This is a genomic window from Paenibacillus sp. GCM10028914, assembly GCF_042666275.1.
In the GTDB taxonomy this organism is placed as follows: domain Bacteria; phylum Bacillota; class Bacilli; order Paenibacillales; family Paenibacillaceae; genus Paenibacillus_AQ.
Window position 1 is genome coordinate 1 of the sequence record NZ_JBHTFO010000008.1, and the last position, 57,671, is coordinate 57,671.

The 57,671-nt window shown below is 45.0% G+C and carries 51 protein-coding genes and 1 pseudogene (1 of these 52 running past the window's edge); all 52 read right to left on the reverse strand.

Annotation, left to right across the window (positions count from 1 at the left end; translation table 11 throughout):
• Positions 1-1,919, reverse strand: a 1,919-nt coding sequence (locus ACFQV5_RS06520; protein ID WP_379244846.1) for an S-layer homology domain-containing protein, incomplete at its 3' end; no start/stop codon positions are given.
• Between the two features lie 352 nt (positions 1,920-2,271).
• Positions 2,272-2,616: a hypothetical protein gene (locus ACFQV5_RS06525; RefSeq protein ID WP_379244848.1), complete on the reverse strand. Its 345-nt coding sequence runs from the start codon at positions 2,614-2,616 to the stop codon at positions 2,272-2,274.
• On the reverse strand, positions 2,600-2,998 hold the full coding sequence (fliS, locus tag ACFQV5_RS06530; RefSeq protein WP_379244850.1) for a flagellar export chaperone FliS: 399 nt from the start codon (positions 2,996-2,998) through the stop codon (positions 2,600-2,602). Before fliS ends, ACFQV5_RS06525 begins: the two co-directional genes overlap by 17 nt.
• 23 nt (positions 2,999-3,021) lie before the next feature.
• On the reverse strand, positions 3,022-4,509 hold the full coding sequence (gene fliD, locus ACFQV5_RS06535; protein WP_379244852.1) for a flagellar filament capping protein FliD: 1,488 nt from the start codon (positions 4,507-4,509) through the stop codon (positions 3,022-3,024).
• A gap of 11 nt (positions 4,510-4,520) precedes the next feature.
• Positions 4,521-4,898 (reverse strand): flagellar protein FlaG, encoded by a 378-nt coding sequence (locus tag ACFQV5_RS06540; RefSeq protein ID WP_379244854.1) that lies wholly within the window; start codon positions 4,896-4,898, stop codon positions 4,521-4,523.
• Positions 4,899-5,095: 197 nt separating this feature from the next.
• A complete protein-coding gene (locus tag ACFQV5_RS06545) occupies positions 5,096-6,277 on the reverse strand; it encodes a flagellin N-terminal helical domain-containing protein (RefSeq protein ID WP_379244856.1) in 1,182 nt (393 codons plus the stop codon).
• Between the two features lie 306 nt (positions 6,278-6,583).
• On the reverse strand, positions 6,584-7,711 hold the full coding sequence (locus ACFQV5_RS06550) for a flagellin N-terminal helical domain-containing protein (RefSeq protein ID WP_379244858.1): 1,128 nt from the start codon (positions 7,709-7,711) through the stop codon (positions 6,584-6,586).
• Between the two features lie 297 nt (positions 7,712-8,008).
• Positions 8,009-9,202 (reverse strand): flagellin N-terminal helical domain-containing protein, encoded by a 1,194-nt coding sequence (locus ACFQV5_RS06555; RefSeq protein WP_379244860.1) that lies wholly within the window; start codon positions 9,200-9,202, stop codon positions 8,009-8,011.
• A 152-nt stretch (positions 9,203-9,354) separates the two neighbouring features.
• Positions 9,355-9,588: a carbon storage regulator CsrA gene (gene csrA, locus ACFQV5_RS06560; protein WP_379244862.1), complete on the reverse strand. Its 234-nt coding sequence runs from the start codon at positions 9,586-9,588 to the stop codon at positions 9,355-9,357.
• A gap of 1 nt (position 9,589) precedes the next feature.
• Entirely contained in the window at positions 9,590-10,039 is a 450-nt protein-coding gene (gene fliW / locus ACFQV5_RS06565; RefSeq protein ID WP_379244864.1) for a flagellar assembly protein FliW, read from the reverse strand.
• A gap of 86 nt (positions 10,040-10,125) precedes the next feature.
• Positions 10,126-10,689, reverse strand: coding sequence for a DUF6470 family protein (locus tag ACFQV5_RS06570; protein ID WP_379244866.1), 564 nt, complete (start codon positions 10,687-10,689; stop codon positions 10,126-10,128).
• Between the two features lie 13 nt (positions 10,690-10,702).
• Positions 10,703-11,635 (reverse strand): flagellar hook-associated protein FlgL, encoded by a 933-nt coding sequence (gene flgL / locus ACFQV5_RS06575; protein WP_379244868.1) that lies wholly within the window; start codon positions 11,633-11,635, stop codon positions 10,703-10,705.
• Positions 11,636-11,647: 12 nt separating this feature from the next.
• Entirely contained in the window at positions 11,648-13,243 is a 1,596-nt protein-coding gene (flgK, locus tag ACFQV5_RS06580; protein ID WP_379244870.1) for a flagellar hook-associated protein FlgK, read from the reverse strand.
• Positions 13,244-13,259: 16 nt separating this feature from the next.
• Positions 13,260-13,763, reverse strand: a complete 504-nt coding sequence (locus tag ACFQV5_RS06585) for a flagellar protein FlgN (protein WP_379244872.1) — start codon at positions 13,761-13,763, stop codon at positions 13,260-13,262.
• Positions 13,764-13,774: 11 nt separating this feature from the next.
• The gene (gene flgM, locus ACFQV5_RS06590) at positions 13,775-14,059 is read right to left on the reverse strand and encodes a flagellar biosynthesis anti-sigma factor FlgM (protein ID WP_379244874.1); all 285 of its coding nucleotides are present in this window, start codon (positions 14,057-14,059) and stop codon (positions 13,775-13,777) included.
• 139 nt (positions 14,060-14,198) lie between these two features.
• Positions 14,199-14,609 (reverse strand): TIGR03826 family flagellar region protein, encoded by a 411-nt coding sequence (locus ACFQV5_RS06595; protein ID WP_379244876.1) that lies wholly within the window; start codon positions 14,607-14,609, stop codon positions 14,199-14,201.
• A gap of 112 nt (positions 14,610-14,721) precedes the next feature.
• Positions 14,722-15,600 carry a ComFC family protein gene (locus tag ACFQV5_RS06600; protein WP_379244878.1) on the reverse strand — a complete coding sequence of 293 codons (879 nt, stop codon included), beginning with the start codon at positions 15,598-15,600 and terminating at the stop codon, positions 14,722-14,724.
• A pseudogene (locus ACFQV5_RS06605) lies at positions 15,594-17,081 on the reverse strand (ATP-dependent helicase ComFA); the annotation flags it as partial. The pseudogene ACFQV5_RS06605 and the gene ACFQV5_RS06600, both read right to left, overlap by 7 nt.
• A 768-nt stretch (positions 17,082-17,849) precedes the next feature.
• Entirely contained in the window at positions 17,850-18,278 is a 429-nt protein-coding gene (locus ACFQV5_RS06610; protein ID WP_379244882.1) for a hypothetical protein, read from the reverse strand.
• 362 nt (positions 18,279-18,640) lie between these two features.
• Positions 18,641-19,363 (reverse strand): response regulator, encoded by a 723-nt coding sequence (locus tag ACFQV5_RS06615; protein ID WP_379244884.1) that lies wholly within the window; start codon positions 19,361-19,363, stop codon positions 18,641-18,643.
• 4 nt (positions 19,364-19,367) lie between these two features.
• Positions 19,368-20,522, reverse strand: a complete 1,155-nt coding sequence (locus ACFQV5_RS06620; RefSeq protein ID WP_379244886.1) for a sensor histidine kinase — start codon at positions 20,520-20,522, stop codon at positions 19,368-19,370.
• Positions 20,523-20,567: 45 nt separating this feature from the next.
• A complete protein-coding gene (locus ACFQV5_RS06625; RefSeq protein WP_379244889.1) occupies positions 20,568-23,267 on the reverse strand; it encodes a stalk domain-containing protein in 2,700 nt (899 codons plus the stop codon).
• A 320-nt stretch (positions 23,268-23,587) separates the two neighbouring features.
• On the reverse strand, positions 23,588-24,790 hold the full coding sequence (metK, locus tag ACFQV5_RS06630; protein ID WP_379244891.1) for a methionine adenosyltransferase: 1,203 nt from the start codon (positions 24,788-24,790) through the stop codon (positions 23,588-23,590).
• A gap of 331 nt (positions 24,791-25,121) precedes the next feature.
• A complete protein-coding gene (locus ACFQV5_RS06635; RefSeq protein WP_379244893.1) occupies positions 25,122-25,409 on the reverse strand; it encodes an alpha/beta-type small acid-soluble spore protein in 288 nt (95 codons plus the stop codon).
• A gap of 110 nt (positions 25,410-25,519) precedes the next feature.
• Positions 25,520-26,026 (reverse strand): hypothetical protein, encoded by a 507-nt coding sequence (locus tag ACFQV5_RS06640; protein WP_379244895.1) that lies wholly within the window; start codon positions 26,024-26,026, stop codon positions 25,520-25,522.
• Positions 26,027-26,136: 110 nt separating this feature from the next.
• The gene (locus ACFQV5_RS06645) at positions 26,137-29,166 is read right to left on the reverse strand and encodes an S-layer homology domain-containing protein (RefSeq protein WP_379244897.1); all 3,030 of its coding nucleotides are present in this window, start codon (positions 29,164-29,166) and stop codon (positions 26,137-26,139) included.
• Between the two features lie 393 nt (positions 29,167-29,559).
• On the reverse strand, positions 29,560-29,904 hold the full coding sequence (locus tag ACFQV5_RS06650; protein WP_379244899.1) for a hypothetical protein: 345 nt from the start codon (positions 29,902-29,904) through the stop codon (positions 29,560-29,562).
• Positions 29,905-30,054: 150 nt separating this feature from the next.
• Complete coding sequence (locus ACFQV5_RS06655) at positions 30,055-33,993, reverse strand: S-layer homology domain-containing protein (protein ID WP_379244901.1); 3,939 nt, start codon at positions 33,991-33,993, stop codon at positions 30,055-30,057.
• A gap of 171 nt (positions 33,994-34,164) precedes the next feature.
• Positions 34,165-35,289 (reverse strand): MraY family glycosyltransferase, encoded by a 1,125-nt coding sequence (locus ACFQV5_RS06660; protein WP_379244903.1) that lies wholly within the window; start codon positions 35,287-35,289, stop codon positions 34,165-34,167.
• A gap of 114 nt (positions 35,290-35,403) precedes the next feature.
• Complete coding sequence (locus ACFQV5_RS06665; RefSeq protein WP_379244905.1) at positions 35,404-36,162, reverse strand: WecB/TagA/CpsF family glycosyltransferase; 759 nt, start codon at positions 36,160-36,162, stop codon at positions 35,404-35,406.
• A 4-nt stretch (positions 36,163-36,166) separates the two neighbouring features.
• Positions 36,167-37,330 carry a polysaccharide pyruvyl transferase CsaB gene (csaB, locus tag ACFQV5_RS06670; RefSeq protein WP_379245670.1) on the reverse strand — a complete coding sequence of 388 codons (1,164 nt, stop codon included), beginning with the start codon at positions 37,328-37,330 and terminating at the stop codon, positions 36,167-36,169.
• Positions 37,306-39,330, reverse strand: a complete 2,025-nt coding sequence (locus tag ACFQV5_RS06675) for a DUF5693 family protein (protein ID WP_379244907.1) — start codon at positions 39,328-39,330, stop codon at positions 37,306-37,308. Before ACFQV5_RS06675 ends, csaB begins: the two co-directional genes overlap by 25 nt.
• A 95-nt stretch (positions 39,331-39,425) precedes the next feature.
• On the reverse strand, positions 39,426-41,144 hold the full coding sequence (locus ACFQV5_RS06680) for a phospho-sugar mutase (RefSeq protein WP_379244909.1): 1,719 nt from the start codon (positions 41,142-41,144) through the stop codon (positions 39,426-39,428).
• 46 nt (positions 41,145-41,190) lie between these two features.
• On the reverse strand, positions 41,191-41,622 hold the full coding sequence (gene fabZ, locus ACFQV5_RS06685; RefSeq protein ID WP_379244911.1) for a 3-hydroxyacyl-ACP dehydratase FabZ: 432 nt from the start codon (positions 41,620-41,622) through the stop codon (positions 41,191-41,193).
• Between the two features lie 327 nt (positions 41,623-41,949).
• Positions 41,950-42,156, reverse strand: coding sequence for a DNA-directed RNA polymerase subunit beta (locus ACFQV5_RS06690; protein ID WP_379244913.1), 207 nt, complete (start codon positions 42,154-42,156; stop codon positions 41,950-41,952).
• A 12-nt stretch (positions 42,157-42,168) separates the two neighbouring features.
• Complete coding sequence (locus tag ACFQV5_RS06695) at positions 42,169-42,990, reverse strand: flagellar hook-basal body protein (protein ID WP_379244915.1); 822 nt, start codon at positions 42,988-42,990, stop codon at positions 42,169-42,171.
• 49 nt (positions 42,991-43,039) lie between these two features.
• On the reverse strand, positions 43,040-43,915 hold the full coding sequence (locus ACFQV5_RS06700; protein ID WP_379244917.1) for a flagellar hook-basal body protein: 876 nt from the start codon (positions 43,913-43,915) through the stop codon (positions 43,040-43,042).
• 73 nt (positions 43,916-43,988) lie between these two features.
• Complete coding sequence (gene mreB, locus ACFQV5_RS06705; protein WP_379245672.1) at positions 43,989-44,987, reverse strand: rod shape-determining protein; 999 nt, start codon at positions 44,985-44,987, stop codon at positions 43,989-43,991.
• A 198-nt stretch (positions 44,988-45,185) separates the two neighbouring features.
• Positions 45,186-45,473, reverse strand: coding sequence for a sporulation transcriptional regulator SpoIIID (spoIIID, locus tag ACFQV5_RS06710; RefSeq protein WP_379244919.1), 288 nt, complete (start codon positions 45,471-45,473; stop codon positions 45,186-45,188).
• Between the two features lie 262 nt (positions 45,474-45,735).
• A complete protein-coding gene (locus tag ACFQV5_RS06715) occupies positions 45,736-46,473 on the reverse strand; it encodes a peptidoglycan DD-metalloendopeptidase family protein (RefSeq protein ID WP_379244921.1) in 738 nt (245 codons plus the stop codon).
• A 59-nt stretch (positions 46,474-46,532) separates the two neighbouring features.
• Positions 46,533-48,023 carry a stage II sporulation protein D gene (gene spoIID, locus ACFQV5_RS06720; protein ID WP_379244923.1) on the reverse strand — a complete coding sequence of 497 codons (1,491 nt, stop codon included), beginning with the start codon at positions 48,021-48,023 and terminating at the stop codon, positions 46,533-46,535.
• A 243-nt stretch (positions 48,024-48,266) separates the two neighbouring features.
• Positions 48,267-49,607, reverse strand: a complete 1,341-nt coding sequence (gene murA, locus ACFQV5_RS06725; protein WP_379244925.1) for a UDP-N-acetylglucosamine 1-carboxyvinyltransferase — start codon at positions 49,605-49,607, stop codon at positions 48,267-48,269.
• Positions 49,608-50,136: 529 nt separating this feature from the next.
• Positions 50,137-50,394, reverse strand: a complete 258-nt coding sequence (locus ACFQV5_RS06730; RefSeq protein ID WP_379244927.1) for a DUF1146 family protein — start codon at positions 50,392-50,394, stop codon at positions 50,137-50,139.
• A 255-nt stretch (positions 50,395-50,649) separates the two neighbouring features.
• Complete coding sequence (locus ACFQV5_RS06735) at positions 50,650-51,063, reverse strand: F0F1 ATP synthase subunit epsilon (protein WP_379244929.1); 414 nt, start codon at positions 51,061-51,063, stop codon at positions 50,650-50,652.
• A gap of 95 nt (positions 51,064-51,158) precedes the next feature.
• Positions 51,159-52,559, reverse strand: a complete 1,401-nt coding sequence (gene atpD / locus ACFQV5_RS06740; RefSeq protein ID WP_379244931.1) for a F0F1 ATP synthase subunit beta — start codon at positions 52,557-52,559, stop codon at positions 51,159-51,161.
• A 100-nt stretch (positions 52,560-52,659) separates the two neighbouring features.
• On the reverse strand, positions 52,660-53,517 hold the full coding sequence (gene atpG / locus ACFQV5_RS06745) for an ATP synthase F1 subunit gamma (protein WP_379244933.1): 858 nt from the start codon (positions 53,515-53,517) through the stop codon (positions 52,660-52,662).
• A gap of 270 nt (positions 53,518-53,787) precedes the next feature.
• Positions 53,788-55,302: a F0F1 ATP synthase subunit alpha gene (atpA, locus tag ACFQV5_RS06750; RefSeq protein WP_379244935.1), complete on the reverse strand. Its 1,515-nt coding sequence runs from the start codon at positions 55,300-55,302 to the stop codon at positions 53,788-53,790.
• 18 nt (positions 55,303-55,320) lie between these two features.
• Positions 55,321-55,866 (reverse strand): F0F1 ATP synthase subunit delta, encoded by a 546-nt coding sequence (locus ACFQV5_RS06755; protein ID WP_379244937.1) that lies wholly within the window; start codon positions 55,864-55,866, stop codon positions 55,321-55,323.
• On the reverse strand, positions 55,863-56,351 hold the full coding sequence (gene atpF, locus ACFQV5_RS06760) for a F0F1 ATP synthase subunit B (protein WP_379244939.1): 489 nt from the start codon (positions 56,349-56,351) through the stop codon (positions 55,863-55,865). The genes ACFQV5_RS06755 and atpF overlap by 4 nt, the downstream gene beginning before the upstream one ends.
• Before the next feature lie 95 nt (positions 56,352-56,446).
• The gene (atpE, locus tag ACFQV5_RS06765; protein WP_006213098.1) at positions 56,447-56,659 is read right to left on the reverse strand and encodes a F0F1 ATP synthase subunit C; all 213 of its coding nucleotides are present in this window, start codon (positions 56,657-56,659) and stop codon (positions 56,447-56,449) included.
• Between the two features lie 99 nt (positions 56,660-56,758).
• Positions 56,759-57,526, reverse strand: a complete 768-nt coding sequence (atpB, locus tag ACFQV5_RS06770; protein WP_379244942.1) for a F0F1 ATP synthase subunit A — start codon at positions 57,524-57,526, stop codon at positions 56,759-56,761.
• 34 nt (positions 57,527-57,560) lie between these two features.
• Positions 57,561-57,671, reverse strand: the 3' end of a protein-coding gene (locus ACFQV5_RS06775) for an ATP synthase subunit I (protein WP_379244944.1). 270 nt of this gene lie beyond the right edge of the window; the window shows 111 of its 381 coding nt (coding positions 271-381); the start codon falls outside the window, past its right edge; it ends in the stop codon at positions 57,561-57,563.

Consider the following 57,671-nt stretch of genomic DNA (forward strand, 5'->3'; position numbering starts at 1 on the left):
TTAATTACTATACTTTCATCAACCACGGTTCCACTTGTGATCGTGATGACCACGTTTTCCCCATTCGCTTCGGCTACTGCCGTTACACTTGTTGGCAATTCCAGTCCTTGAATCGCTTCATTCGCTGCTGCCACGGTTGTTCCCAAATCGATTTTCCACGACAGATTAAGTCCTTCAATACTAGTCTTCGCTTCTGCAACTTTTTCAGCATCGGATTGTTCTGGTACTTCTGGTTCTTCTTCTGGTGCTTTAATTACTATACTTTCATCAACCACGGTTCCACTTGTAATCGTTATAACGATGTTACCAGCATTCAATTCTGTTCCTTCAACGGCTACAATTTTTACTCCAGTTGGCAATGTTACCTTTGAAATTGCTGTGTTTACTTTTGTAATAGTCGTTGTAAGATCTGTATCCCAAGCGAGATCTAACCCTTGAATAGCTTTCTTAGCTGCAGCTACCTTTTGAGCATCGTTCTCTTGTTGCCCTCCACCGTCAGGATTTGTACCAGTTCCTCCGCCAGTTGATGTACCTCCACCACCTGTGGATCCACTACTGCTATCACTACTACCACCTCCGCTAACAACTGGAGGAGTGCTTACAATAATTTTTTCTTTTAACGGACCTTCTACTGTCGTTGGACGTGTACTGAATTCGGATCCTTCGCCGCCTTCATTAATAACCGCTGATTTGATAGATCCCGACCCTAGTAACTTAGCAATCGCATCCAAAATCAATTTCGTTACACTGGTGCCACTAGACAGATTAATAGACGCATTCTTCGCAGCATCGCTAATATTCAGAGTTTCTATCGAACCACGTTGTAATTGTACCGAGATAGAAGCTGCCGAAATATCCACATCATCAAAAGTACCATTCAGCACGACTTGCGCATTCGCAGGAAGTTCCGCAGCAAGCTCAACATCGGTAAAGCCTACACCGCTAACTCCAGATTCCTCAAGTTTAACGGACGATTGGACTACAACGCTTTCAGCTCTAGTCGAACCTTCGGCTACAATCCGTACAGTTCCATCTTTTTTATTAACAATCACGTTAACCAACACAGAGTCTACGAAATGAATAGAGTTAATTCCGCCCCCCTGAACATTCGTAGTTCCATGAACTTTAACATTTTTAATGGTTACATCGCCTTCTCCAATACCTTCAGCTAAAGTAAGATTACCCTTGATCTCAACATTCTGGAGGACGACGCCAGGTGCACTAATCACGACGTTTCCGTTAATTATCTCTGTACCTTCTGCTGCTCCATAAGTTCCCGCTTTATCGTATGTAGTAGTAGTCAAGATATCTTTTTTGAGGAGAGCCGTATCTATCAATGAAACAGCCTCTGCCCGTGTCAAAGATTTAGTAGGTGAGAATGTTCGATTTGGATAACCCTTCATAACTTCATTCTCAATTGCTACGGTAATACCGGATTTCCCCCAGCTAGCAATTTGCTCAGCATCTGTAAATTGATTCAATATACCACTATCTATAGGATTAACCCCTAGAATTTTTGAAACAATGACAGCTGCTTCCTGTCGAGTGACAGGTGCACCAGGACGAATCGTTTGATTCTCGTATCCTGTTACATAGCCCGCTTTAACCGCCGCCGCTATATCTTTATACGCCCAATTCTGGGTGTTCAAGTCTTTAAAATTAATCTCAGTTGTCTCCGTATAACCAAATAAACGATTAATCATAGCCACAAACTCAGCCCGTGTTATCGTCTGATTAGGTTTAAAACTTCCATCTTGATACCCCTTTAGGTTATCTTCATCAAGCCACTTCTGAATTTTCTGTTCTGCCCAATGTCCTGAAATGTCATTAACGGACTGAGCTTGAACACTGCTAACTGTACTCAAAGCCATACTTACACCCAGTAAGCCTGTTACTGTACTGCGTACTTTTTTTCCCATGTTGTCCTCCTAATATAAGTTCATTTTGTAGAAACAAATAATAAATTAGATCTAAGAACACAAAAAAAATAGTACTATTAGACTTGAATGATATAAAAAGCAGTACTGTAGACCTAATTGTTTAGTCGCATTGTATTCTACCATATTTCGACATGGTTAATCTAGTAAAATAAAAGATATAATTACCATATATATTTTTAGGAGATAAGCGTGGGGATGAGAGACAACAATAAGTTATATACAAATAAAAAAACAACCCGCAAGGAGGTCTGTTCTCTTTCGAAAGCTATCCCTCATACGGGTTATCTATTCAATCATAATCTAATATGTCCTACTCAATTAATCCATGCTGCTATTTCCTCTTATCCATTAATATAGAGTCCATAGCATAATTAGTTTCGTAGGCACTACGCTGTACCTTCGCTGCATCTCGTTGCCGGAGCCAATCTGAAGCTTCCTGCTTGAATGCCCTCATACGGGCTTCTACTAACGCATCATTACGAAGTAAAACCTGGATACGATCTTTCTGATCCTGACGAAGTGACTCTGTGGAAATAATAGTAGACATCTCATCTAGAATTGGTTGGCGAAGATCAACAAACGCAACCAATTCTTCGTATGAAATATGATCAAGTTGTTCCACAACCGACTGACTCAATTTCTCAAGAGCAAGAAGCAGATCATCCATTGCTGGCATTCCCAGCACCCTCAGCAGTCGCCATTTTCGCCGCTTGCGCCCAAGTTTCACGAAGCTCTACTAGATATCCTAGAGCCTCTTCCGCGGGTGCGGCTTCTTTCTTAACATTAGCCTGAATCAATAAATGATTAATATATTCATATAATGATGCAAGACCCTTGGATACTTCAAAACTATGGTCTAGGGTAACAATTAGCTCACTAACAATAGTCTGAGTCTTATTGAGAAATGTATTAGCTTTCTGAAAGTCCTGCTCTTTGAGAGCATCCAGACCACCTTTAACAAAACGAATCGCTCCGTCATACATCATAAGCAACAATTGGCCAGGAGTAGAAGTTTGTACAGACGACTGTCTATATTTATCATAAGGAGATGTAATCAATTACGCTCACCTCTTTTTCTTAATTAACCCGTAAAACTAGATAAGCTAGCTGATTGGGAATTTAGTTTATTAATGGCTGTTTCCATTGCAGTGAATTGCGTGTAGTAGTTATTCTCGATTTGCGTAAGTCTCTTGGTTAATGTCGATATACGGTCATTTAAATCCGTTAATTCTTTTCCGAGTGTACTTTGCTCATTCAATGATATTGTAATATCTGTACTGTACTTCGCTGTTCCCGCTTTGTCAGCCATTCTGGACAACGTTACGTTTAAATTATCATACATTTTATCAAAAATACCCTTACTCGCTCCGTCTGAAGATCCAATGAATAATTCCATGACTTGTTCTGGATTCTCTTCGATTGCATTCATAAGCTTGTCTTCATCAAGATAGAGCTTTCCGTTCTCCGTATAAGTCCCCGTTGTAATACCAATAGAAGCTAACCCAATCGTTTTGTCTCCAAACTTTACAGATGAGGAAGACAATAATGTCCTCATGTTAGAAAGTCCTTCTACCAAGATTTCATCATTTCTAAGCAAACCACTCTTCGCTCTGGATTCCCAATTCTTAATGTCGTCCTCAGTCATCTCTTTCTTCTGTTCAGAGGTTAACGGAGCATAACTTCTGTATTTCTGCTCTGATACTTTACTATTTAATGTTGAAATCAGCGCATTATAATCTGAGATAAAAGCCTTGACGGTTTCGAGCGCTTTCTTGCCATCTGGTTTAGTAGTGATAGTGGCAGGTCCAGCATCTTTGGTCTCCTGCAGTAAAGTGATCTGAACACCGTTTACTGTTAGTTGGTTAGATGAAGGGGTGTACTTGGTACCGTTTATAGTAACCAAAGCGGGTTGTCCATCTTGGGTTGCCTTTTCTGGATCAGTAGTCCCAAAGACATCGGTTAGTAAAGAACCAGCGAATTTTACCGTGTCATTACCATATTCCTTAGATTTGACTACAAACTTCTTTCCAGCTTCGTCAAATGTTGCACTTAGCCCTGCGCTATAGTCTCCATTGATCTTCGTTAGAACATCCTTTATTGTATCATCTTTTGAAAATTTAAATGATTGCGTGTACGAAGAAGAACCATCTCCACGTGAGACGCTAAATTCAAATGGGCCTGCTCCAGAATTAAGACTTCCTAGCTTCGTATACATTGTGGTTCCTTCACCTAAAGATGCTGTCTCCAAGGTGGACTGAGTAGCAAGAGATCCTACTTCTACTTTCATAGACACCTGATTTGCAGAAGTGGTTGCTTTTACACTAATAGCATCCTTATTTCCGGACACCTCAGCACTATAAACATTCATCTCTGAAGTTTTTTTATATTTATCTAGCTTATTTTGTCGGAAATCAACCAATGCACTGTTAATGGTTCTGTAGCTGTCTCTACGCCATTCTAGTATTTGCTTGTTCTGGTTTAACTTATCTAACGGCGCTCGCTTGGCAGTCATCAGTTGCGTGACCAAGGTGTCTATATCCATACCTGATGATAATCCACTTACTCTCATTTGTATTCCTCCTATCCGCGTTCATCAATGATGAGCCCTGCAAATTCCATCATCTTCGCCACAATTTCTAGTGTCTGCTCCGGCGGTATTTCTCTAATAATTTCGCCGGTTTCTTTATTTAGAACCTTGATCATAATGGCCTGCGTCTTCTCGTGCACATTAACCTCAACCATCGTTTCGGGTCCCTGCAGCGCTTTAATAGCTCGATCAATCGAACGCACGAGCTGCTGTTCGCCTAATGTAACGTATTCACCTTGTCTTTCTAAACGTTGAAGCTCTTTCTCTTGATTAACAAGAGGTTTAGGCTCGTTAGCGCTCTTGGATGGCTGAGTGTATGCCGCATTCGAAGCCGCACTATTTCCAGTGATAGAAATTTGCAGATTCATCATTGCACCTTCCTTCGCAATATTACTATTGTTGTATATATCGGTTATTAGAACGAGATGTATTAGAAGAAACAGCCTATGTTGCGCACGTTCAGATCGCCTTTTTATTGTTATCGACATTTGAGTAAGCAAAATTTATACATATACAAAAAGAAGAGACCTTGGAAAAGATCCAAAGTCTCTTAAGTAGAACATTAAATTTAACGAAGCAATTGCAGTACACCTTGTGGTTGTTGGTTCGCTTGAGCCAACATTGCTTGAGCTGCTTGAGTAAGGATGTTGTTCTTAGTGAAAGACATCATTTCTTTCGCCATATCCACGTCACGAATACGGGATTCAGCAGCAGTCAGGTTCTCGGAAGTAGCACCCAAGTTGTTGATTGTGTGCTCAAGACGGTTTTGGTTAGCACCCAGTTTAGATCGTTCTTCGGAAACTTGGTTCAATGCATTGTTGATGGTTGTGATTGCAGTATTAGCTGACTTTTGATTTGAAATGTTGATGCCCGATTCTTCATCAATATCAGTCGCTGTTGCCGCCACTGCATTGACAGTAGTACCTGCTACAGCAACTTTGTCTGTCATAGTTGAAGCTGGATCAGCAATTGCTTCTACGCCAATTTTTTTCAAAGCATCTAGTACATCTTGTTTAGTTGCAGTGATATCGCCAGCAGTAGTTGCAGGAGGACCCCCTGTTGGTGCGCCTTGTGCTAACGTAAGAGTGATATTTCCATCTTTATCAATCGATGCTGTAGTCTCTGTAATCGCTGCTCCATCTTTAGTTTGAGCATCAGCTATTTCAATATCAAGTTTTTCCGTATTTCTATTTGTAACTATTACACCTAAATCACTAAGAGTAGTATCTTTTTTCAGACCATTTACTCCCAGCTCTGTATTGCTCATGTTGTTGATGCTCAGTTTGATACTTTGACCAGAGTTAGCACCAATATGGAATGTTTTATCAGCAAAAGTACCATCCAAAACCTTTTGGTTGTTAAACTCAGTGTCTGTAGAAATACGCTTTATTTCTTTGGACAGCTCATCAACTTCGGATTGAAGTTTTTGACGATCAACGCCTTCGTTAGTGTCGGAAGAAGCTTGAACAGCCAATTCACGCATACGTTGCAAGATGCTGTGAGTTTCAGTCAATGCACCTTCAGCTGTTTGGATCAGGGAGATACCATCTTGCGCGTTCTTTTGAGCCATATCCAGACCGCGGATTTGACCACGCATTTTTTCGGAAATTGCCAGACCAGCGGCGTCATCACCTGCACGGTTGATACGAAGACCAGAAGACAATTTCTCCAGGTTTTTAGAAGAAGCACCTGTATTTGCGCCCAATTGGCGGTGTGTGTTCAATGCAGCAATATTGTGGTTGATAATCATTAGATTCTCCTCCTTGAAATGGTTTGTCCCACATCCTTGTGGTCTCGCTTGCTTTCGTTAAGGTCGACCGCCCCTCCGAAATAGCGTCTACTCTTTATATCGTCAGATGGTTAATTCGACTTTAGAGTCTTTTACACTGTAATAAATGATAAATTATTTTGTATCTATCGCATGGATGCAATCACACTAATGTTTGATTATATGACAAAGTTAAGTCTCGAAAAGAATTTACATAGAGCCATTACTATAAACTTCAGTACAAAGAGACCTTGAAAGAACCAAGGTCTCTTAGGAATATCCATGAAATTAACGAAGCAATTGTAGAACGCCTTGTGGTTGTTGGTTGGCTTGAGCCAACATTGCTTGAGCTGCTTGAGTAAGAATGTTGTTCTTCGTGAAAGACATCATTTCTTTCGCCATATCCACGTCACGAATACGGGATTCAGCAGCAGTCAGGTTCTCGGAAGTAGCACCCAAGTTGTTGATTGTGTGCTCAAGACGATTCTGGTTAGCACCGAGTTTAGACCGCTCTTCGGAAACTGTGTTCAGAGCATTGTTGATCGTAGTAATTGCTGCATCAGCAGATTTTTGACTACTGATATTAACACCAACTTGATCACTTGCTACACCTGCATCAGCCTTAACCATAGTAGGAGCTGTTGCTAACACTGCATCGGTACCAGTTGCACCCTCTTTAAGTTTAACATCAAGTCCTAAACCCTTAAGAGCATTCAACACATCATCAGTTGTAGCAGTGATAACATTTTTATCGTCCTCAGCAAGTGTAATCTGGATCTTACCATCTGCACCAAACTCTGCTTTAGTTTCTTTTCCTTGCGTAATTGTGTCAAATTCAAGAGCTGCATTCGTTCTATTGTTAAGAGTTATAGTATTTGCAATAATATCAGTTTCTTGGGAGTATCCACTTACTCCGAGATCTGTGTTACTCATATTATTGATGCTCAGTTTAATACTTTGCCCGGAGTTAGCACCAATATGGAAGGTTTTGTTATCGAATGTTCCATCCAATACTTTCTGATTGTTGAACTCAGTGTCTGTAGAAATACGTTTGATTTCTTTAGACAACTCATCAACTTCAGATTGTAGCTTTGCACGGTCAACACCTTCGTTAGTGTCGGAAGAAGCTTGAACAGCCAATTCACGCATACGTTGCAAGATGCTGTGAGTTTCAGTCAATGCACCTTCAGCTGTTTGGATCAGGGAGATACCATCTTGCGCGTTCTTTTGAGCCATATCCAGACCGCGGATTTGACCACGCATTTTTTCGGAAATTGCCAGACCAGCGGCGTCATCACCTGCACGGTTGATACGAAGACCAGAAGACAATTTCTCCAGGTTTTTAGAAGAAGCACCTGTATTTGCGCCCAATTGGCGGTGTGTGTTCAATGCAGCAATATTGTGGTTGATAATCATTAGATTTTCCTCCTTGAAATGGTTTGTCCCACATCCTTGTGGTTTCGCTTGCTTTCGTTAAGGTCGGCCGCCCCTCCGAAATAGCGTCTACTCTTTATATCGTCAGATGATTCAGATAAATTTAGAGTTTTCATTAAGGTCTTAAAAAAACATTCGGGGTTCTAGCTTACATTTCTAACAAACTTTTCAATCAGCTAATTATTTATAACGAGGGTTGCAAAGATAGGTGATACTCCAAATTATTCTAAAAAAATGAGACCTCGGAAAGATCCAAGGTCTCTATCTAATATCATAAAATTAACGAAGCAATTGCAGTACGCCTTGTGGTTGTTGGTTTGCTTGAGCCAACATTGCTTGAGCTGCTTGAGTAAGGATGTTGTTCTTAGTGAAAGACATCATTTCTTTTGCCATATCCACGTCACGAATACGGGATTCAGCAGCTGTCAGGTTTTCAGAAGTAGCACCAAGGTTATTGATTGTGTGCTCAAGACGGTTCTGGTTAGCACCCAATTTGGAACGTTCTTCCGAAACTTTGTTCAAAGCGTTGTTCACCGTAGTGATTGCTTTGTCAGCAGCTGTTTGTGTAGAAATATTAACGCCAATTTCATCATTTTTTGTAGTTGCCGCAGCGATAGCTTTATCAGCAATTTTTGTAGTACCATGTGCTGTAAGAGCAGCGTCGGTAGTACCATCTTTTAATTTTGCGTCTAATCCTAACTTTTTAAGGGCATCTGCAACTTCTTGTTTCGTGCCAGTGATTGCTCCTGGAGTAGCAGCAGGTGGTCCAGGAGTATTTTCATTTTGTTTCAAAGTAACAATTATTTTGGTAGGGTCAGTATCATCAAATCTTGCGGTCGTTTCCTTTACCCCAGTCCCTGTATTGTTTTGTGCTGCTGCAAATGTAATTGTGTAACTTTTCTCTGCATCTCGATTAGTTACAATAACATCTGTTCCAGTAATTTCAAATTCATCTTTCAGTCCATTAACACCAAGCTCTGTATTGCTCATATTGTTAATGCTCAGTTGGATGCTTTGGCCGGAGTTAGCACCAATATGGAACGTTTTGTCATCGAATGTTCCATCCAAAACCTTTTGGTTGTTGAACTCAGTGTCAGTAGAGATACGTTTGATTTCTTTAGACAACTCATCAACTTCAGATTGTAGCTTTGCACGGTCAACACCTTCGTTAGTGTCGGAAGAAGCTTGAACAGCCAATTCACGCATACGTTGCAAGATGCTGTGAGTTTCAGTCAATGCACCTTCAGCTGTTTGTATCAGAGAGATACCATCTTGTGCGTTCTTTTGAGCCATATCCAGACCACGGATTTGACCACGCATTTTTTCGGAAATTGCCAGACCAGCAGCGTCATCACCTGCACGGTTGATACGAAGACCGGAAGACAATTTCTCCAAGTTTTTAGAAGAAGCACCTGTATTTGCGCCCAATTGGCGGTGAGTATTCAATGCAGCAATATTGTGGTTGATAATCATTAGAATTTCCTCCTTGAAATGCTTTGTCCCACATCCTTGTGGTTTCGCTTGCTTCCGTTAAGGTCGGCCGCCCCTCCGAAATAGCGTTTAATAAGTATATCGTCAAAAAATCCATTCGATTTTAGAGTTTTTTTGCATATTCATAAAAAAATTCACTTAGGATTCTTTAAATGCTTCATCAGTTCTTCTACTCCAATAGAAGACTGATTCGCAGATTCCCTATTCGCTTCTTGAATCGATAAATAAATTTCTTTACGAAAAATATCCATGTTCTTCGGTGCGCTAATTCCAATTCTCACATTGTCACCATCTACTCCAAGGATCGTAACCTCAATCTCATCCTGGATGACTACAGATTCTCCCTTTTTACGCGACAGTACCAGCATGCTACTCACCCGCCTTTACAGATGGAGTTGTCTCATTGCCGGACCACAACAGATGCCGTGATTGATACTCCGAAGCGTGCAGGATCACTTGTCTTCCACTCTTATTCTCTAAATTGAACACAAGTGGGGCTAGTAGATTGATCGTAGACTTCTCTACATTCTCATTTAAAGTTACGATAGAGCGAATCATAAGATCAGAGTTTAGTTCCATTTCCTCCACGATAGATTCCGGAAGATCAAACTCATAGTTCGGGTAAAAGACGAAAGGATCGGTCATCAACAAGGAAATATGACTATCCTGTAAAGACTGCAAATAGGAGAATGGACCTTCTGCGACATGAATAACCGCAAATTCTGAATGACTTTCAAAACCCGGAATACCTTTAGAAAAGTGATAGATTTGATCTTCCGGCACATCCAATGGTCCAAACTGAGCTGTTTCAACGTTCATTTATATCCACTCCTTAACTAACTGATTCATTAACAAAACAAGCTATAGATGGCAGCATGCCCTCCTATAGCCTGTATCTTGGACTATTACATTGTCATATCGATTTGCGGTGGTGTGATCTCAATCGATGCATATTGCTTCACCCGGATATCTAGAGATCCCGGATGGTACTCAATCTGAGGTGTATAAGCTTGAGCCGAAATTCGCGGTGTTATCGGTTCAATATTAATTTGCGGTTCGTTTCGATTCACATGGATATCCACGTTATCGTAGGAAGCTGGCGCCCGAAACTCAATAAACGGATCACGCTTCCAATCCGAACCGTAAATCTCACCAATGGAGTTACCCGGCAGATGAAATTCGGCCATACGATTCCCTTGCTCTACCCGCTTCGCCAGAGCCTCCAGCATTAAGCTAGGTAACTCTGAATAAATCTGCTGATTCATCTCCAGCGCAGTTCCACCATTATAAGCTCTAAATGCCTGATGCTGATCAATCTCCATATCCGGTCTCGGCGAGGTTATATCCATTTTCGCTCGAGGAGACTCGATCTCCATATCCGGCCGTTGCTGGCTTATCGACAGCTTCGCTTTGCTCGAACTGATTTCTAGTGAAGAGGGCTGTGTAGAAACTTGAAGCTGTGGAATCACTAAAGATCACCACCTATCTCAGGAAATCAACCAATGAAGTTGAAATAATCTTCGCCCCTGCTGAAAGTGAAGCATTATAGATACTCTCCTGAATCTTCGATTGAATGATTAATTTCTCATAATCTGCGTCTTCAGCCTTGGACTGCAAATCTGTTAAGTTAATACCCATGTCTTCGAGCCTGCCCGCCATAAGTTCAACACGGTTGGTCTTGGCTCCAATCTCTGCACGGGCTGTTAATACCTTCTCCATACGGGTGTCTATCTTATCTAGCTGAGCCGAAATCGTAGGGAAGTCACTGCTGCCGAGAGCTCCGATCAAGCGATCCATCATTGTAAATATGTGGTCGTCATCCTTCTCGGACGGACTACCGAATACCGTATTACCTGTTACGTTAATCGGCAGCTGAACATTCTCACCAACAATAAAATTGATGCTCCCCGAATCTGTCAGCAAGTCTTCAACAACACCAAGTGTTTTCGAAAGATTATTCTCGTCTTTTTCAAAATCATACGGCTTCGTATCATATTGTTGACCGTTGAAAATATACTTCCCGTTTAACTTACTGTTGCCGATATCGATTAACTGCTCCTTCAACTGCTCCACTTCTGTCTTAATGGAAGTCAATGCAGAATCTGGGTTAGTCGAACTAGAGGCTTTGACTGTAAGCTCCTTCAAGCGATTAAGAATACTGCCCACTTGATCTAGTGCCGTGTCATTATAGTCCAGCCAAGATAATGCGCTGTCCACATTACTCTGATACTGCGTATTGGCTGATAACTCTGTCCGGTATCGAAGAGAGTAGGTTATGCCTACCGGATCATCCGACGGTCTATTCAGTTTGCGCCCTGTGGAAAGCTGAAGCTGCGTTTCATTCGTTGCGCGACCATTACGGTTCAAGTTCATAAGCAGCTGGGAGTTCATCATATTGGAAGTTACTCTAAGCATGGTTTATCCTCCTTAACGGCCTACCACGCCGGTAGAATTAATCAATTTATCAAGAAGCTCATCGAATGTGGTCATAAACCGGGCAGACGCACTGTAAGCGTGCTGGAATTTAATCATATTGGACATCTCTTCGTCCAGAGATACCCCGCTTACCGATTGACGACGGGATTCGACCTGCGTAACCAATGCATAACTGTTATCTGTCTGCCGGGTAGCCTCCTGTGCTTGTACACCTAGCTGTCCAACCATTGAACTGTAAAATGAAGCAATTGTTCCCTTAGTGCCGGCTGCATCTGTAAACTTCGTTGTGTTTAAGCCTGCAATTAATAATGCTAACGTGTTATTACCCTTGATAACACTCTCATTGCCATCCTTAACGGATGTGCGCATGGAAGTCGCAATCTTACTCGGATCATTTGCAATGACCGAGTTCAACTTAATGTTACCTGCAGTAATGGTTCCACCATTATCCGAAGCTACAAAAAACGGTAATCCCTGTGCAGTCGTGCCATCTGTTGTTAGGCCTAACTGATGAAGGCCGTTCATCCCTCTCACAGTAACGGAAGCGTCTTTGTTTAGCACAGCTCCCGCAGGAACCTGCTGTCCAGCAGGAAGAGTACTAACATTACCATTCACGCTTATTTCGATATCAACATTAAACGATGCACCCTCAGGAATCTTAGATCCGGAAGGTAACGTAACCGGAATCTCCCCGTTCACAATGGTATTCGCTAAATTGTTCAGCTGATTCCTATAGTCCACCACAATCGATCTCTGGGAGATGATCATTCCATGAACTTCTCCGCCTCTGAGATCTCCAGATGCATAGGCTCCTTCAAGGAAAGTTGCATCTACATTCGCCGTTACGGTTGCTCCCTCGACGAGCGCCTGTCCTCCTAAGGAGATATTGTAACCAGCCTCTCCTTCGGTCACCGTAACGTTTACGATTTTGGACAATTGGTCGGTCAGCAAATCCCGCTGATCCCGGAGATCATTCGCATTATCGCCCAAACTCTCTATACGTGTGATTGAACTATTCAAATTGGCTATGGAGGTTAAGTAGTTCTGAATTTCGTCCCCTTTAATGGATATATTCTTACCCAGGTCCGACTCCAGATTATCCAGCTGGCCACTCATGTAATTCAGTGCATCCGTAAAAGATTGAGCGGTCTGAACTACAATCTTGCGAGCTGTTGGATCCTCAGGATTCTTGCTTAAATCTGACCACGAGGAAAAGAACTTATCCATAACTGTCCGTAGTCCCGTGTCCGATGGTTCGGTAAAAATGGACTCTAGTTTATCAAGGGTATCGGCCTGAATGTTCCAGCTACCAAATGCACTGTTCTCTCCACGGAATTGATCGTCAAGAAATTGTTCGCGAATCCGCTCAATACTGGAGAACTCAACACCTGTGCCAAGTTGACCTGCGGCAGTCGAACGATTGAGACCATAAGCCTCCATGGGTAGAGACGCCTGCATTTTCACAACCTGTCTTGAATACCCGGGCGTGTTAACGTTCGCTATATTATGACCTGTCGTTCCGAGTGCTGCTGTTTGTGTAAACAGGCTTCGTTTGGCCGTTTCTAATGAATGAAATGTAGATCGCATTACAATATCCTCCTGTTTACGCTCGGGTATCGAACAGGCCCGGTCGCCCTGTGCTGCCGCCTCTGTCAGACGGGTGATGATATGTGACTTCGTCCTGTGAGGACTTTCCAGTCAGCATATCGAGTGAGAAATCAATGAAATCGAGTGATTGTGCGAGCAATTGCTGATTAATATCGTTCTTCTGCTTCAGTTCATGAAGCGTGCTGGATAGACGTGACTGAACGTCTAGCAGCTTCGCTTTTTCTTCTGGATCGAATACGAGCCTTGCAAGCTCCGTAAGTGTTAATTCCAGTTGTGACTTAACTCCGCGACTCTGTAAAAAAGTATAAGTCGCTTCGATACGCTCCTTCTCGAGCTGCTCGATCATCTTCATACCTTTAGACTCACGGTTTAGCAGCTGAACGACCTTATCTACATCATTATCAATAATGGCCTGCTTCTTGGCGTCCGCCATGGCTAACATGTCGTTATACACCATTTCGAGCCGCTGCAAAGAATCAATTAACGTCTGTACTGACATATTAGTCACCCTTAGCTCTCGGGAAACTGCTTGAAATAAGGCAGCAGCTTCTCCGCAAGTTTATCGGCATCTACATTATATGTTCCTGAGGAGACCTGCTCTTTCAAGGATTGAATCTTCTGTAAACGAGCTGGATCTCCAGCACGTTCCTGCGCTTGAAGCATCTCCATCGCTTCTGTTGAAATTGATACCTCGTCCTTGCGACGAGTTTTATTCTGTTGTTCCTGTCGGTTAGTCTCCATGTTCCGTTGATACGAGTGGACAGCGCCGACGCGTCCGGTTTCGTTAATCTTCATAACGCTCACCTTCCTTTATATAGAAAAGACCTTATAAATACATCTTACAGAAAACTTCGAGTAATGTGAAAAAACCGATAACCTTTACTAAGATTATCGGCCGGGATTGTAACATAGTTAATAGTTCGATTGTAGGGTTTTAGTATTTGCGTAATTTGTCAACAGCCCTGTAAGTAAGGGAGTCCTTCTTATTAGGACCACTATTATCGGATGGGTCATCTGTAACGCTTCTTAATTCTTTGGTCAACCGTGTTCTGCAAGATTCGCACATATTGCTCTCACGTATCAACGTGCCGCAAACCTCGCATGGATAAGACAAATTCGGTGCGTTAGCAATAGAAATGCGGCCTTCACGAATAAACTTGGTGATCTGACGAATCGAGACTCCTGTTGCTTCGGATACTTCGTGGATTGTGGCTCCCTTTTGTTCTCGTAAGAACTGGGCACACTCTTGGTACTCTACCTCAATATCTTTCAAACAGTCAGAACACATATCTCGGAAATTCAGCGCATACAATTTGCCGCACCGAGGACAATTCCCCAAGTTCATACTAACCGCCCTCCATGTCGCATAGATCCTTTGATACCCATAGATTACCGTATATTAGTGCTTACGTCTATCATAAAAAGGAAAAAAATATATGTATTTATTCCTAACTCTATTAAGATCTTGCCCACGTCAGACTAAATATCTCTACCGGAATCCCCTGCGTTTCTCCCGCAATCTTTAACTCCTGAGAGCATGCGTTAATCGTACTGCCTGTCGTATAAATGTCATCGATTAATAATATTCGTAGAGAAAAAGGTGCATCAGCCATAGCGGAATTAATAGATTTAAGAGCCTTGGTTCTGGAATATATGCTAGTAGCAAGCAGCTCTATCACTTCTGCCGCTTCCGGTAGGCTACGAAAAACCCCCTCCATATCTTTCAATCGATCCATTCGACTCTTAAAGCTTTGTTTATGCGTATGCCGATCGCGCTGGAGCAATTCTGCATACGGGAGCTTTACCGCAGCTGCCAAACCACGAGCGAGCACCTCGGCCTGGTTAAATCCCCGCTCTTTGAGCCGCTCCAGACTTACCGGCACGGAAGTGATCATATGAGCCTGCCATTGTACCTCAGCCGCTTGTCCAGTTTTATGAAACGATATCTGTTGCTTCTTAGCTATCTCCTGCTGCAGTTGACGGTATGCCCGCTCTAACATACTTATCAAAAGAGGCGCATATGCCTCGTTTCCACGATACTTATACTGAGCCAGCCACTCCCGCATGTCAGCATTATACGTTGCTGCGCTCCGGTTACACACAAAATGCCACGGCCCCGCTTGTTCACGAGTACAGTCCGGGCATCCGATCTGTCTACCGCAGTAAATACATCTTGGACGTGTAATCCATGGTATCGACATATAACATGTTCGGCATATTCCCAAGTATTCACGTGATAAAGATGTTATTCTCCCACAGGTCAGGCACTTCTGTCCTGAAGATGCCAGCAATCGGTGGAAAGGCTTTAGTATGCGGTCCAGCGTATCCATCAGCATTGTAAGTAACCTCCCCGCTTCGCAATCCGGTTCATCCGCTTGATCTGGTTCATAGCCGATCGCTGACACCTTGTCCACTGAGGTGAGCCGAAAATAACCCGCCCCGCGGGATCATCCTTAGATCTGCCAGCCCGACCAGCCATCTGGATCAGCGCGGCTTCATCGAATAATTCACTATCCGCATCCACAATAAACACATCACTCTTCGGCACGGTGACACCGCGCTCCAGTATGGTCGTCGTCACGAGTAAACGGATGTCACGTTTACGGAATGACATCACTTTCTCCGCCCTTCCCGAGTCAACGGAAGATGTCCCTTCTATGGGGATGTCCTTAAAATATCGGCGTAATAACTGCAAGAATGGTTCAATATGACGAATGCGAGAAACGAATAAGAAGACTTGAGCTCCCCGTTGCAGAGATACCTTCAGTTCACGTACCAGACCAGGAGGAAGACTCTTCTGGGTTAGACAACGCTGGACCGAGGGGACTTTGAGCGGTTTTGGTACAGGCAAAGGATGACCATGAAAACGAGCAGGTACCTTGGCGTGAGGCAACCGACCTGCCGCAGCCTCACGTTGGAGGTTGATTGGTGGAGTTGCAGATAAGTAAATATATTTACCACCCGGCTTACACGCTCCCTTGGCTGCAAAATCTAACATCGGATCGTTATGGTATGGAAACGCATCGATCTCATCGATAACAACCAGATCAAAAGCGTGGCGAAATCGCAGCAGCTGATGAGTTGTCGCGAGTGTTATGCTTCCCCGCTTCCAGCGATCCGGGCTTCCTCCGTAGAGCGTCGCTATGCTGACGCCTGGGAAGGCGGCGGCGAGACGTGGTGCCAGCTCCAGCACCACGTCTCTTCTAGGAGCCGCCACCAGCACCCGCCCGCCAGCATCCAGCACGGACTGAAGCAACGGGAAGATCATCTCCGTCTTCCCGGCGCCCGTCACCGCCCAGATCAGGAAGCGGGCGGCCGCGGAGCCCGCCGCCGGCGGCTCCGCCAAAAACCGCAGCGCGGCGCCTGCGGCGGCGCCTTGCGCTGCGCTTAAACCCCACCGGCCCAAGGCCGCGGTGGGGGAACCCCCGGCCGTGCCACGCACGGCCGAATGCGCTGCGCCCTGCAGCAGCAGCGCACAAGAGCGGCTGCGCCCCATAGCGAGGCAAGCCTCGCAATAGGCGCAAGCCGCCGAGCCGCACGTGGCGCATGCCGTGCGGCTAAGGGCTTCGCTGCCGCAGCGCCGGCAGCGGGGGGCCATGGTCCGGCTGCGGCGCAGCCAGCCGGGCTTCTCCCGCGGGGCGGGCTGTGCCAGCCCCGCTTCCACGCGCAGGCGGCCCAGCAGGCAGCCGAGCTGAGCCGCGGCAAGCCAGCCGGCGGACATGTCGCCGCCGGCTTCCTCTAACAGCAGCTCCACCTCACCGCTCAGCAGTGCCCGCCCTTCCAATAACTGCGCTAACCGCTCCGCTTGTAGCAGAAGCTTGTCCCATGCAGCAGCAGCATTCAACCCTCTATCTAAACCATCCATCTGCTCAGCCGTCCACACAGCCATTTCATCAGCATGTCCTAACAATAAATCACCCTGACCATACGGCTCTTCTGCCACACATACTGCGAGAGAGTTACGAACATATTCGCGCCATTCCTTCAACCCCCAGCGATCCATTACCCGCTCCGAACGAAACCCATCACGCAAGCTAACTGCCCAGCCGAGCGGCATACTCCGAGCTAATAAGACAAATCGGTCCGCTAAAAGCCCTAATGACATATCTAAAGAAGTATCTAACGTCATCCACCACCGCAAATCCACCCGAATATCCAGCGAAACTTCAATCCACCATCGATCTCTTAACTTCACGGCATAAACAGCAACTTGCACGAGCTCCTCCCCCTCTTAAACGCATAACAGCACACAGCCCTCTATAAATCTTGCTAATCACAAAATACCTATCTGTTATCTGTAAATCTGTTATCCGCCATCTCTCTCATCTCTCTTATGTATCTCTCACCTACTATGCCAAAAGAGGCTTTAGCACAGGCTCCCCAACATGTCCTTCTCCACTAAACCCATCGTGCGTTCTGCTCCCTGTACGCACGATGCGTGGTTCGGGACATGCTTGAATGGATGTCCGCCATAATACACAAAAAAGCACCCTCCTCTCCCTATAAAGGTTGGAGTGTGCTTCACACCATCATCGCTCTTGCCCGCTTCACGTTATCAATATAACCAGAACCAATACCACACAGCCTATCCCTGAACATAGGGGATTCGGGCAGCCTCACCAGATATTCGCAGATCAATCTCAATCAATTGTTCATCACTTTCCGAAGTTATTTTGTTCATAACTAGGGTGGTATCTTCACTTGGATTCCAATGACCAACAACCAGCTCAATTCCAGACAGGTTCATCAATCTGTGTACAATGTTCACCGTATCATCATCCGACCGATCATCAAGGACAGTGACGCGCACCCGCGTCCCGCTTAGCAGGGCATACAATGAAAGGGCTCTCAAGTACCATTCCACCTGCCACTCATGGTTGGAAGTAATCAGCACATAATGTAATCCAGGACGCCGTTTAGATGAATCGCCGCGATGCCGGCGGGCATAAAGCATGTGCACCAATGCAACTGCGATCCCGTATATAACCAGTATCCATAGCAAATGGGCAACCATGAGACTCACCTCCTTCTCTTAAAGACAGTATATGCCGATAAGGAAAGCACGGTGACAAGGATGAAATACAAGGCCCACACCCATACTTCAGGTCACGGCATTTATTAAACGGTTATGCTATAACATCCCCCTCAGACAAGCCTCATTAATTCCAATAACTTATCTTTTGTACTCATGGTCACTGTCCTCTGTTCGCAATGTACGTGGTCCGGGGCAGCATCTCTATTTCCCTTCCCTCCTGAAACGGAGCAGTCCTCCACTTGTATAGCTCCTACCTCCCCCTAAATACACAAAAGGAACCGCCAATTCCTGGCGATCCCCTCTCCCATGTGTGCGGCAATATCCGTGCTACGGATTACAGCCTACAGTGTCACCCAGCCATACTTGATGGAGTTGATAACCGCTTGTGTACGGTCGTCGACCTCCATTTTTTGCAAAATGCTGCTGACGTGGTTTTTTACGGTTTTTTCACTAATGAACAGGTATTCCCCGATCATCTTATTGCTCTTACCCTCAGCCATCAGACGAAGAACTTCAGCTTCGCGGCGCGTTAATGGATTGTTCTCTCCAGCCACAAACTTAACACCAGCTTCACGTGTGCCACCTTCGGCCATAGCCCCGGCTTCATTCACGTAAGTCATGCGGCGCAGCTGCTGGATCAATTTACCCGTCACCTTCGGATGAATGAATGCATAGCCCTCATGAACGGAGCGGATCGCATTAATCAGCGACTCAGCCTCCATATCCTTCAATAGATATCCGTTCGCTCCTTTACGGAGTGTTTCGAACACATAACTTTCATCGTCATGAATCGAAAGAATAATAACTTTAATCTCTGGGAATAACTCGCGCAGTTTCTCCGTAGCTTGCACGCCATTCTCAGTAGGCATGTTGATGTCCATTAGAACGATGTCCGGTTTTACCTCATTGCAGAATTCCAGCACTTGAATGCCGTCTCCACATTCACCGATGACGTCAATGTCATCCTCCATGTTCAAAATACGCTTTAATCCTTCACGGAAAAGCTGGTGGTCATCTGCCAATAGCACTTTAATGACCGGGATTTCGTTCTCCAAATGTTCCATCCTGTTACTCCTTTCTCTTCTCTACGTTCGTCGGGATATGGATAATGATCTTGGTACCTTGATTCTCGGCTGATTCAATCTCCATTCTCCCTTCGAGCAGTTCGACCCTCTCCCGCATGCCGATTAACCCAAAGTGGTCCTTGCTCTTCTGTTCCAGTAATTCAACCTTGAATCCTAGTCCGTTGTCTTGTACAACAATTTTAACCATTTGTGCTTGATACGTAAGTTCTACGAGCACATATGTAGGGTAAGCATGTTTGGCCGCATTCGTAAGTGCTTCCTGCACCAACCGGTAGATGGCCGCCTCCATCGCAGAAGAGAGACGATGCTCCTTGCCACGCGTTTCAAACAACATGCGGATTTTGGATTTCTCTTCAAAATCATGCACGTATTTACGGAGTGTGGGAATAAGACCCAGATCATCGAGTGCCATTGGACGCAGATTAAAAATAACTTTGCGCATTTCTTCCAAGCTAGACCGAACCTGCCCCTTCAAATCTACTATTTCGTCTTGGACCATCTTAAATTCCTGCTTAACTAGCATTCTTTCTACAATTTCCGTCCTAAGAACCAGATTTGCGAGCAATTGTGCCGGTCCATCATGAATTTCACGCGCAATACGCTTGCGTTCTTCCTCTTGCGCCAAAATAATCTTCAAACCTATCACTTGTCGATTCTTGGCCGATTCGATAATTCGGGACACTTGCCCCAGTTCTCCTGACAGGTATTCCAAAACCACACCCATCTGCGAACCGATAGATTCTGCTCGTTCTACCGAGTTCTCCACACTACGAACCCTTTTCTGAAGTTCATCGCGTCTTGCCTTCAAGTACATTTCCTTCTCGCGATAAATCATGAGATCAAGCTGAAGCTGCGTTGCCTTTTCGTACGCCTGCTTGATGTCTTCTTCCTTATACCGGACAAAGTCCCGGCTGACTTCCGTCAGCCGGATCCGGGAACGGCGGTAGTTCAGCTCCAACTGGTCTACCTTTTCCAAGGTTTCCGTCGTTTCTTTCAGTACCTGCTTCAGTTCCTGATTGAGAGACACGAGTTCATCACGCGAAGTCTCTAATATTTCAAACATCTGGTATTTGCTGTCTTCCATCACTTGGATGGCGTTCTTTATGACACGGTCGATGGCATCAGCTTGATAATCCACGCACTCTACTCCATTTCTAACGTTTCATACACACATCATACCATATCACGATTCGATGGTAACGGTCTTCGTGTTCTTGTCCCATTTTACTTTAAGGCCCAATTGCTCTGAAACGAGACGAAGAGGGACCAAAGTCCTACCACCACTGATCATCGGTGCAACGGTTGTTGTCATCCGCTTCCCGTTTAAGACAAGTTCCTTCTTGCCAACAGTTAAATCGAGAAGCTTACTGCCACGGAGCACCGTTACACGCTGAGCTGTCTTGTTCCACTGCGCTTGACCGCCAAATGCGTCCAGCACATGTTTAATCGGAACGTAAGTTGTACCATTCTTCAAAATTGGAGCAGAGTCGATTACTACTTTTTTCCCATTCAACATAAGGGACTTCTGGCCGATCGTCATAACAGCCTTACCTGTTGGTAAACCAGCATCACTCGAAAGAGCAGGCATCGTAAACCGGATATCGTCAAAAGATACCGAGCCCGTCAGCGCTCGTTCATCCTGTCCTTCCTCTACGTTTACCACATACACTCTTTTCAGTTGTGCTGGGAAAGCAATGTTATAACCACTCAAATCGATATTAAGGGTCTTCCAGCCTGTCCAATCGATTACTTTTGCGAGATCAATATAGACGGTTTTGCCGTTTTTGTCTTTTAACTCCGCGCGGAGCCAGTTTAGACTATTATCCCCTTCTACGTCAAGGGTCATGGCGGTAGCTACTGCTGGGATCGCTTTACCCGTAGTTCCGTTAAACTGCGCGTAAGCGTACATTTTCTGCCCGATTCCGCCGTTCATATCATAATCGAGTTTCAAAACTTTGGAATTCGAATGCGTACCGCTTCCCTTCACAACCGCTGCATTTCCCGTCACCCCGGATACATTCGTTGTAAAGCTAAGTGGATAGTTCACATTCTCAAAATTCTCCCATGTACTTTCCCCTGCTGCAGAGAGGACAACCACGGTGCTGAAGCCGTCATATCGGGCCACGGCGTAACCAACTTTAGCATTCGCATTCACAGAAGTAACGGTCAGACGTCCGTCTGTCACTTTACCCTTGAACCCGTAAAACTCCCACTTCAGTGCACTGTCTGGCACCTCTATGCTCTGTCCATTGTTAAGTGTAGCCATTACCGGCACAGATACGGTTGTGCCTGCGGCTAACGGAGCCGCTGCTGTACTTGCCTGCAAGGACGTTACATCTTCTGCGCCCAGGACCTTCACCTGCATCGTTGCTTTGGCGCTGCCACTAACCGCTGTCACCGTTGATGTACCTGGTTTTACGGCAGTTACATTCTGACCGCTTACCTTAATATTTCCGTTACTAGACTTCCATGTTGGCGTTACTGTCTGCATATCTACCGGGTTGTAATACGTATCATAGCCCTTCAACTGATAAGAGCCCGTCTGCCCGATTAATAGAGTCGTGTTGCCACTGACCTTAAAACCTTTGAGCGACCCTTTTGGCGCTGTGGAGAATACACCAAGTGAGTTAACGATACTGCGCTGCGCTGTTCCGTACTCCGTGTTAAATGTAAGCCTAGTGTCCATTTCTGCCAGAGGTCGGTTCACCATCGTTGTGGATCCACCGCCATCCAGATTAAGTCCCTTCCATACGCCAACACCGGTCATAAACTTCTGCAGCTGACTTAGTGACATTCCAGCACTGCCGCTGTGCTTCTCTGTAGCGATCAGATAGGCGTAACGACCATCCTTCGAATAACCTACCGCTGTGCGAGCACGGTAACCCCCGATACTGCTCACATCACGCGAGAATGAAGCTGCTTTACCGCCATCTACCAAGATGGTATGCCCACCAATCATGACCTGAAGAGATTCCGGATTCACTTGTTTACCCGTCTTCTTCGAGACTAGTGAATAATCAGCCGTAAGCTTTTGCCCAACTTCAAGATTGTTCTTAACAAATGTCGCTGCCGTCCCATGGGTTCGCAAAATAAAGCTGCCTTTAGGAATCGCCGTCTGGATACTCGCTTTATCCGAGATTTCCGTGATGACGCCATCCGTTACCATGACCTCCGTCGGTGTGGTTGAACTATTCGTTGGACGCTCGACAGCCTTCCACGCACTTGTATAAATATACGCTGCATTCAGGTGACTGAAGTTCGATGAACTACTTTCGGGATTATACGATGATTTGTTCATGCCTGCCAGTTGAAATTGCTCACCATTCTCAGCCGTTACACTACCTGTAAACGTAAACTCATCCACCATCGGTGTACCGTCTTGCGTAACTGCAAAGGCATACATACCCTTCAGATCGGATGGCGTAGACATGAGCAGACCACTGGATACTTGTCCACCCATCGGAGCTCCCTGCGCCCCTGTATTAAAAAAGTCACCGTTAATCGCAGCAACTGCGCCATTTTCTTTCGCCATACCACCCGTGCTTTGTCTTGTTGTAAAATATCCTTCTTTACCTGTCATGACATCCAGCTTCACGTTCTTGTTCTTGAGATCCACGCGAATGACATTCGCAAGTGATTTCTGGGAACCATCTGTGAATTGGTATTTCATCAGAATTGCACCGGATGTAATGATTTCTTCACCCAATTTAGTGACAGAAGATGAAGCTGCCTCTACTATAGAAGTTGAAAATGGACCGCTAACTGCCGGAATGCCATTTCCAAGCACTGGACCAATCCATATCACACCTGCAAGCGTAATAACCAACCATTTTTTCCCCGGATGACTTGTTCTTGACGCTATCAACTCTTCCTTACGTATCATATTAAATGTAACTCTCCCATCTATTCGCTCTACCAGAACGTTTAGTCTCTATTTAATAGACTGAGTTTTAGAGGAAAAGTTACGTTATATCACCAATATATTCTAATAATCTATTGTTTTCGCTTAATTATTCTAATCATCTACGAGTTTTGTATCATATGTTGGAATGATAGGATGACAATTCTAGCAATCATACTTATGTCAACGCAAAAAAAGAAGCCGATATCCGTTACCAGATACCAGCTTCTCATGGTATGAATAATATGGTGATGTCCTAGTCATTACGCTAAGACCATCATCTAACAAGTAGTTGTTAAAACTTAGATGCCAGCTTGAGCTTTCAAAATATCAGCTTTATCCACTTGCTCCCAAGGCAATTCCACATCTGTACGACCAAAGTGGCCGTAAGCTGCAGTCTGCTTGTAAATCGGACGACGCAGATCCAGCATGCGGATAATACCAGCCGGACGCAGGTCGAAGTTGTTACGAACAAGCTCAACCAGCTTCTCTTCGCTTACTTTACCTGTGCCATACGTGTCAACACTGATGGAGACAGGGTTAGCTACACCGATTGCGTAAGCAAGCTGAATCTCACATTTATCAGCGAGGCCTGCTGCAACTAGGTTCTTAGCTACGTAGCGAGCAGCGTATGCTGCAGAACGGTCAACTTTTGTCGGATCCTTACCGGAGAATGCACCGCCGCCATGACGAGCATAACCGCCATAGGTATCAACGATGATCTTACGTCCAGTCAGACCCGCATCCCCTTGAGGTCCGCCGATTACGAAACGGCCTGTTGGGTTAATGAAATATTTCGTTTCTTCATCAAGAAGTTCCGCAGGAACAACCGGAAGAATAACTTGTTCTTTAATATCTTTCTGGATTTGCTCCAGTGTCGCTTCTTCTGCATGTTGTGTCGATACAACGATCGTATCTACACGTACTGGCTTATTGCCATCATATTCAACCGTAACCTGAGTTTTGCCATCCGGACGAAGATAGTCCAGCGTACCGTCTTTACGCACTTCCGACAAGCGGCGAGCAATGCGGTGGGACAATGCGATTGGAAGAGGCATCAATTCAGGAGTCTCATTCGTTGCAAAACCGAACATCAAGCCTTGGTCGCCTGCGCCAATGTTCTCGGTTTCCTGATCCATTTGGGATGGGTCACGATTCTCCAGTGCAGCGTTTACCCCTTGTGCAATATCAGCTGACTGTTCGTTAAGCGAAGTCAATACAGCACAAGTATTGTAGTCAAAACCGTATTTAGCACGGGTATACCCGATTTCTTTCACGGTATTTCTTACGATGGATGGAATGTCCACATATTCGGATTTCGTGCTAATTTCACCAATAACCAATACCAGACCTGTAGCTACAGATACTTCGCATGCAACGCGTGCGTTGGGATCGTTGGCCAAGAAAGCGTCGAGTACCGCGTCGGAAATCTGATCGCAGATTTTATCCGGATGTCCTTCAGTTACGGACTCAGAAGTAAATAAACGTCGCCCTGTTACAGACATGAGATCAACCTCCCATATGGATAGTATGTTATAACATGTGAAACGTATTCCTTCGTCTTCTCAAGTACGATGGCGTTTCAATATCAATATAAGTAAATATAAAGCAAATTTTATACTTCTTATATTTAAGTAGAGGTCCTACACAAAAAATGAACCTTTTCCGATTGGAAAAGGTTTGAATGTACAAATCCTCAACATGCATATTAACGTATTTAAAACCCGGTGTCAATCCAGCTGCCAAGCAGTTTTTCAAGGTTTTTCACCGATTTTCTTCACGATTTCAAACAGAGAAAAATTCATGTAATAAATACCGGGTTATCGTGAAAAAATACTACAGCTGACCAAACATACCTTGCTCAGCTTGTCGAACCAAACGCTTCGTAATTTCTCCGCCCACAGAGCCATTCTCTCGTGAGGTCAAATGCCCCCAGCCTGGGCGACGGGATGATGAATTTGCACTCATGACTCCGAGCTCAGAACCAAATTCGGTATCTGCTCCATACGAGCTGCTACCGTGTCCCACGTTCAATCCAAACTCTGCTGCGATCTCATACTTCATCTGATTCAACATATGACGGCTTTCTGGTACGACCTGACGATTACTACGTTTATTAGCCATGCTGATGCACCTCCTGCAATGTTGGTTTACAGGAGTATTATCTGTGTTTATTTCCTTGCATACACGTATAAAACGTTGTCACATCTGGCAATAATTATTAGTAGGAATTATTACTGATTCTGAAGTGTATAGCCGCCGCGAACCATAACAACAAGGTTGCTATTCACTCCATCCTTAACCTTGATCCCCCGGCCTTCCCGTGGGAATGACAACAGATGGTTAGATGGCGCAACTTGTCCATTAAGCAGATCCACACCAGCTGTCAGATCCGCAACACCATTAGAGTCTTGCGTATAGATGACAGCCTTACCTGAGCGCACGATAAACTCTGCGCCAGCGTTAGCGATTAGGATCTTACCGGGTTTAAGAGTTACGACTTTGATCTCGTCTCCACTTTGGGATGGCGTGCTTGGGTTGCTTGGTTCAGACGAGCTACCGTTACCCAGTGCCTTCTGGATTTGTTGATCTACGTAGCTTTTGGTTACGACAGGGTCGTTGGTTGTGCCGGGAGTAGCTAAGTTACTTGCTCCATCAGCTGTTGTGTTTAGGAGAGAGCCTGCAATTGCTCCTACAACAAGCATACTTATTATAGTTATTACTCTTAGTTTCCTTTCCATCAATTCTCCTCCTTTCATTAAATATTAATTTAACTGTGTTGCCCATACAAGTAAAGAGGAGCCCATTCTTATGAATGGACTCCTCCCATATTATCACAATTGCGCAGGTATTAGTTAATTGCAACTGCGTTAGCAGCATTACCTGCTGTATCTGTCACAAATTTAGCAGAAGCGAAGTTGCTGCTGGAGTAGATTTCAACAGTCTTACCTGCAACAGTAGCAGCTTTGAACGTGATTTCTACTTTCTTGTTATCCCCGCTGTTGCGTTCTACTTTTGTAACATCAACTGGTTCACCATCTACATGTACGACGAACGCAGTTGGGTTGTTAAATACAACCAACGCTTCATCAAATGTTAGTGTTGCAACAGTTGTGTTGTCCTCACCATTTTTAAATGCTACGCTTTTTTCCACATAAGTTGGGCTAATTGCATCGGTAATGTCTTTGCTTCCTCTAGCTTTCAAACCATTATTGTTAACGGTTTGAACTGTATGATTTCCACCTTTAACGCTGAGGGTTACATTATCACCAACTTCTGGAGCAAGTTTATTGTCACCAGCAAGATCAAAAGTGACTACACCGTTATTGTTGCTTACAACAACAACACCATAAGTGGATTCTCCAGCTGTTACAATAAAGTCAGATGCTTGAACGTAAGAAAGCGGTCCTTCGAATTCAGCAACGATTGTGTTGTTGTCAGTAGCTTTAACTGTCTTCAGATCAACATATTGTTGTCCTTTTTCGTTAACAGCTGTAGTTACAACATTGTTTGAAATGTAGTTGCCATTAGCATCAGCAACGTTTACTACACGCAGGCTGATTGCTTGTTTAACCCCATCATCATTAGTTGTTATATATCCACCTTCTTTAGCAGGCAAGGAAATACGTACTGTTTCAGCATTAATTGCAGATACAGATGAATTCACTGGTAATGGGAGGTAAGTTGCAGCGTTTGCAGTCGAAGCATAGTTGTATTTATTAGCTTCAAGCACGTTACCTACGCCATCAAATGCCATTGGCTTACTGTAATGAACAATAATGTCCAATCCAGTAAATGTCGAAGAGTTACCAGGTGTAGTCACTTCGTAGTAAGAAGTGGACAGCACTTTTGGCTTTTCAATGTCGGCAAGGTCAATAGTTGTAGAGTATGGCAACATAGTGTTACCAATCGCTGCTACGTCACGGATGTTGCTGATTTCCAGAGTGTAAACGCCGGAAGCCAACTGACCGATGGAAGTGATCTTAACTTTTTTGTTTTGGGAACCTGTTACAAACTCAGGAGCTTTAACTGGGTTACCTTTAGTTGTGAAGCCTTTACCAGTTACAACTTTACCATCTTTATCCTTAAGAACGTAGTTTGCTGGATTAGTAATATCACCTAAAAGTACAGCTTCACTAAATTCTACGGTAAACTCATGGTTACCTTTATCTACATCAGCTTCTACACCAACAACCGTTGGACGCTCAGTATCAAGTACAGGTGTTACTTTAACTTCGCGGTTAGCAGAGTTATTGCTGTAGTCTGTTACCCCTTCAAGGTAGATTGTTGTTTCTGCCAAGCTAAGCTTGTTAGGATCGGAGAAAGTCGCAATCACTTTGTTGTCAGAGATTGTGTAAGTAGCAGTTTTGCTTGAAGAAGTTTGGTAAACTTTGCTTACTGATTTGATTGTTTCATTGAACTCAATTTCAACTCTTGTCAAATCATTAGTAGTTGCGCCTACAACTTCTGGAGCCGTTTTATCTTCAGCAACAGTGAAGTTGGAGCTAGCAGAAAGGATCGTGAAATCTGCATAGTCCTTCACGTTTCTAACAGTCAGTTCATGAGAACCAACAGCCAAGTCTGTGCTGATGATTGCAATGTTAGGGTATTGGTAAGTAACGTATCCACTAACTGCCTTACCATCTACCATGAAGTTGGAAGTCGATACAACAGAAGACTGTTGTACTGGCTCTGAGAATACAACTTTAAATGCTTTTGTTCCCAATCCAACAACTTCCTTCACTTCTGGAAGAGTTGTATCAACCGGGGAGAACTTAACTGCATCGCTAAAAGTTTTAGTTCTGTCAGCATTTCTAACACCTTTAAGGTTAATTGTGTATTCTTTCTGACGATCCAATTTTCCACTATCTTGAGCGATAGTCAAAGTAACTGTTTTAGCATCTTCACTCAAAGCTGCTGCAGAGAAAGAAAGTCCAGAGATGGAGTAGTTCGAAGGATTTGTTGCAGTAGCTTTATCAACATCACCATCGAATGCTACAACTACTTGTTTGTAGTTGCTAGCAGATACACCTTGAACTTTAGTAGCTGCAGTCACAACCCAAGTTACTTTTTCGCTGTAATCGTAGTTAGCATGTTTAAATGTCACTACAGTTTCTACGTTAGCTTTCAAAGGAGTTTCAGGGGTCACCGGCACAACATCGCCATTAGCGAGTTTGAATTCAACTACTTTACCGTCTTCTTTAACTTCGTAAGAAACTACTGCTGGTTGTTGTTCACTCAACCAAATTGCATATGCAGTTTCAGTCATTTGAGATCTAGTTGCATTTGCTTTTGGAGCAGCACCTTTTTCGATGATGCCAGCATTAATTGCCGCTTGAACATAACCTTTAGCCCATGCAGAAGCATCGTTATCTGTTTCTGTTGGCACTTCAAGTTTAGTTGCGCGTACTAGTACAGCAGCCATTTCTTGAACAGTAATTTTACCGTTGTAGTCGAAGATTTTCTTCGTTGTGTTCTTACCTTCCATCAGACCAGCAGCGTAAACTGCTTCGATGTATTTAACAGACCAGTTCTTAGCTGTGTAACCTTTGTCTTTGAAAGAAAGTTGACCTTCGATTGGCTTAAGACCCATCAGCTTGGATACAACTGTCGCGAATTCTGCGCGAGTCAAGTCTTTCTCAAGACCCATAGATCCATCTTGATATCCAGTTAGAATCTTAGCATCTTTCAATACGTTGAACTTCTCTGCTGTTGTAAGTTTTGCATCGTCACCGAATGCAACAGAAGCAAACATGGAGAATGCCATTGCTGTAGACAGTGCTACGGATAAAATTTTCTTCATAACCTTTTTTTCTCCTCCTTGAATCAAAACCTGATTATTTTCTTTAATTGGATTAGAATGATAGCTCTTGTTACTCATTAGTCGTGCACCTCCTTTCCCGAGTGTGAGCAGAAATCATATAAATGATGTCTGTGACGGGTATCACAGAAACCTGTAAACAAAAAGAACATTACAAACTAGAGTAGTTTCCTATAATCCTACCTAGGTATTATACAATGAGTCCCATATACCGTAAAGAAGAATTTTCTAATTTATAGACAAGTTTCTTTAATAGGTACATACTGGGTGATTCATTGTGTTCTACATCTTAAACGTTCCACAAAGGAAAAAGTTGCGGATGTTACCAATATTTTTTTTATTTTTTTCACAAAAACTTGTTGTACTTGTCATTATAGCATCTAACAATGGATTTATAATATGTTTCGCGACATAGAAACAAAATAAGACGCCTTTCGGCGTCTTTGTAAAATTCTAGCGAATTTTCATAGCGAGCTGAATCACACGAGCACGCATTTCTGGATCTTCATTCAATTTATCATACATCATTTCAATCTCAACTTTATTATCACGGTAAGTCTTCTCATGTTTAATTGTAACGTGGGACCATTTGATCAATTCATTCTCAGCCAGCGTCAAATCGTTAAACGCATCATGAAAGCCTGTTTCGAGGACTAGCCCTTCCATGATCTCTTGTGTAATCTCGCCATGAACACCACGGGCAAGCTCAATTTTCTTCTCCATTACCTTGGCTCTATCTTCGAATTGAGACTTCGCTTTCGTATAATCCAACTGTGCTTTCGATAATAACGGCTTCATAAGTTCTTCTTCACCCTCTAAAAAATAGTATGTGCTTTGGTTATTGTAGCGCATTCTTCATCAAATTACAAAAATTAGATATAGATGAAATAATTCTGTCATAAAGAGAACTACCCTATCCGTCAGAATAGGGTAGTTGTTTAATTTTATTTAGCTTAAGTTCTGAGGGAATAAGTTCGTACTTTTTTTGAGAAGTTCAACCGCTATTTTTCCTGCCTCCGCACGAGTCATATTGCCTTTAGGATTAAAATGATATACCGGTTTCTTCTGACCCGCAATAGTTACAGGGCTACCCTCCATTATTTTTGCTTTAGATACGGCTACAATCGCTGGACGAGAATAATAATTCACTTTTGACGAGTCTGCAAAAGACTTGGCTAATGTGGCCTGAAGCTTGTCATCATTCTTCGCTAGCTTGAGACTCATTGCTCGAGCAATCATTACTGCAGCTTGCTCCCTAGTAATTCTCTGTTCTGCTCCGAAGAAACCTTCACTAAGTCCTTGAACAATACCTGCTCTTGCAGCAGTTTCAATGTGCTCGTAATCCCATGTAGTTGAACGGGCTCCCGGAACAATATCAAAGAAGGTCTGTTTATCATCATAGTTCAATGGAATATTAAGTCCCTTAACGAGAAGTGAAGCAAATTCACCGCGTGTAGTCTGATCATCCGTTCCAAACTCATTGAATCGCAGGTTTTTCATTATTCCTTTCGAGTACAGAGCATTGAGAATGTTCCGTGCCCATGGATGATTCGTAATATCACTGTACCCCTGACGAAGCTTCATTACCTTATAGTAACCGAATTGATCGAATGACACTGTCACCTTATGATTCTTAGAATCCACTTCTCCCCCAACATTCTCCCAATATCCCTTGTCAGTATAACGGAATACGGATATGTTGGAACCTATTCCATCAACAATATTAGCGTCAAAGGAAAGAGTCAGTTCGCCCCGATTGGATGGTGAAATCTTGCGGTCTGCTGTAAATTCAGTGAAGTTTCCCTCTATAGAATACGGTGCAATACCGTTAGTTGCAGGTTTATAACCTGTCTGACCACGATCATTCTGCTCACCAATGCCTCCGCTTATCCAATAGATATCTGACACTCGGGAAAAGTTACTCGTATCTACTGTTGAGTTGAAACGGGTTACAAGATAGTCGGGTATCGTAATCGTGTTCAATCCACCTGGTGTCCTGTCATCTGTCGTTACGTTTATGATGTTTCCATAATCATTCCGGCGCTCAACAACTCCATCACTTGGATCAGCAATGCCAAATAGAAGCTTTGTATCAGGATAAAATTTTGTAAGACCCGATCCATTTCGACTTGCTGATTGTAATATCGTTCCTTTTGGGAATGATAGCTCTACTTTTTTGCCAAACACAGAGTATTTATTAGATGGCTTTGTAGTCATGTACTGAGAATCTATCGTCACAGAACTGGAATAGTAAACATATATAGAATCTTTAATTTTGCTACCTTCTCTGACAACCTCTATGTCGATTTTATTAGATTTATTTTCTTTCAATCCCACGTAATCAAGTACAAAGCGATTTTGAAGGTCTTGACGTTTAACTGCTTGCTCTTTACCGATAATTACTTGAGTTGCTCCCTCCGCCTCAATATCGAAACGCACGAAATTCTTATTAACTACAATCTGGTCTCCAACTGTCGGCTGAGGAGACAAAATGCGATAAGGAGTGACTTCGCGATTGAGCTCTAAACGTTGTGTAGTGCGAGCTCCCGTTCCATTGACCAACTCCAAGTTGTAGACATGACTGCCTGTTACTTCAAAAGGAATATCATTGATACGGAGGATAAAGTCCTTTTCATCACCTGCAAAGCTGTAGTAGTAGTCCTTACCTTCAAATGTGAACACATGAGATTGTATATGTTCAAAAGAATCCCTTTCCTTAATATCTTTCGTGAAAAACAGTTGCGACCCAAAACGTAGATTTAACTTGGATGCCCCGCTTCCACGCAATACTAAATCATACTTTTGCTGACTCGTCTCATATTTATCATTATTGAGGATAAAGTCTGGCGTTATCGAGAAAATCCGATTCATCTTATCAATTGAATAACTCCCTGGATTACCATTATCAAATGGCTCTCTGTTGGTAACTGCAAGTGTTGGCATGAATTTCGAAATTTTAGAGATGTTCTCATCGATAATATAAATTTTAAGTTCTTTACGAATTTCCCTGGTGTTTCCTACTCCATCTGTAGCTGTTCCAGTGAAGACGATTCGATTCTCACCATAAACGAGCGGACCTGCAGCATCAATGATGATATTCAAGTTAAATGTAGCTTTTTTGGGGTTAGTGGTTATATCTAACCATTTGCCAGGGTTGCTCGGATTTGGATCTGCATTAATCCCATTCACAAAGACTTGAGCATTAAAATGGGGGTCACTAATGTTCTCAAAACCGATATACTCTCCCGTTACATTCATTGTATGAGAAGTTTTGGAATCAAACGAGTACGTTTGCCCATCATATAAATTAGCTACATAGATATAGTTCTTCGAAACATATGATATATCTGCCGTGAATATGGAAGTTGAACCGGTATATTGGAAACCTACCTTTTGCTGTCCATTCGAGAAACCATTGATCTTATAAACCAATTCATTGCTTCCAAGGCCGGCAGGCTGTGGATCTACCAGTGTTAAGTTCAAAGAATTTGCACTTAACGGCAAATATTTAGCTACTAATACTAACTGAGGGTCGGACGGCTTCTCTGTTCTGACCACAATATAAAAGTCAGATGAATCCACTTGAGAACCATTTAAAGGAATGCGAGTCACTCCAGAAATATCTTGTGTACCATTATATTCTGGCAATAGATCTACACCCTTGATAACTGTTTCATTCGGAAGATACTTATATTGAACATTATACGCTGTACTAAACGTACCATATGTTAATGTAATATTAACGGATTGGCTGCCAGTAGCTGTTACTGCAAAAGCCTGAGACTTGAAAGTTACCAGTCGATAAGCCGGTGTGACACCGTTAGGTCCAGGAACTATCTTCTCATCTTGTACATCCCCTGCGGGAACTGTTACGTTAGGCTGACCACCTAGACTGTATTGTGCATTACCAGCAAAAGAGTTTGAATCGTATGGTACAAGAACCTGTACTTCCAATTCAGCAGTATTAGCTGTATCTGTTAGTGTAGGCGTAGTTCTCAGAGCAGGAAAATCACTACCTCCATGCTTGATATCTATGCTAGTAAATGGTTCATTACTGTCAAAGTAATACACTCCACGTGAAATACTTATAGAATCCGAGGCGTTCTGAATGGTGAGATCAATGGTGTTCAATCCTGGCTGGAAACTTAAAGATGGTGTAAAGAAAGTCCCATCTTCCAGAAGAGATGCGAATAATGCTGGACCACCGTTAACTTTAACCGTCACTTTAGTAGAATTTTTCGCTAAACCTTGTATAGTTACCGTCTGATTAGGAACAACCACTTGAATGCCTTCGTTCAAATTAATTGGAGTCGGACCTGCGCCCATAAGCTGTAGGTTTTCGATAAAAGGCACTCTATCGTACAACACATAGAATGAGTCGGAACGTTCTACTCCACCCTGCATTCCAAAAAATGTTACTTTGTTAAACCCAGAAAAAAGAGTCATATCACTTGCTGTGAATTTGTTAGTAGCATTCGTATCCGCAACAATGGGACCGGTTGTAAAATGATTGCTATCGGTCTCCCACCGAATTCCTCCCCCTGTTACCGGAACAGAATTTAACTGTTCAATTTTCACTTTGAGAGTATCTTTTGATACATGCGAAAAGGTGCCTGTCGCTGTTAAAGTAGGATTATTTGTCTTATAGACATTTTCTCGATTAATCTGGGATGACCCATGCTCTGTACTTAGCAAAGCTGTATTTCTGAGTTCAACAATATCCGGTATAAAATATGTTGCTGCGGAAGGTGTTGTGGAAGTTGCTGCACTAGCTTTACTTGCAAATCCATTTGGCAACAAGGTAATCAACATGGCCGTTAACATAAGCCAAACAATAGGTCGCTTTAAACGCTGCATTCTTTCAATCTCTCCCTTGTGTTTATTCATCACACTTTACTTTCTTCTTATATCGGCTCCTAAGCCGCCATATTTTAGAAAAAATCATAAAAAAGCCTCACCCTAATTTGGGTGAGGCTGCTTGTACATATACAGTATAACGATATGAATTATATTTACGATAACAGGAAACTTTGCGTTATATAATTTCTAAACGACTTGTTACTTCGTCCGAGACTCTGCATTCGCCTTAACCCGGAACCGGTTAATCAGTCCAAGCAGTGGACGTTTGGTCTTGCCGACCAGTCCAATGATCTCTGCACCGATCTGCAGGACGAACATCATAATACAGATCACAACGAATGTGACCCAGTTCGCTTCATACATCGCAGCTGAAGACTGAATGATAGCCAGGACACCGAAGAATGCAGCAATCCCATAAATCATCAGCACGGTCTGGCGGTGACTGAAGCCCAATTCGCGCAGGCAGTGATGCAAATGCCCTTTATCCGGGGCAAAGATCGGCTTCTTCTGAATCTTCCGGCGGATGATCGCGAAGAATGTATCCGACAGTGGCACACCGATAATGATCAGTGGCGTAATAAAGGACACGATCGCAATCTGCTTAAATCCGAGCAGGGACAGCATGGCCAAACTGAATCCGAGGAACAGTGACCCCGCATCTCCCATAAATATCTTGGCTGGATGGAAGTTAAAGAATAGGAATCCGATAATTCCACCGAGCAAGAGCAGACAGAGCATGGCTACGGTCGTATTCCCCATCAAGAGGGCCATGACCAGAATTGTTCCAATGGCAATACCGGACACACCGGCAGCCAAACCATCAAGCCCATCAATCAGGTTAATGGCATTCGTTACCCCAACAATCCAGAAAATCGTAAGCGGGATAGAGATCCAGCTCTCCAGCATGGAGTAACGATCCTGGAAAGGTATATTAACAAAATCAACTGTAATATTAAATCCAAATACAACAACACAAGCTGCAACAATCTGAGCTAGAAATTTCACCTTAGCCGACAGTTGGAAACGGTCGTCCAAAGCACCGATCAGAACGATCATTGATCCACCGATCAGAAATGCCTTCATAAAGTTCGCGTCGCGCGGTGACAGACTTTCAGGAATAAAAGGGAGCACGGCGATCAAACCGAGGACAAATGCCAGATATATTCCTAATCCGCCCAACCGGGGCATGATTCGTGTATGCACTTTACGGGCGTTCGGGACGTCCACAGCGCCAACCTTTACCGCGAATTTCTTCACGAGCGGTGTCAAGAACAGAGCCAGTAACAACGACACGACAAACCCGATGATGTATATCTTTACCATGTAATCATTCAACCCCCAATATTGTCTACCGTGTTGAATTATACTCCCTTCGCAACCGAAAACCAATACCAATTTCCGGCGAAATCGCGGATTTTATCCACAAAAAACATCAAATTAGCTAGTTTTAGTAACTTTTTCTTTCTCGCGCAGTACTTTAATTGCGAATTTCGGGAGCGCAAGCATTCTTTTGAACCGGGTCGGTTCCCGTAATAAACGGTAAAACCATTCCAAACGGAGCTTTTGAAATGCTTTGGGAGCCCGCTTGGACTTACCCGAAATGATATCAAAGCTGCCGCCAACACCCATCATGACAGGTACACCGAGACGTTCTTTATAGCGCGCAATCCAAGGCTCCTGTGTATCCGCCCCACGGGCAACAAACAGCAAGTCAGGAGATGCCGCTCTGATCTCTTCAATAACCTCATCATCTTGTTCCGGTCCAAAAAAGCCGTCACGATAGCCGGCAATAATAGCTGCCGGATACTGCATTTGTAACCGCTCGGCAGCTGCCTGAATCACTTCAGGCGTTGTACCCAGCAAAAAGAACTTCCATCTGTAGTTTTCTCCGACTTTCATCAGTTCATGTAGCATATCAAAACCCGTAACGCGTTCATTCAGCGGATCGCCGCCGACCCCTGCCGCCCATACAATACCTGTACCGTCAGGAACGATAATATCCGCGCTTTGCATCATTTTCTTGTATTCAGGGTTGTCGAGTGCAGCCATGACCATGATTGGATTCGCTGTAATCACTTGATGCGGTCGGCCTGATTTGACCGCTTCGGTCAAGTAGGCCACCGTATCATCCATACTCAGTTTCGAGAACGGAATATCAAAAATAGAAACGGTCGGAATCTTGGTTGACTGGTTCACAATATCACCTTCTGTTACCTAGATAGTTAGCGATGTGACGGGCCGGAAGCTGAGCCTCCTGCTTGAGCCGTGTAATCTGGGCCTCATGCTCGTCTTTCCAAGCTTCAGGAGCATCCAAGAGTGAGATCATATGTCTTGTCAGATCCCCCGGAACTAGCGAGTCAGTACTTCCAATGGCTGCACTGTCCAGCCTTGTCAGGAAATGATCGATCTTCGGATCATAGGAGATCCCAACAAGCGGTACTCTTTGATTGGCCGCATAAATCAAGCTGTGCAGACGCATGCCAAGAATGAGTTGACACTGGCTTACTTCACGAAGCATGTCCTGAGGCTGCTTCTCTTCGGTGTAAAAACTGATTTTTCCACCGTATGATGTAATATCACCCATCTTGTCCGTAATATACTCAGAAGCTTCCATATCACCACCAGGTTGATAAAACGGCAAGAAGCGAAGATGTACTGGCCGTTTACGCATGAGCACTGCGAGCGCCTCAGCTATCGCATTCAGATCACGGCGCTCTGGATCCCAGAAACGAACCGAAATACCGATCACCGGAAGTTCACTGTCTGACGGATGCTCCACGTTATCTGTTCCGTCAGCCATTTCAGCCATATCTTCAGGTTTCACATCAGGCAGCGGCAGTCCCATAACGGGATCGGGAACAATGTGAATGTCTTCTGAGCGAATGCCCATCGACTCCAGCAGTTGGCCGGATTGAACATCCCTCACCGATATATAGGAACACTTCCGAAACACGGATCGAATCATCGGATTGAACAGCTTTCGGTTCACAGGTCCCACGCCTTGAGCGTAGATAAAGGTTGGCTTCTTCAGCCACTGCGCAATCTTGATAATAGCCAGGTAATACGGAATGGTCTTGGGGCTTGTTGCATCCTGCAGCAAGCTTCCACCCCCGCTGATCAATCCGTCACTTTCCTTAATCGCACGCCGAACCTCGCCAAGCTTCATTCGGTGTACCGAACGGACACCGTATACCTTAGATGTCCATTCAGGATCTATGGAGAGAACAACGGGCTCAATCTTAACGCCCGCTTCCTTCCCCTGTTCTACCAATGCTGCCAAAATCGATGTCAATACGGCTTCATCGCCGCTATTCTTAAATCCGTAATATCCGGAAATGACTATTGTCTTAGTAGATGAGACCATCGTTTCCAGATCCTTTCTCCGACTTGCCATACCAGGATTGCAATCAAACCGATAATCAGCCCAAGAACCAGACCGAGCAATCCACGGATTGTCGAGATATAAATTGGTGAATGAATATGTGTGAATGTGCCCACGATAGATAATTGACCCATCGCACCGAAGATTAACAGATAAGCCGCATGACGATATTTAAATGACAGGAACAGACCTAGCAGCATAATCGGATGTGCGAACAGGAATTCTTTATTCCGTGGGCGTACCCCGAACGTGTTCTCCAGGAATGAACGGAATGCCATTTCAAGTGATGATACCTGGCCTGCATTTCCTGTACGGCTCAAATAATACATTCCTGCCGCGCCTAGAATACCTGCAGCTATAACCATTGCAATATTGATTGGTGACTTGAGCAGAGAAATCACACCCACACGTGACATTTTGCCACCACGGTACAGAAGAACATACACGGCCGTTAACAGCATAGGTGCCATAGCCAGCAGGTTTACCCCGCGGAACTGATCCAGCACAAGCATGTACGTTACATTGTTAAGCAGTGCGATCACGAGCGGTACAGCTGCAAGAGATAGAATCGTTGTCTTCAGGAACAACACAAGAGCGTGTGATAAGCGTCTTCCTGTACTGATGTTCTTATTCGTATTCGTACGGCTAGCCTCGTTAACTTTTCTTACGGCCAAGATCATAGCAACCGTAGGTCCACTAATCGACGTAGCAAGTGCCAGCGCCTGTTCCATCAGCTCTGCGTTCAGCACATACAGACCAGCGCTTCCGATCAATCCAAGCACGAAGGCTGGAATCGTCAGGAACGGAATGAAATAAGAGATCATCAGAGAGATGAGCGCGATCGCACCAATTACAGCACCGATCTTGAAATAGCGCTGCATCGAAGAATCGGTCACTTTAAACGCTTCGGCTTGTCCGATGGTAAAGCCATTCTTCTCAATATCTCTAATCGCATGACCCGGTTCAGTTAAGCTCTCAATGAGGTTATCCAGCGGGCTCGTTATTGATGCTGTTGTTGTATCTCTAAGCGGTTCAGCATTCAAATAGAACATACGGATGTTCCGGTCCTTAGATGCCAGTACGAAGCGGTCGCTAATCACATTCGTCTTCAGCGATGCATCTCTCTCACTAAGGGAGTAAATACGAACCACATTATAGTCGGTAAGGTAAGCGAGCTTTTCAAAGCCTTTTTGCGGCTTCTTAATGTTCTCAATAGCTGTAAGACCAATGTTGTACTTATTCAGCAGTTCTCCAAAGGACTCCAGACTGTCCATTTCCTCATCATCATTAAATCCTTTAACGGATTCACCGTCGAAGAGAAGTCGCTTAACCCCATTGTCAGCAAAATAGGAAATCAGTCGTTCCATATATGCCTGATCGTATGGCAAGCTGTCGGATAAACGAGGGACGATAGTAAAGCCTTTATCACGAAGCATCGCTATCGTAATCGGGTCCGGAGACATCGGCTTCAGTAATGCATCTTGTTTGGCCGTCTCCAGAATCAATCCGTCCGTATCCTTGAACGTCCACGGTTTTACAGGAATGCCGAGTCTTGTGAATGTCTCTTCAATAATCGGCTTAATCTGATTCTTGCTCTCTTCATTTATAAAGGACACATACGTATAGTTCTCATTGGTTGGGGTAACCTTTCCTGTCAGATCGGCCACCTGCTGCCCATCATAAACCGTTATCCTCCGTGACTTAACGAACTCATCAAGCGTACTTTCAAATAGAGCCATACTTCCCACACCGGCTTGCTGTAACCTGGTCAGCTGCTCTTCAATAAAATCCTGTGGATGAGTCTGGTATACCGAAATATCCAGCAAGTCACGATAGTCAAATACAAACTCAACTTTCTTCGCAGTCGATTCTGTTTGTACGCGGTCATAGCCTACAGGCAGGGCGGCCGCAACGCCCAGAACAACTAGAATCCACAGCCACTTACGAGCTGCTACATTCCAGTGTTTCCATTTCTGATGCACGAAAGTTCCTCCTCATTGAACTTACGGGATTCTTCCACCTTCATACATAGCGGAAGAATCCCGATCGTTTGAATCTATTAGCAATAATGTATCGATTAAGCATCCACTCTGGTCATGACAAGACTTGAGAGGGTCTGCATTTTTTGCTGAGCATCTTCAAGCGATTGTCCCCGAACCGCAAAATACACTTTAATCTTCGGCTCTGTACCCGATGGGCGCAGGCAGAACCAAGAGCCATCTGCCAACATGTATTTAAGCACATTTTCCTTAGGCAGTCCATCCAAACCTTCAGCATAATCCAGCACACGCTCAACTGCAATGTTGCCGATCTCTGCAGGAGGAGCGCTCCGCCAGTTGCTCATAATGCCCTGAATTTGCGCAATACCATCTTTGCCCTTCAGTGTACGGGACTCCAAGGATTCCATGAAATAGCCGAATTGTTCATACAATTCTTGCAGCACATCATACAATGTCTTACCTTGACCTTTGTAATAAGCTGCCGCTTCACAGATGAGCATGCTAGCAAGCACAGCATCTTTATCGCGTGCATAATTTCCTGCTAGATAGCCGTAGCTTTCCTCATATCCGAACAGATATGTATACTGACCTGTCTTTTCGAACTGGGTCATCTTCTCCCCGATATATTTAAAGCCTGTCAATGTATTCATGACCGTCGCACCATAATGCTCGGCAATCGTCGCGCCCATCTCACTCGTTACAATGGTTTTAACTACTGCAGCGTTATCAGGCATCTTCCCTGCTTCTTTCAACTGGCTAAGTAAATAATGAACCATAATTGCACCCGACTGATTGCCGGACAGAACAACAAACTCGCCTTGGCTGTTCTTCACGACAGCTCCCATACGGTCTGCATCCGGGTCTGTTCCGATCAGAATATCAGCTCCAACTTCTTCGCCAAGCTTGATCGCAAGCGTGAACGCTTCACGTTCTTCCGGGTTCGGCGACTTCACGGTTGAGAACTCAGCATCCGGCTTCTCTTGTTCAGGAACAATGTATACATTCTTAAAGCCGATATGCTCAAGAACCTGACGAACTGGAACATTCCCTGTGCCATGCAGTGGAGTGTAGACAATCTTGATATCTTCTCCCAGCTTGGAAGCAATAAGATCGCGATTCACACTAACACTGGCTACTGTATCGATAAAGGCCTGATCCTCTGCTTCTCCGAGCCATACCAAAAGGCCCTCAGCTTCTGCTTGTTCCTGTGACAGTCTCTTCACAGCAGCAAAAGAATCTACTTCCTGGATATGTGAAATCACCTGTTCTGCTTCATGTGGTACAAGCTGTCCGCCTTCAGCGTTGTAGACCTTGTATCCATTGTACTCCGGCGGATTGTGACTTGCCGTGATGACAATACCTCCCGTTGCATTCAGATGACGCACACTGAACGACAGTTGTGGAGTGGAGCGCAAAGATGGAAACAACTTCGCTGTTATTCCATTGCCTGCAAGTACCAATGCGGCTTCAAGAGCAAACTCCGGTGAAAAATGACGGGAATCATGCGCAATAACTACAGAAGGCTTGCCTTCTGCGTTGCCGTGAGTCTCCAAAATATAACGAGCAAAACCTTGAGTCGCGCGACCCACTGTATATTTATTGATCCGATTGCTGCCTGCGCCGATAATGCCGCGAAGACCGCCTGTCCCGAATTCCAAATCGCGATAGAACCGTTCCTCCAGCTCTTTCGCATCATTCTCTAACGCACGCAGCTCTTTCTTCGTCTCTTCATCCACATACGGATCGTTTAACCAACGCTCTACAGTATCTACAGTTCTTTGACTCATTTCTGGCATGATAACTTCCCCTTCCATATCCAAAGAATAATGATGAAGATTCTATTTATGCTTTATCTGACAGAGCGAACATAATTTCACCCTCAGCAACCGTACGGCCTTCTACCGTAGCAACGGCTTTACCTTTACCGATCATACCCTTCAAGCGAGTGATTTCCACTTCAAGACGCAGTGTATCTCCCGGTACAACTTGTCCACGGAAACGGAAACCATCAATTCCTGCTAAGAAACCAAGCTTCCCACGATTACCTTCCATGCTCAGGATGGCAACGGCACCAACCTGCGCTAATGCCTCAACGATCAATACACCTGGCATTACGGCGTACTCAGGAAAATGACCAACAAAAAAAGGCTCGTTAATCGTAACATTCTTAATTCCTATAGCTCGCTTACCTTCCTCGATCTCCACGATTTTGTCCACGAGCAGGAACGGTGGGCGATGAGGTATGATCTCTTGAATTTGTCCGATATTCAGCACAAAAAAACTCCTCTCATATGTAAGTACCCGCCAAGCATAGTCTTTGAAAGTTGTAAAACATTCCTCAAAACGTTAGCTTTCATATCAAAACATGCATAAAAGCAGGCGGATAAGGCAAAAACTAAGGATATCCTTCACAGCTGCAGACGTGAAGGTTGAGATAAGGGGCTTTCTCTACAGACATTCCGTCTGGGGAGGAGGCCCTTTTTAATGGAGAATACTTATTCTTCCACAGTCCATCCCATTATACCGTTTTCGCTAAAAAAAAGAAAACTCCCTCAGGGGAGTCTCAAATCGCTAATCTTTGTGTTCTATCCCCTACTCCGGTTAAGGAGCAAAGACCAAATCGTAAACATGCTTCCAAGTACTCCACTTGAATGCTTCTCCGATATCTTGTTTCCCTAAAACAACGTATCCGACTACCATTCCGCCGAAAAGTGCCAGCAGCAGAAAGATCGGAACCATGATTCTGCGCGCAATCTTCCAACCTGAAGTCTTGCGCCGTTTAGGTTCACGTTCACTTGCTTCACTCACGGTTCATTCCACCTATCCTCGCATAGTGTTGGCAAGGTTCATCATGGTGTCGCTGGAGCTCAGCGCGCGTGCAGCCAGCTGATAAGCCCGCTGGACTTCCATCATCTTCGTCATTTCTTCCGAATAGTTCACATTAGACATTTCTAAAAAACCGGATTGAACTTCAGATTTCAGTGGCTCTTGGGCATTAGCTGGCGGTGCTTCGAATACCTGTGCCTCCGTCAGACCCGCAGCAAGCATGTAGAGATTACCGTCCATCTGCACAAGCCCTTCTGGACGCTCCAATTCAGCAAGCTTCAAAACCGCTTCTACAGAGTTCCCACCAGGAGTTTCAATCAAGACCTGTCCCTTGGTATCGATAGCAATTTTGGCATTCTCAGGAATGCTTATCGGATTGTTGGCTCGGTCTAGAACTCGGTACCCTTGATTGTTTACCAGATTCACAAAACCTGGGTTCTGCGTATCCGGTGAAACATGAAAACCACCTTCACGGGTATACGCAATACCGCCATTTCCCTCCACAACAAACATCGCATTGCCTTCGATCGCAAGATCCAGCGGATTCCCAGTTTCTTTATGGGAGCCTTGTGCCAAATTCTCTACAATCGTTGCCATCCTAGAACCAAATCCCATCGTGTATCCCGACGGCGTAGCCCGTCCAGCCAGTGTGAAATCCTTATGATGTCCTTGCACCTGAGTCAGTACATCTTCAAATGATGCATCCTTGCTTTTATATCCAACCGTATCCACGTTCGCAAGATTATCAGCAATCACATCTAGACGCTGTTGAATCGCGTTCATGGACACCATGGCGCTAATCATGGAGTTATTCATTCCCAAACCTCCTGTGGTGTAGACATAAGATCCTTAGACATCTGCTTCCTTAAACTCTGCCGATCTCATTCACTGCCTTGTCGAGAGACTTGTCGTAAAACTGAACGACCTTCTGGTTCGTCTCATATGCGCGAAGTGCAGCCGTTAATTCAACCATGGACTGCGAAGGATCCACATTAGATGCTTCGATATATCCTTGTCTGACGATCGCATTATCACCTGCTGCGAGAACACGGGCACTATTCCCGTCCGTAGCATCCAGACGAAATACACCATTGCCTTCCCGTACCAGCTGATAAGGCTTGTCTACCACAGTAATCCCCAGCGTAACACCTGCTCCATTACCGGCTCCACTCAAGATTTGCCCTTGCTCATTCACTGTAAGGTCACCAGCTTGACCTGTCAATACAATCGGAGCATTATTGTCATCCAATACCTGGTATCCCGTCGAAGTCAGAACATTTCCACTCTCACTCACATGAAATTGACCATTTCTTGTATACCGAACTTCGCCGTTCTCGTCCTGTACTGTAAAGAACGCTTCCGGGCGGTACGTAATATCGCCGTTCTCATTTATATATTTACCCGATGCATCAAAAGGTACGTCCTCCCCGTTCACCGTCAATCCCAGTTCAGAGACGATAGCGAAATCGGTAGCAAGCCCCGTCTCGCGAAGCGCTCCTTGCTTGTACAGCGAGAGGCTCTCTTCAGCAAATACACCTGTATTCAGCTTACCTATTGTACGGCTAGGGTTCTCTGCCCCTCCGCCAATCATCGATACAAGTACTTCAGGGAACGCGCGCTGCACGCTATCCGTCTGCTTGTAGCCTGTCGTATTAACGTTGACGAGATTTTGCGTTACCGTATCATGACGACGCTCCTGCGTAACCATACCTGCAGCTGCGTTATATAGTCCTCTTAACATGAAGGCACTTCCCTTCTCATGGACCCCTTAAAAAGCTCCATTAATTCATTCACTACCATTCTATATCGGTAGATTAGAACTTTTTCTTAACGACTTTATCCAAATTGTCCAGCATGATTCCCGTTCCCTTAACGACACAGTGCATTGGATCCTCTGCGATCAGCACCGGTACACGCAGCTGCTCTGTCAGGAGCTCGTCCACACCATGAAGCAGTGCGCCGCCACCTGTCAGAATAACGCCACGGTCAATAATATCAGCCGATAATTCCGGCGGTGTCCGCTCGAGGACTAATTTTGCTGCCGCTACAATAGATGACATAGGATCCCAAAGCGCTTCCTGCACTTCAGCAGAAGTTACCGTCACTGTCAGTGGAAGACCCGAAACCATGTCCCGACCCCGTATATCCATCTCAGCCTGGCGCCCTCCCGGACGAACGGTACCGATAGCTACCTTAAGATCTTCTGCCGTACGTTCTCCGATCAGTAGTTTATATTTATTCTTAATGTATTTCGTGATCGCCTCGTCGAACTTGTCCCCAGCCATTTTGATAGAAGAGGCCGTCACGACATCGCCCATGGACAGGACGGCTACGTCTGTCGTGCCGCCCCCAATGTCCACGACCATATTGCCGCTAGGCTCGTAAATATCCATACCTGCGCCAATCGCTGCCGCTTTAGGCTCTTCTTCTAGGAACACATCCTTCGCACCACTGCGCTCTGCCGCTTCCCGGATCGACTTCTGCTCTACAGATGTAATGTTCGTAGGTGCGCAAATGAGGATACGGGGACGACTATGCCAGCTTCGCGCTCCAACGCGACCAATAAAATACTTAAGCATCGCTTCCGTAATTTCAAAGTCGGCGATGACTCCGTCCCTCAGCGGACGAATCGCCATGATATTACCTGGTGTACGCCCTATCATGCGCCGAGCATCTTCCCCGACGGCAAGGACTCTTTTGGTGTCGCTCTCAATGGTCACTACAGAAGGTTCGTCTAATACTACCCCCTTCCCTTTGACGTGAATAAGCACGTTTGCTGTCCCGAGATCGATTCCAATATCCTTGCTAAACATCATGAAAAGCCCCCAAAGTGTTATTTTATGGTAAGAGATTATTGGTTCCGAGCATAACTGCCGAGGTTCGACAATACGTAGCAATACATGATGTTAATCGGCACACCAAGGTCTCAATATTCCGCCTTATACCATCTTTTAACATATCATACTTTAGGGGAAGGATACAACGTCAATCTAGCGACCTAAGGCCTATAATTAGGATTTAGCTGTTGTGACAGGTTCACGGTTGCCATTTGTCGTTTTCTTGTATTTGATCTTGGTGGCTTCGCCGCCTCTAAGGTGGCGGATGGACTTGTGGTATTCGAGAATATGCTTAACCTGATCCGCTAAGTCCGGGTTAATCTCCGGCAGACGTTCGGTTAAGTCCTTATGCACCGTGCTTTTCGACACGCCAAATTCTTTGGCAATCGTCCGGACCGTATGCCTTGTTTCCACGATACAGCGTCCGATTTTAATGGTCCGCTCTTTGATGTAATCGTGCACGTTCCCGCCTCCCTACTGTGTGGATAGTTTGGTACATTATATGAGGGGCATGGCGGGATATTCGCGGTTTCACGGGGTGACAAGCTCCTCTTGCCCCATTTATTTTAGGGACATGCTGGCATCAGCATAGGCTTAGGTCCATTTTACTGGACATCTTTTGACCCCTTTATCAGCCACAAAGCCTTAAGGACAAAGAAAAAAGGCAGGATCTATGATCCTGCCCTCTCGGCGCTGTAAGCGCTATTTATAGACTTGAAAAAATTTATTTCTTGGGAAGGTAGTCCAGCGGGTTAGCCAAGCTATCGCCTTCATACACTTCGAAGTGCAGGTGGTTGCCGAGTTCCTTCTCAAGCTCACTGCGTCCAGCAGATGCAATCGTATCGCCCTGCTTCACTTCTGCACCCTGCTCGACTTTTACATCACTCAAGCTTTGATATACGGTCTTCAGATCTCCTGGGTGTGTGATCTCCACCACTGTACCGTTCACCGGATGATCTTCCACACGAGTTACTTGACCATCAAGTGCAGCTTTGACTTCAAATGACTTGTCGTCTTTAGCAGCAAGGTCGATCCCGAGGTTCGGCGTAAAGGTATCATTGTACTGAACCATCGCCTCTTGAGTCTCTTCAATTGGAGCTTCTGCATCATAGAATTGTTTCACAATGCTTACGTCTGCTGCGTCACCTGCTGGCGAAATCATGTTCTGAGCGTTAGCGACGACTTCAACAACTTCCTCTTGCTTGCCTTCCGTACCCGTCTTGGCTTCGCTACCATTCTCGGTAGTTACTACAGCCGGATCTGGGTTGAGCGATTTTTGGTTGGCGCCCTGGTAGACCCACACGAGGGTTAGTATAATTGCCGCTGCTGCCAGATAAGCTGCCGGGAACACCCACCGTTTGGACAACATTTTTTTCCACGAAGATGTAGTTGCTACTGATTCTCCCTGATTGGTTTTAGGAGTCTCTTCGCGGGGTTGACTATTCTTGTTTTGTTCATTCATTTGCAATCACCTCAGTAATCATTGTTACCGGGGTCAACTCTTTTATACGTGGGTCTCTATTATTTTTTTGAAGAGAGAAGTTTTGAAGTTTCCTGAAATGAAATTCCGGTATAGTAGTGTCTTAGAATCTCTTTCGCCTTGTAGCCTTCCCGCGCCATTCCTTCCGCTCCGTACTGGCTCATGCCAACACCGTGGCCGTTGCCGTAAGTGGTTATGACGACTTCTCCATCTTTCATAGTCCAGCTGAATTGACTAGAACGAAGATCTAGCTTCTCTCTTATTTCGCGTCCTGTAAACTTCTTTCCTCCCACTCTCACTTCCTGAATTCGATTCCCTTTGGTATAAGAGATCACTTTCATAAAAGAGTTTCCGCTAGAAGCCGAGACGGGAATAGCCGTATCTGATAGACCTAGACGCTTGACGATTTCAGCTCGTGACATGGTGACACTGGTTTTATATTTAGGAGAGATTTCGGTATCCCATGGACTCTCAACACTTCGTAGATATGGGATCTCGTTCTTCCAATAATCCTCTGAGTTCTCGGTATACCCATTACTGGTGGAGAAAAAAGAAGCGGTAATCGGCTGACCCTTATACGTCATCACAATCCCCTTCGTTTCCTTAACGGCCTGACGCAGCTTTGCAAGCTTGTCTTGCTCTCCTGCTGCTGCCCATTCTTTCTCCAGCTTCTCCTTAGAGATGTAAGCCTGATGATTAATCGTATCGGTTACATCGCCCTTGTCTTCCGGCACACCACTCTTGTCGCCGGACTTCAGCCGCTGCACGATGTATGTCCGTGCAGCAATGGCCTGGGCCTTGAGTGCCTCCAGCTGGAATTCTGCCGGCATTTCGGCGGCTACGACGCCGACAATGTAGGTTTCCAGCGGGAGGGTCTCCACGGTGTCCGTCTTCGTTAAATAGACGGACACCGTGGGCTCTTCCGCCGGCTGCACAGCGGCGGAAGGAGCGGGCGCTGGCCCGGGCGCGGGCGGTGCTGCCTTATGGTCGCCGGGGGCGACCACAAGCAGCGGCAGCGCGAGCGCGAGGGCCAGCAGGCCCGCCGCGGCCCAGGCGGCGGGGTGCAGCCGCACCCGCCGGCCGGGGGCCGCAGGGCGCCGCGCGGCGGAGCCGCGGCGCCCGAAGCGTGAGGGCCGCGCGCGAAAGGCGCGGTGCTCACGCGGGGTTTGGCCCGGCAGCGCGGAGCGCGGGCCGGGCTCCGCGCTGCTGGGGTCCTCTATACTTCCTGCGGCTGTGAAAGAATGTGTTACTTCATCTAATTCTATTGGCGCTTCCTGTGCCGCGAAGGTTGCTTCCTCAATCTCTTTAGTGGCTTGTTCTAGCTCCGCTATAGAATCATGTCGCTTCTTGTTTATATTTGTTCCTGATCGCCTTGCAATCTTCTCGTCCTGCGGAAACTTCCATTCAAGTACTCTCGCAGCTGTTCCCTCGGTTTCCATCCACTCTTCCTTATGATCTTTCGCTTGATCAACTGTCGTATTCTTCTTCTCCGGAGTGATCGGAATTTGTATACGAACCTTGGAATCTTTCATTCGGCTCCCTCCTCTATGCAGCCCTAGATCATTCACAATTTATCCTAGGATCTAGATAAACCGGCTTCTATTCCTTTTTTGCTAGGTACTTATAATTATGAGAGCCTTTAAGTTGATAGAACCTTTTTAAGAGAGAGAGATAGCTTTTCGCTTTACTTCACGACAAAAAAAGAGCTCTGCCATATGGCAGAGCCCTTCGTTTGATATCATTCGGTTGTTTACAGCAATTTAGCAAGTTTTGAACTATACCCAAGTTGGCTGTACTTTAAATACTTTGTTCTCATCTGTCTTCGCAGGCTTCGGTGCTTTTTCAAATTCCTTATCATCTGTCGAAATTCGCCAGATATCCGCACCTAATCCAGAAAGCTTCTCAGCCAAGTGAACATAACCACGATCAATGTGGTGTGTTCCACCCACTTCAGTCGTTCCTTCAGACACAAGTCCTGCCAGAATAAGAGCAGCACCTGCACGCAGGTCCGTCGCAGTTACCTTCGCACCCGTCAAGCGAGAGCCTCCTGTCAAAATCGCAGAACGGCCTTCAACCTTGATCTCCGCGTTCATCAACTGGAATTCATCCACATGCATGAAGCGATTCTCAAATACGGTTTCGGTAATTACACTTGTACCTTCCGAAACAAGCAGAAGAGCCATCATCTGTGACTGCATATCTGTAGGGAATCCTGGGTATGGTAATGTCTTGACATCAACAGCCTTCAGTGGTTTATCCGCAATTACACGAATTCCATTCTCGTCTGGCTGGATCGTCACACCCATCTCTTCCATCTTGGAGATTACAGGTCCCAAATGATCTGCAATCGCGCCTTCCACATACACATCCCCGCCAGTAATCGCTGCAGCAGCCATAAAGGTTCCTGCTTCAATCCGGTCTGGAATAACGTTATGCTTCACACCATGCAGTTTCTCAACACCCTCGATACGAATAACTCCAGTGCCTGCACCGCGAACAATGGCGCCCATTCCGTTAAGGTAGTTCGCTAAATCGACAATTTCCGGCTCTTTCGCCGCATTTTCGATCGTTGTAACACCTTCAGCCAACGTGGCAGCCATCATAATATTTTCGGTAGCTCCTACACTGGCAACATCCAGATAAACCTTCGCGCCGCGTAGTCTGCCATTACTTTTAGCTTCAATATACCCCTGACCAAGGCTGATCTCCGCACCTAATGCTTCAAAACCTTTAAGATGCTGATCGATCGGTCTTGTACCAATCGCGCATCCACCCGGAAGTGAAATACGGGTACGACCGCACCGAGCCAGAAGTGGTCCCATGACCAAAAAAGAGGCGCGCATCTTCCGCACCCATTCATAAGGTGCTTCACATGTGGCTATGTGCTCTGCATTTACACGGATGACTTCGTCTTGATATGTAACGCGTGCACCAAGCGACTCCAACACTTTGCTAATTGTGATTACATCGTCAAGAGGAGGCGCATCGATAATGACACTTTCTCCCACTTCCCCAAGAAGAGAGGCAGCGATGATCGGAAGAACTGAATTTTTTGCTCCGCTGACTTTGACGCTTCCGGTCAATCTTTTGCCACCGCGGACGATAAATTTGCTCATTATGGTTTCCCTCCGCGTCCATAATTTCCTGTAATTGATAATCATTGTTTAATGTACTGCTAATTCTCTAAATGCCATCTTAACATTGTTGATTTCAACGTTACAAGCGATTATTGGACTATTTCTTATATTAGGAAATCATTACCTACAATTGAAGGAACTGTTCCTAGATACTTTTCGTAAATAACATATGGTTATATGCAGTCTTAGTTCTCAGAATAGCCTATGCGAAATATCTGTCTTGGTGACGCAAATTATAATCATGTAAACATTTATAGTCCTGTAGTCATTGGACTTTCGTACAGAATACTTATTCCTCAGTGTTGACATAATAAAAAGCGTTTATTCGACATCTTGCGCTGAGTAACCTAACAGAGATATAACCATTAAAACAATAATTAAAACAACCAAGCAGAAATGACAACATACCCCTAAAAAAAATGATTGCCATTCTGTATGCTCCATAAAATCATTCAATATCAATCAGTTTCATGACTTCTTAAAATTCATTATTCATTATTAAAACACTCTAAAACATATATCGGATCATTTGGCTCCACATCATATAGTCGATTAAGAATTCGGCTACAAAACGTCCAAGTACCACGGCAATTAACAAATGTAGCAGCTTACCTTGAGGGCTTTTGGGATTGCGGATTACCAAATCTAACTTTAAGGTTTGCAATGCCCACCACGCCAGCGCTATGCAGACAAGCGAAATGACAATAGACAACAATCCGCTAACGCCAACCGCACTAGAGACGGTGTTCGAAATTTCTTGATTCATTGCTCCCTCCTCTTTCATCGCGATATATCGCTCCTTAAAAGGACCGACCCTTCTATAATACTTGTCAGAGCAGCAAGAATCCAGTACTTTCTAATGCCATTTCCTCGGAAATAAAAAAATTTGATCGGAATGTCATACAAAAGATCTAATTATCCAATAATCTACTAACTCTCCATATGTAAACATTTCCTCTATTATATTTATTTACTATAAAAAAAGGCAGTCCAGCTTATAACAGCGGGACTGCCTTTCATTCTATTGATTGTTTCCATCGGAAATTTTAATCCGGTTCATAGCCCGTTGCAGAGCTAATTCAGCACGACGGTGGTCAATTTCATCTTGTCGTTTGCTTGCTTTCAAGCGAGCTTCAGCACGTTCTTTCGCGGCTTCAGCACGCTCCAGATCGATCTCTTCAGCTTTCTCAGCACTCTCCGCCAAGATAACAACCTTGTCCTTACGGACTTCAACGAAGCCCCCTTGTACTGCAAACGGGGTTCTTTCGTTTCCGATCTTCACGAACACAGGCGCTACCTGAAGTGGAGTAACAAACGGGATGTGTCCTGGTAAAATACCCAGTTCTCCTTCGACCCCGCGCACCGTAACACTGTTAACCTGCTCTGAAAAAACGAGTCGGTCCGGTGTTACGATCTCCAATAAAAAGGTGCTCACTTCCATCCCTCCTCACCGTTTTCCGCAGAAAACTCGCGTAGCAGGCGTCGTTCGTCATAGTTTCACGGACGACCCGCATATCACGGAGCGTCAGCTTACATAGTTTTTGCTTTTTCCACTGCTTCTTCGATTGTGCCAACGAACAGGAAAGCAGCTTCCGGAAGATGGTCATGCTTACCTTCCAGAATCTCTTTAAAGCTGCGAATGGTTTCTTTAACAGGCACATAAGTACCAGGCATTCCGTTAAACGCCTCCGCAACGTGGAACGGTTGGGAAAGGAAACGTTCGATACGACGAGCACGGTTAACGATAGCTTTATCGTCTTCGCTCAACTCATCCATACCAAGGATCGCGATAATATCTTGAAGCTCATTGTAACGAGCAAGAATTTGCTTAACACCTTGAGCTACATTGTAGTGCTCTTCGCCGACAATTTCAGGAGCCAGAATCCGTGAGCTTGAAGCAAGTGGATCTACCGCAGGATAGATACCTTTCTCGGAAATCTTACGCTCCAGGTTTGTTGTTGCATCCAAGTGAGCAAACGTCGTTGCCGGAGCTGGATCCGTATAGTCATCCGCCGGTACGTAGATTGCTTGAATGGAAGTAACAGAACCTTTTTTAGTGGACGTAATACGCTCTTGCAGACGACCCATTTCGGAAGCCAGCGTTGGCTGGTAACCTACCGCGGAAGGCATCCGGCCTAGAAGGGCGGAAACTTCAGAACCTGCTTGAGTGAAACGGAAGATGTTGTCGACAAACAGAAGAACGTCTTTTCCTTCTTGATCACGGAAATACTCCGCCATCGTCAAACCTGTCAAAGCTACACGAAGACGTGCGCCAGGAGGCTCGTTCATCTGACCGAACACCATCGCTGTTTTGCTGATAACGCCGGAATCTGTCATTTCGTGATAAAGGTCATTACCTTCACGAGTACGCTCACCTACACCGGCAAATACGGAAATACCGCCGTGCTCTTGAGCGATGTTGTTGATAAGTTCTTGAATCGCAACGGTTTTACCTACACCAGCACCACCGAAAAGGCCGATTTTACCACCTTTTTGGTATGGAGCCAGCAAGTCGATAACCTTGATTCCTGTTTCAAGCATTTCTGCTTGTGTGGAGAGTTCATCGTATGCTGGAGCTTCACGGTGAATTGGGTTGCTAATTTCAGAAACGACTGGACCTGCTTTATCGATAGGCTCACCAAGTACGTTAAATACACGACCCAGAGTTGCAGATCCTACAGGTACTGTAATAGGTGCTCCCAAATCTACGGCTTCCAGACCACGAGTTAAGCCGTCAGTTGACGACATCGCGATACAACGAACCAGATTGTCACCCAAATGGTTGGATACTTCCAAAGTCAGATCTATAGAACGGCCGCCTTCCACGGTGCCTTCAATTTTGATAGCGTTGAAGATCTCGGGAAGCTGACCGCGCTGAAATTCAATGTCAACTACAGCGCCTGTAATGCTGACAACGCGTCCTTTGTTCATCTTTTCGTTTTCCCTCCTACCCGTTCGTCTTATATAACGAACGATCATCGTAAAGCGGCACAACGTGCCGCATCTATTAACGGTATCTTATAAAATCAAATTATTGAGCGTCGGCTCCAGCCACAATCTCGGAAATTTCCTGAGTAATGGCGGCTTGACGGGCACGGTTGTACGTTAGAGTCAGATCGCCAATCATCTTGCTTGCGTTCTTCGTCGCAGCTCCCATTGCCGTCATCTTCGCACCTAGCTCACTCGCTTTTGCGTTAAGCATCGCGCTGAAAATAAGCGTCTCAGCGTACTTCGGAAGCAATGCTTCCAGTACGGCTTCTGGAGATGGCTCATATTCGTAGCTCGATACGTTAACGCCTCCACCAATGTTCTCCATTGGTAGCAGCTTAGTCGCTTCCGGATCCTGAGTCAAAGCATTCACGAACTTGTTGTAGCAAATGTACAACTCATCAATCTCACCCAGCTCATATTGACGAACAGCTGCGTTTGCGATGGACTTGATGTCCCCGAATGTAGGGCTGTCAGACAATTCTGTCAGCTCTTCAACAACCGGGAGATCACGACGGCGGAAATAATCACGGCCCTTACGTCCGATCACAAAGATGGAGTACTCATCTTTCGACTGATGGCGTTCTGCAATAATACCCGATACCTTACGCAAAATATTGGAGTTGGACGCTCCAGCAAGACCGCGGTCCGAGGTAATAACCAGGTAACCGGTTTTCTTGACCGCACGCTTCTCCAGCATTGGATGGCTGATTCCTTGGGTTCCAGCCGCGATGCTGCCTACAACTTCTTTCAGCTTCTCCGAGTAAGGAAGGGCAGCAGTTGCCTTTTCCTGTGCTCTTCTCAGCTTCGCTGCAGCAACCATCTCCATTGCTTTGGTGATTTGCTTGGTGTTCTGGATACTTTTGATCTGCCGTTTAATGTCACGTAATCCTCTTGCCATGTTTTCACCACCTCAAAACTTTGGCGGAGCCAAAGTTACTTCGTAAGCATCTACAAAACTTTGACGAAGTCAAAGTTACTTCGAAAGCATCTACAAAACTTTGACGAAGTCAAAGTTACTTCGAAAGCATAAACCTAAACTTTGGCGAAGCCAAAGCTAACTTCATGAACAATAACCTAGCTTTGGCTAGACCAAAGCAATCATCCATATGTTGAAAAAGGATGCCGGGCATGTGTGCCCGGCTCCCCTCCTATTGCACAGCTGAGGAGCTTATACCGAAGCTGCAAAGCCTTTTTTAAATTGATCGATTGCAGCTTTCAATGCTTCTTCATTGTCAGCTACCAAGTCCTTCGTATCGCGGATCGATTGCAGAATTTCAGGCTTGTTGCTCTCAACAAACGACAGGAATTCTTTCTCGAAACGACGAACGTTAGAAACCTCAACATCATCAAGGTATCCTTTTACTGCTGTATACAGGCTGACAACCTGCTGTTCAACAGAAAGCGGTTGGTTAACGCCTTGTTTCAAAATCTCCATCAGCCTCGAACCACGGTTCAAACGAGCCAATGTGGATTTATCCAAGTCGGAACCAAACTGGGAGAATGCTTGAAGTTCACGGTATTGAGCCAGGTCAAGTTTCAAACCGCCCGCAACCTTCTTCATCGCTTTGATCTGTGCGGAACCACCAACACGGGATACGGAAATACCCACGTTAATCGCTGGACGCTGACCGGAGTAGAACAATTCAGACTCCAAGAAGATCTGACCGTCTGTAATCGAGATTACGTTCGTAGGAATATATGCGGATACGTCAGAAGCTTGTGTTTCAATGAATGGCAATGCGGTTAATGAACCACCGCCGAGCTCATCACTAAGCTTCGCAGCACGTTCCAGCAAACGGGAGTGCAGATAGAATACGTCACCTGGATAAGCTTCACGGCCCGGAGGACGACGAAGGAGCAAGGACAATTCGCGGTATGCCGCAGCTTGCTTCGACAAGTCATCATAGATGATCAAGGCGTGCTCACCTTTATACATGAAGTACTCACCCATTGCGCAACCCGCATAAGGTGCGATGTATTGCAACGGAGCTGGCTCAGAAGCTGATGCCGTTACAATGATTGTGTACTCCAGAGCACCGTGACGGCGCAAAGTTTCAACAACCTGTGCTACTGTGGATTGTTTCTGTCCAATGGCAACGTAAATACATTTCACGCCGTTACCTTTTTGGTTCAGAATGGTGTCGATTGCAACCGTCGTTTTACCCGTTTGACGGTCACCGATGATCAACTCACGCTGTCCACGGCCGATTGGAACCATCGCGTCAATCGCTTTGATACCTGTTTGCATTGGCTCATGTACAGATTTACGATCGATAACACCTGGAGCATCGCTTTCAACCGGACGGTATTCAGCAGCCGCAATTGGGCCTTTGCCGTCAACAGGTTGTCCCAGAGGGTTAACAACACGTCCAAGCAACGCTTCACCAACAGGAACCTGCATGATGCGGCCTGTACGTTTAACCTGGTCGCCTTCCTTAATATCGGTGTATGGTCCTAAGATTACGACACCGACGTTGCTCTCCTCAAGGTTGAGCGCCAAACCTACAACGCCGTTAGGAAATTCTAACAATTCCCCGGACATAGCGTTCTCTAGGCCGTATACGCGAGCAATACCGTCACTTACTTGAATAACTGTACCCACTTCAGAGACAGTAATGTCGGATTTATATTCTTCAATCTGACTTTTAATTAAAGTACTAATTTCTTCAGGTCTGATACTCAACGTTTTCACCCCTATCTACTATGCTTGTCTATTAAAAGACTTTTCAAGACGATCCAGCTTGCCGGCCAAAGTGCCGTCATACAGCATATCGCCGATAACTACCTTAAGACCGCCTAGCAGACTCTCATCAACGACATTGTTCACGCGGATCTTCTGCTGTGTCATCTGGCCGAATTCCGAAGCCACTTGTTCTTTCTCCCCATCACTTAACGGGTATGTAGAATATACCGTGGCATCAGCCATTCCGAGGCTCGCTCCCTGAATTTTCACATAACTGTTCAGTAATTCAGTGAAAAGATCCGTGCGTCCTTTTTCGAGAAGCAGCTCAATCGTATTCAGAACAGGCTTCGATATCTTCCCTGCGAGTGCTCTGTTTAAGACATCCATCTTAACGGAACGGGGAATGTTGGGTGTAGAAATGAACTTCTGTGTATCAGCGTCTCCTGCGATAGCTGCTACAACTGCTCTCAGTTCTTGTTCCACTTCCAGCCCCTTCTGCTGCTGAGCCGCTACTTCGAACAGCGCTCGCGCATATCGCTTGGCTGCTACTGTATCCTGGCTCATGGTCTGCCTCCTACCTCTTTCAGGTATTGATCCACCAATTCTTCCTGAACGTTATCATTCTTCACTTCGCGCTCAAGCAATTTGGAAGCAATCTTAACCGATACACTACCCAGCTCGCTGCGAAGTTCAGCAACTGCTTTGTTCTTCTCGCTCTCGATGTCGCGAACGGCTTCTGATTTGATACGGGATGCTTCTTCGCTAGCCAACTCCAGGATCTGCTCAGCCTGCTTGTTGCTTGTTTGTTTTGAACGTTCGATAATTTCGTGAGCTTCTTGACGAGCTTGCTCAAGAGCTTGCTTCTGTTGCTCAACGTAAGTAATCGCTTGCTCCCGGGTTTGCGCAGCTTCATTCATTTGGTTCATAACCAATTCACGACGCTGTTCCATGATCGCGAACAACTTACTGAATGCAAACTTGTGAAGAAGAACATACAGAACACCAAATGCAAGAATTGAGATTACAATAGTTTCCCATACTATAGTCACCTAAGTCACTCCTTTCCGTTAGTACGATGTGCGGTTCCTAACAAAACGAAGGCGCGGATGGCATCGGCCCTCCCCGCCAAACCGTTGTATTGTTATTAAGAAAACATGATCAAGAAAGCAATAACGGTAGCAGCGAGTGGAACTACCTCGACGATACCAACACCGATAAACATTGTTGTTTGCAATGGACCACGTGCTTCTGGCTGACGAGCGATAGATTCTACTGTTCTACTTACGATCATACCGTTACCAAGACCTGCGCCCAACGCGCCCAAACCTACTGCAATAGCTGCTGCTAAAAATTCCATTGTTAAATATCCTCCTCAAAATTGTTTGAAATTTGTGTTTAATATAATATATCTCTGTTGAAATTCTTCACTCGTAAGCGACGAATTTCTCGGAGTTTATTAATGTGCTTCTTCTTCGTGTATCGTCGTCTGTGCAATGTAGACCATCGTCAGTATAGTGAAGATAAAGGCTTGCAATGCACCAATGAATATACTGAAGCCTTGCCACGCAGCCAAGAACGGAATTCCGAAAAATCCCATCTTCAGGATAACCGTGATCAATACTTCACCAGCAAAAATGTTAGCGAACAAACGAATAGCAAGCGCAACCGGTTTTGCCAAGTTCTCAATGATGTTCAGTGGCAAGAACACTGGATACGGCTCAAGATAGTGTTTGAGATAGTGTTTGCGATTCAGTTTCAGACCCAGAATGTTCATGAGCAAGAACACAACAATCGCTAGTCCTGCGGTAACATTAATATCTGCTGTCGGCGACTTCCACCACAATACGTGTGCATAGTGTCCAGCCTCAAGTCCCACAGTTGCCAAGATCGTCTGTCCGAAAACTTTGAAGTCTGCCGGCAAATCAGTAATTACAGCAAATGGCAGCCCCAAAAGGTTGGCTACAAAGATGAACAATATCAATGTCAATCCGAGCGATATGTACGCTTTACCCTTCTTCAAGTCCATCGCACTGGATACGATACCCTGTACGAATTCCACAACCCATTCCATAAAGTTTTGAAGTTTGGAAGGGTTTTCTACAGAAAGATTACGAACAGACAAACGCGCCAAGATAAACACGATAACCCCGGTTACTAAGAGCATTAACACAGCTGACAGATCAATATTCAATCCGCCAAGTTTAATAATTGGTGATTCATGCATGTAATTTTTTTCACCCCTTTCCAATTAGCGTTGATCAGGCCTTATTTCGTAAGCTAACAATAATGCTGACTGGAATGGTCAACAGTTGGGGGATGAACAGTCCCGCAATGGTTGCACCGAGCGATATCTGCTCGAATTTCACAGC

What these genes read in the sequence shown, in the direction of transcription:
- ACFQV5_RS06525 (WP_379244848.1), bottom strand. Translation starts at nt 2,616, where the DNA reads ATGCCAGCAATGGATGATCTGCTTCTTGCTCTTGAGAAATTGAGTCAG.
- fliD (WP_379244852.1), bottom strand. Translation starts at nt 4,509, where the DNA reads ATGAGAGTAAGTGGATTATCATCAGGTATGGATATAGACACCTTGGTC.
- ACFQV5_RS06540 (WP_379244854.1), bottom strand. Translation starts at nt 4,898, where the DNA reads ATGATGAATCTGCAAATTTCTATCACTGGAAATAGTGCGGCTTCGAAT.
- ACFQV5_RS06545 (WP_379244856.1), bottom strand. Translation starts at nt 6,277, where the DNA reads ATGATTATCAACCACAATATTGCTGCATTGAACACACACCGCCAATTG.
- ACFQV5_RS06550 (WP_379244858.1), bottom strand. Translation starts at nt 7,711, where the DNA reads ATGATTATCAACCACAATATTGCTGCATTGAACACACACCGCCAATTG.
- ACFQV5_RS06555 (WP_379244860.1), bottom strand. Translation starts at nt 9,202, where the DNA reads ATGATTATCAACCACAATATTGCTGCATTGAATACTCACCGCCAATTG.
- csrA (WP_379244862.1), bottom strand. Translation starts at nt 9,588, where the DNA reads ATGCTGGTACTGTCGCGTAAAAAGGGAGAATCTGTAGTCATCCAGGAT.
- fliW (WP_379244864.1), bottom strand. Translation starts at nt 10,039, where the DNA reads ATGAACGTTGAAACAGCTCAGTTTGGACCATTGGATGTGCCGGAAGAT.
- flgL (WP_379244868.1), bottom strand. Translation starts at nt 11,635, where the DNA reads ATGCTTAGAGTAACTTCCAATATGATGAACTCCCAGCTGCTTATGAAC.
- flgK (WP_379244870.1), bottom strand. Translation starts at nt 13,243, where the DNA reads ATGCGATCTACATTTCATTCATTAGAAACGGCCAAACGAAGCCTGTTT.
- ACFQV5_RS06585 (WP_379244872.1), bottom strand. Translation starts at nt 13,763, where the DNA reads ATGTCAGTACAGACGTTAATTGATTCTTTGCAGCGGCTCGAAATGGTG.
- flgM (WP_379244874.1), bottom strand. Translation starts at nt 14,059, where the DNA reads ATGAAGATTAACGAAACCGGACGCGTCGGCGCTGTCCACTCGTATCAA.
- ACFQV5_RS06595 (WP_379244876.1), bottom strand. Translation starts at nt 14,609, where the DNA reads ATGAACTTGGGGAATTGTCCTCGGTGCGGCAAATTGTATGCGCTGAAT.
- ACFQV5_RS06600 (WP_379244878.1), bottom strand. Translation starts at nt 15,600, where the DNA reads ATGCTGATGGATACGCTGGACCGCATACTAAAGCCTTTCCACCGATTG.
- ACFQV5_RS06610 (WP_379244882.1), bottom strand. Translation starts at nt 18,278, where the DNA reads ATGGTTGCCCATTTGCTATGGATACTGGTTATATACGGGATCGCAGTT.
- ACFQV5_RS06615 (WP_379244884.1), bottom strand. Translation starts at nt 19,363, where the DNA reads ATGGAACATTTGGAGAACGAAATCCCGGTCATTAAAGTGCTATTGGCA.
- ACFQV5_RS06625 (WP_379244889.1), bottom strand. Translation starts at nt 23,267, where the DNA reads ATGATACGTAAGGAAGAGTTGATAGCGTCAAGAACAAGTCATCCGGGG.
- metK (WP_379244891.1), bottom strand. Translation starts at nt 24,790, where the DNA reads ATGTCTGTAACAGGGCGACGTTTATTTACTTCTGAGTCCGTAACTGAA.
- ACFQV5_RS06635 (WP_379244893.1), bottom strand. Translation starts at nt 25,409, where the DNA reads ATGGCTAATAAACGTAGTAATCGTCAGGTCGTACCAGAAAGCCGTCAT.
- ACFQV5_RS06640 (WP_379244895.1), bottom strand. Translation starts at nt 26,026, where the DNA reads ATGGAAAGGAAACTAAGAGTAATAACTATAATAAGTATGCTTGTTGTA.
- ACFQV5_RS06645 (WP_379244897.1), bottom strand. Translation starts at nt 29,166, where the DNA reads ATGAGTAACAAGAGCTATCATTCTAATCCAATTAAAGAAAATAATCAG.
- ACFQV5_RS06650 (WP_379244899.1), bottom strand. Translation starts at nt 29,904, where the DNA reads ATGAAGCCGTTATTATCGAAAGCACAGTTGGATTATACGAAAGCGAAG.
- ACFQV5_RS06655 (WP_379244901.1), bottom strand. Translation starts at nt 33,993, where the DNA reads ATGAATAAACACAAGGGAGAGATTGAAAGAATGCAGCGTTTAAAGCGA.
- ACFQV5_RS06660 (WP_379244903.1), bottom strand. Translation starts at nt 35,289, where the DNA reads ATGGTAAAGATATACATCATCGGGTTTGTCGTGTCGTTGTTACTGGCT.
- csaB (WP_379245670.1), bottom strand. Translation starts at nt 37,330, where the DNA reads ATGGTCTCATCTACTAAGACAATAGTCATTTCCGGATATTACGGATTT.
- ACFQV5_RS06680 (WP_379244909.1), bottom strand. Translation starts at nt 41,144, where the DNA reads ATGCCAGAAATGAGTCAAAGAACTGTAGATACTGTAGAGCGTTGGTTA.
- ACFQV5_RS06695 (WP_379244915.1), bottom strand. Translation starts at nt 42,990, where the DNA reads ATGAATAACTCCATGATTAGCGCCATGGTGTCCATGAACGCGATTCAA.
- ACFQV5_RS06700 (WP_379244917.1), bottom strand. Translation starts at nt 43,915, where the DNA reads ATGTTAAGAGGACTATATAACGCAGCTGCAGGTATGGTTACGCAGGAG.
- mreB (WP_379245672.1), bottom strand. Translation starts at nt 44,987, where the DNA reads ATGTTTAGCAAGGATATTGGAATCGATCTCGGGACAGCAAACGTGCTT.
- ACFQV5_RS06715 (WP_379244921.1), bottom strand. Translation starts at nt 46,473, where the DNA reads ATGAATGAACAAAACAAGAATAGTCAACCCCGCGAAGAGACTCCTAAA.
- spoIID (WP_379244923.1), bottom strand. Translation starts at nt 48,023, where the DNA reads ATGAAAGATTCCAAGGTTCGTATACAAATTCCGATCACTCCGGAGAAG.
- murA (WP_379244925.1), bottom strand. Translation starts at nt 49,607, where the DNA reads ATGAGCAAATTTATCGTCCGCGGTGGCAAAAGATTGACCGGAAGCGTC.
- ACFQV5_RS06730 (WP_379244927.1), bottom strand. Translation starts at nt 50,394, where the DNA reads ATGAATCAAGAAATTTCGAACACCGTCTCTAGTGCGGTTGGCGTTAGC.
- atpD (WP_379244931.1), bottom strand. Translation starts at nt 52,559, where the DNA reads ATGAACAAAGGACGCGTTGTCAGCATTACAGGCGCTGTAGTTGACATT.
- atpG (WP_379244933.1), bottom strand. Translation starts at nt 53,517, where the DNA reads ATGGCAAGAGGATTACGTGACATTAAACGGCAGATCAAAAGTATCCAG.
- ACFQV5_RS06755 (WP_379244937.1), bottom strand. Translation starts at nt 55,866, where the DNA reads ATGAGCCAGGATACAGTAGCAGCCAAGCGATATGCGCGAGCGCTGTTC.
- atpE (WP_006213098.1), bottom strand. Translation starts at nt 56,659, where the DNA reads ATGGAATTTTTAGCAGCAGCTATTGCAGTAGGTTTGGGCGCGTTGGGC.
- atpB (WP_379244942.1), bottom strand. Translation starts at nt 57,526, where the DNA reads ATGCATGAATCACCAATTATTAAACTTGGCGGATTGAATATTGATCTG.